Origin of the sequence: Mesorhizobium sp. M0802 (genome assembly GCF_040320115.1) — a bacterium.
Lineage (GTDB): Bacteria > Pseudomonadota > Alphaproteobacteria > Rhizobiales > Rhizobiaceae > Mesorhizobium.
In genome coordinates, this window is record NZ_JAMYOY010000031.1 from 1 (window position 1) to 49,520 (window position 49,520).

Annotated in this window: 49 protein-coding genes and 1 tRNA gene; 27 read left to right on the forward strand and 23 right to left on the reverse strand. The window is 62.7% G+C overall.

The annotated features are described in order from the left end of the window. Positions 1–165: 165 nt before the first annotated feature. Positions 166–1,182, reverse strand: coding sequence for an NAD(P)-dependent oxidoreductase (locus NKI10_RS28885; RefSeq protein WP_352862480.1), 1,017 nt, complete (start codon positions 1,180–1,182; stop codon positions 166–168). A 2-nt stretch (positions 1,183–1,184) separates the two neighbouring features. Between NKI10_RS28885 and NKI10_RS28890 the strand changes: the two genes are divergently transcribed. From NKI10_RS28890 to NKI10_RS28900, 3 genes are all read left to right on the forward strand, one after another. After that, entirely contained in the window at positions 1,185–1,925 is a 741-nt protein-coding gene (locus tag NKI10_RS28890) for a FadR/GntR family transcriptional regulator (protein WP_023710865.1), read from the forward strand. Between the two features lie 244 nt (positions 1,926–2,169). Continuing rightward, complete coding sequence (locus NKI10_RS28895) at positions 2,170–3,156, forward strand: aldo/keto reductase (RefSeq protein WP_023735076.1); 987 nt, start codon at positions 2,170–2,172, stop codon at positions 3,154–3,156. A gap of 209 nt (positions 3,157–3,365) precedes the next feature. After that, positions 3,366–4,514 (forward strand): extracellular catalytic domain type 1 short-chain-length polyhydroxyalkanoate depolymerase, encoded by a 1,149-nt coding sequence (locus NKI10_RS28900; RefSeq protein WP_352862481.1) that lies wholly within the window; start codon positions 3,366–3,368, stop codon positions 4,512–4,514. A 54-nt stretch (positions 4,515–4,568) separates the two neighbouring features. Here NKI10_RS28900 and NKI10_RS28905 read toward each other — a convergent pair whose 3' ends face one another. The 4 genes from NKI10_RS28905 to NKI10_RS28920 form a co-directional block, all read right to left on the reverse strand. Further along, the gene (locus NKI10_RS28905; protein ID WP_352862482.1) at positions 4,569–5,189 is read right to left on the reverse strand and encodes a hypothetical protein; all 621 of its coding nucleotides are present in this window, start codon (positions 5,187–5,189) and stop codon (positions 4,569–4,571) included. Between the two features lie 181 nt (positions 5,190–5,370). Next, positions 5,371–5,976 carry a general stress protein gene (locus NKI10_RS28910; protein ID WP_023704148.1) on the reverse strand — a complete coding sequence of 202 codons (606 nt, stop codon included), beginning with the start codon at positions 5,974–5,976 and terminating at the stop codon, positions 5,371–5,373. 31 nt (positions 5,977–6,007) lie between these two features. Further along, positions 6,008–6,760, reverse strand: a complete 753-nt coding sequence (locus NKI10_RS28915) for a DUF4142 domain-containing protein (RefSeq protein ID WP_023671088.1) — start codon at positions 6,758–6,760, stop codon at positions 6,008–6,010. A gap of 259 nt (positions 6,761–7,019) precedes the next feature. After that, positions 7,020–7,193 carry a hypothetical protein gene (locus NKI10_RS28920; RefSeq protein WP_155923304.1) on the reverse strand — a complete coding sequence of 58 codons (174 nt, stop codon included), beginning with the start codon at positions 7,191–7,193 and terminating at the stop codon, positions 7,020–7,022. Between the two features lie 145 nt (positions 7,194–7,338). Between NKI10_RS28920 and NKI10_RS28925 the strand changes: the two genes are divergently transcribed. The 7 genes from NKI10_RS28925 (at position 7,339) to NKI10_RS28955 (ending at position 11,637) form a co-directional block, all read left to right on the forward strand. After that, on the forward strand, positions 7,339–7,713 hold the full coding sequence (locus NKI10_RS28925) for a hypothetical protein (RefSeq protein WP_352862483.1): 375 nt from the start codon (positions 7,339–7,341) through the stop codon (positions 7,711–7,713). A gap of 147 nt (positions 7,714–7,860) precedes the next feature. After that, on the forward strand, positions 7,861–8,448 hold the full coding sequence (locus NKI10_RS28930; RefSeq protein WP_023704145.1) for a TetR/AcrR family transcriptional regulator: 588 nt from the start codon (positions 7,861–7,863) through the stop codon (positions 8,446–8,448). Between the two features lie 106 nt (positions 8,449–8,554). After that, positions 8,555–9,130, forward strand: a complete 576-nt coding sequence (locus NKI10_RS28935) for a DUF308 domain-containing protein (protein WP_352862484.1) — start codon at positions 8,555–8,557, stop codon at positions 9,128–9,130. A 117-nt stretch (positions 9,131–9,247) separates the two neighbouring features. Continuing rightward, on the forward strand, positions 9,248–9,457 hold the full coding sequence (locus NKI10_RS28940; RefSeq protein ID WP_023671091.1) for a hypothetical protein: 210 nt from the start codon (positions 9,248–9,250) through the stop codon (positions 9,455–9,457). 59 nt (positions 9,458–9,516) lie between these two features. Further along, positions 9,517–9,786 carry a PilZ domain-containing protein gene (locus NKI10_RS28945; RefSeq protein ID WP_352862485.1) on the forward strand — a complete coding sequence of 90 codons (270 nt, stop codon included), beginning with the start codon at positions 9,517–9,519 and terminating at the stop codon, positions 9,784–9,786. Positions 9,787–9,972: 186 nt separating this feature from the next. Further along, a complete protein-coding gene (locus tag NKI10_RS28950; protein WP_352862486.1) occupies positions 9,973–10,521 on the forward strand; it encodes a dihydrofolate reductase family protein in 549 nt (182 codons plus the stop codon). A 681-nt stretch (positions 10,522–11,202) separates the two neighbouring features. Further along, entirely contained in the window at positions 11,203–11,637 is a 435-nt protein-coding gene (locus tag NKI10_RS28955) for a hypothetical protein (RefSeq protein WP_023671095.1), read from the forward strand. A gap of 409 nt (positions 11,638–12,046) precedes the next feature. Here the strand turns inward: NKI10_RS28955 and NKI10_RS28960 are convergent, their stop codons facing one another. The 7 genes from NKI10_RS28960 to NKI10_RS28990 form a co-directional block, all read right to left on the reverse strand. Continuing rightward, on the reverse strand, positions 12,047–12,859 hold the full coding sequence (locus tag NKI10_RS28960) for an SDR family NAD(P)-dependent oxidoreductase (protein ID WP_352862487.1): 813 nt from the start codon (positions 12,857–12,859) through the stop codon (positions 12,047–12,049). Beyond that, positions 12,859–13,851 carry a sugar phosphate isomerase/epimerase family protein gene (locus tag NKI10_RS28965; RefSeq protein ID WP_352862488.1) on the reverse strand — a complete coding sequence of 331 codons (993 nt, stop codon included), beginning with the start codon at positions 13,849–13,851 and terminating at the stop codon, positions 12,859–12,861. Before NKI10_RS28965 ends, NKI10_RS28960 begins: the two co-directional genes overlap by 1 nt. A 26-nt stretch (positions 13,852–13,877) precedes the next feature. After that, positions 13,878–14,642 (reverse strand): SDR family NAD(P)-dependent oxidoreductase, encoded by a 765-nt coding sequence (locus tag NKI10_RS28970; protein ID WP_352862489.1) that lies wholly within the window; start codon positions 14,640–14,642, stop codon positions 13,878–13,880. A 39-nt stretch (positions 14,643–14,681) separates the two neighbouring features. Continuing rightward, complete coding sequence (locus tag NKI10_RS28975; protein WP_023686485.1) at positions 14,682–15,788, reverse strand: ABC transporter ATP-binding protein; 1,107 nt, start codon at positions 15,786–15,788, stop codon at positions 14,682–14,684. A gap of 25 nt (positions 15,789–15,813) precedes the next feature. Beyond that, positions 15,814–16,719 (reverse strand): carbohydrate ABC transporter permease, encoded by a 906-nt coding sequence (locus tag NKI10_RS28980; protein WP_023671100.1) that lies wholly within the window; start codon positions 16,717–16,719, stop codon positions 15,814–15,816. Beyond that, positions 16,712–17,647 carry a carbohydrate ABC transporter permease gene (locus NKI10_RS28985; RefSeq protein WP_352862490.1) on the reverse strand — a complete coding sequence of 312 codons (936 nt, stop codon included), beginning with the start codon at positions 17,645–17,647 and terminating at the stop codon, positions 16,712–16,714. Before NKI10_RS28985 ends, NKI10_RS28980 begins: the two co-directional genes overlap by 8 nt. A 93-nt stretch (positions 17,648–17,740) precedes the next feature. After that, a complete protein-coding gene (locus NKI10_RS28990) occupies positions 17,741–18,994 on the reverse strand; it encodes an ABC transporter substrate-binding protein (RefSeq protein WP_352862491.1) in 1,254 nt (417 codons plus the stop codon). 157 nt (positions 18,995–19,151) lie between these two features. Here NKI10_RS28990 and NKI10_RS28995 point away from each other — a divergent pair, with 157 nt between their 5' ends. After that, a complete protein-coding gene (locus NKI10_RS28995; RefSeq protein ID WP_352443530.1) occupies positions 19,152–20,357 on the forward strand; it encodes an ROK family transcriptional regulator in 1,206 nt (401 codons plus the stop codon). Between the two features lie 29 nt (positions 20,358–20,386). Here the strand turns inward: NKI10_RS28995 and NKI10_RS29000 are convergent, their stop codons facing one another. Both NKI10_RS29000 and NKI10_RS29005 read right to left on the reverse strand, forming a co-directional pair. Next, positions 20,387–21,427 (reverse strand): aminopeptidase, encoded by a 1,041-nt coding sequence (locus tag NKI10_RS29000; protein WP_031262125.1) that lies wholly within the window; start codon positions 21,425–21,427, stop codon positions 20,387–20,389. A 238-nt stretch (positions 21,428–21,665) separates the two neighbouring features. After that, positions 21,666–21,899 (reverse strand): hypothetical protein, encoded by a 234-nt coding sequence (locus tag NKI10_RS29005; protein WP_023671105.1) that lies wholly within the window; start codon positions 21,897–21,899, stop codon positions 21,666–21,668. A 184-nt stretch (positions 21,900–22,083) separates the two neighbouring features. Between NKI10_RS29005 and NKI10_RS29010 the strand changes: the two genes are divergently transcribed. Next, the gene (locus NKI10_RS29010) at positions 22,084–24,084 is read left to right on the forward strand and encodes an AI-2E family transporter (RefSeq protein ID WP_023698764.1); all 2,001 of its coding nucleotides are present in this window, start codon (positions 22,084–22,086) and stop codon (positions 24,082–24,084) included. A 129-nt stretch (positions 24,085–24,213) separates the two neighbouring features. Further along, positions 24,214–24,372: a hypothetical protein gene (locus tag NKI10_RS29015; RefSeq protein WP_023807227.1), complete on the forward strand. Its 159-nt coding sequence runs from the start codon at positions 24,214–24,216 to the stop codon at positions 24,370–24,372. A 431-nt stretch (positions 24,373–24,803) separates the two neighbouring features. Here NKI10_RS29015 and NKI10_RS29020 read toward each other — a convergent pair whose 3' ends face one another. Next, complete coding sequence (locus NKI10_RS29020; RefSeq protein WP_352862492.1) at positions 24,804–25,079, reverse strand: response regulator; 276 nt, start codon at positions 25,077–25,079, stop codon at positions 24,804–24,806. A gap of 247 nt (positions 25,080–25,326) precedes the next feature. Here NKI10_RS29020 and NKI10_RS29025 point away from each other — a divergent pair, with 247 nt between their 5' ends. From NKI10_RS29025 to NKI10_RS29040, 4 genes are all read left to right on the forward strand, one after another. After that, entirely contained in the window at positions 25,327–27,120 is a 1,794-nt protein-coding gene (locus tag NKI10_RS29025) for a PAS domain S-box protein (protein WP_352862493.1), read from the forward strand. 192 nt (positions 27,121–27,312) lie between these two features. Next, positions 27,313–27,606 (forward strand): hypothetical protein, encoded by a 294-nt coding sequence (locus tag NKI10_RS29030; RefSeq protein ID WP_023704064.1) that lies wholly within the window; start codon positions 27,313–27,315, stop codon positions 27,604–27,606. Positions 27,607–28,078: 472 nt separating this feature from the next. After that, on the forward strand, positions 28,079–28,234 hold the full coding sequence (locus NKI10_RS29035; protein ID WP_156033724.1) for a hypothetical protein: 156 nt from the start codon (positions 28,079–28,081) through the stop codon (positions 28,232–28,234). Positions 28,235–28,449: 215 nt separating this feature from the next. Continuing rightward, the gene (locus NKI10_RS29040) at positions 28,450–32,976 is read left to right on the forward strand and encodes an autotransporter outer membrane beta-barrel domain-containing protein (protein WP_352862494.1); all 4,527 of its coding nucleotides are present in this window, start codon (positions 28,450–28,452) and stop codon (positions 32,974–32,976) included. 161 nt (positions 32,977–33,137) lie between these two features. Here the strand turns inward: NKI10_RS29040 and NKI10_RS29045 are convergent, their stop codons facing one another. The 6 genes from NKI10_RS29045 to NKI10_RS29070 all read right to left on the reverse strand — a co-directional run bounded on the left by NKI10_RS29045 (position 33,138) and on the right by NKI10_RS29070 (position 39,417). Next, the gene (locus NKI10_RS29045) at positions 33,138–34,370 is read right to left on the reverse strand and encodes a MalY/PatB family protein (protein ID WP_352862495.1); all 1,233 of its coding nucleotides are present in this window, start codon (positions 34,368–34,370) and stop codon (positions 33,138–33,140) included. A 49-nt stretch (positions 34,371–34,419) separates the two neighbouring features. Next, positions 34,420–35,544: an amino acid ABC transporter permease gene (locus NKI10_RS29050; RefSeq protein ID WP_352862500.1), complete on the reverse strand. Its 1,125-nt coding sequence runs from the start codon at positions 35,542–35,544 to the stop codon at positions 34,420–34,422. 18 nt (positions 35,545–35,562) lie between these two features. Then, positions 35,563–36,624: an amino acid ABC transporter permease gene (locus NKI10_RS29055; RefSeq protein WP_352862496.1), complete on the reverse strand. Its 1,062-nt coding sequence runs from the start codon at positions 36,622–36,624 to the stop codon at positions 35,563–35,565. Positions 36,625–36,920: 296 nt separating this feature from the next. After that, positions 36,921–37,934: an amino acid ABC transporter substrate-binding protein gene (locus tag NKI10_RS29060; RefSeq protein WP_023671115.1), complete on the reverse strand. Its 1,014-nt coding sequence runs from the start codon at positions 37,932–37,934 to the stop codon at positions 36,921–36,923. Positions 37,935–38,086: 152 nt separating this feature from the next. After that, positions 38,087–39,046: a LysR family transcriptional regulator gene (locus NKI10_RS29065; protein WP_023700965.1), complete on the reverse strand. Its 960-nt coding sequence runs from the start codon at positions 39,044–39,046 to the stop codon at positions 38,087–38,089. A gap of 281 nt (positions 39,047–39,327) precedes the next feature. Beyond that, a tRNA-Ser gene (locus NKI10_RS29070) sits at positions 39,328–39,417 on the reverse strand. A 360-nt stretch (positions 39,418–39,777) separates the two neighbouring features. Here NKI10_RS29070 and NKI10_RS29075 point away from each other — a divergent pair. The 4 genes from NKI10_RS29075 (at position 39,778) to NKI10_RS29090 (ending at position 42,734) form a co-directional block, all read left to right on the forward strand. Further along, positions 39,778–40,512 (forward strand): hypothetical protein, encoded by a 735-nt coding sequence (locus NKI10_RS29075; protein ID WP_352862497.1) that lies wholly within the window; start codon positions 39,778–39,780, stop codon positions 40,510–40,512. Between the two features lie 105 nt (positions 40,513–40,617). Further along, the gene (locus NKI10_RS29080) at positions 40,618–40,941 is read left to right on the forward strand and encodes a hypothetical protein (RefSeq protein ID WP_023691865.1); all 324 of its coding nucleotides are present in this window, start codon (positions 40,618–40,620) and stop codon (positions 40,939–40,941) included. Between the two features lie 252 nt (positions 40,942–41,193). After that, complete coding sequence (locus NKI10_RS29085; RefSeq protein ID WP_023683177.1) at positions 41,194–42,183, forward strand: BMP family lipoprotein; 990 nt, start codon at positions 41,194–41,196, stop codon at positions 42,181–42,183. An 89-nt stretch (positions 42,184–42,272) separates the two neighbouring features. Then, positions 42,273–42,734 (forward strand): GNAT family N-acetyltransferase, encoded by a 462-nt coding sequence (locus tag NKI10_RS29090; RefSeq protein ID WP_023704058.1) that lies wholly within the window; start codon positions 42,273–42,275, stop codon positions 42,732–42,734. Here the strand turns inward: NKI10_RS29090 and NKI10_RS29095 are convergent. Together NKI10_RS29095 and NKI10_RS29100 are read right to left on the reverse strand one after the other, a co-directional pair. After that, positions 42,729–43,115, reverse strand: coding sequence for a hypothetical protein (locus tag NKI10_RS29095; protein ID WP_352862498.1), 387 nt, complete (start codon positions 43,113–43,115; stop codon positions 42,729–42,731). The two genes, NKI10_RS29090 and NKI10_RS29095, sit on opposite strands and share 6 nt — an antisense overlap. 14 nt (positions 43,116–43,129) lie before the next feature. After that, positions 43,130–43,336, reverse strand: coding sequence for a SlyX family protein (locus tag NKI10_RS29100; RefSeq protein WP_196813704.1), 207 nt, complete (start codon positions 43,334–43,336; stop codon positions 43,130–43,132). A gap of 218 nt (positions 43,337–43,554) precedes the next feature. Here NKI10_RS29100 and NKI10_RS29105 point away from each other — a divergent pair, with 218 nt between their 5' ends. The 6 genes from NKI10_RS29105 to NKI10_RS29130 all read left to right on the forward strand — a co-directional run. Then, positions 43,555–45,087 (forward strand): ABC transporter ATP-binding protein, encoded by a 1,533-nt coding sequence (locus tag NKI10_RS29105; RefSeq protein ID WP_023698756.1) that lies wholly within the window; start codon positions 43,555–43,557, stop codon positions 45,085–45,087. Continuing rightward, positions 45,084–46,223: an ABC transporter permease gene (locus NKI10_RS29110; protein WP_023686470.1), complete on the forward strand. Its 1,140-nt coding sequence runs from the start codon at positions 45,084–45,086 to the stop codon at positions 46,221–46,223. Before NKI10_RS29105 ends, NKI10_RS29110 begins: the two co-directional genes overlap by 4 nt. 1 nt (position 46,224) lies before the next feature. Next, the gene (locus tag NKI10_RS29115) at positions 46,225–47,196 is read left to right on the forward strand and encodes an ABC transporter permease (protein WP_023671125.1); all 972 of its coding nucleotides are present in this window, start codon (positions 46,225–46,227) and stop codon (positions 47,194–47,196) included. 109 nt (positions 47,197–47,305) lie between these two features. Further along, on the forward strand, positions 47,306–47,698 hold the full coding sequence (gene cdd / locus NKI10_RS29120; protein ID WP_023714063.1) for a cytidine deaminase: 393 nt from the start codon (positions 47,306–47,308) through the stop codon (positions 47,696–47,698). A gap of 12 nt (positions 47,699–47,710) precedes the next feature. Further along, positions 47,711–48,529, forward strand: a complete 819-nt coding sequence (locus tag NKI10_RS29125; protein ID WP_023686468.1) for a purine-nucleoside phosphorylase — start codon at positions 47,711–47,713, stop codon at positions 48,527–48,529. Beyond that, positions 48,529–49,520: thymidine phosphorylase (locus tag NKI10_RS29130; protein WP_352862499.1), on the forward strand; the 992-nt coding region annotated here is incomplete at its 3' end. The genes NKI10_RS29125 and NKI10_RS29130, both read left to right, overlap by 1 nt.

Genomic DNA, 49,520 nt, shown 5'->3' on the forward strand with positions numbered 1-49,520 from the left:
AAACCATCGCCGGTCCTCCGGCGGACAAGAAAACTGTCACCCATGCTATCGGTCCATTCTGTTACCTATCTATCCGGTTCGGACAGGGTTTCCTCTCCCCTACTTTGTGGGGGAGAGGTGGCTCGGCGAAGCCGAGACGGAGTGGGGGAGCACCCTATGCGATGTTCACGCCTCCACCAGTGAAACCCCATTCAGCCCCGCCACGATATCCGACAGCGCCGGCACGAACTTCTCGCCATGGCCGGTGGTGACGGCCGTGGCGAACCCATTCCGCACCGCGGCGCCGATCGGGTTGGCGATGCCGGCGGCCTGGGCGAAGGAGGCGAGATAGGTCATGTCCTTGAGCGCGTTGGCGATGGCGAAGCGTTGGGCGTTTTCGTTGCGGTTGAGGACGAAATCGAAGAAGGCCTGGTAGAAGCCGCAATCCATGCGGCTGCCGGAGATGACGCTGTTGAAGACCTGCGGCGTCAGCCCGGCCTTGGCGCCGAGGCTCAGCGCTTCCGAGTAGATCGCGGAATAGCCCATCGAGACGAAATTGTTGAGCAGCTTCATGGTATGGCCGCTGCCGGTCGGGCCGGTGTGGACGACACGCGCGGCGAAGGCTTCGAGCACCGGCCGCGCTCGGGCGACGATCTCGGCCGTACCGCCGACCATGACGTCGAGCTTGCCCTCGGTGGCTTCCTTGGGCGTGCGCGCCAGCGGCGCGTCGATCAGCGTCATGCCCTGCTCCGCGAGGTCGGCGGCAAGCGCTGTCGTCGATGACGGGTTAGAGGTCGAGCAGTCGATGATCAGCAACGGCTTAGCTGCCGCAGCAAGGCCATCCTGGCCTTTGACCAGCGCTTCGACCTCGTGCGAGCCGGTGACGCACAGGATGACGATGTCGCTCGCGGTGGCGAGCGCGCGCGGGCTTGGCGCTTCGGTGGCGCCGGCGGCGGTCAGCCGGTCGGCGGCCGTGCGGCTGCGGTGGACATGCACCGTCAGCGGCCAGCCCTTGCGCAGCAGATTGTCGGCCATGCCGGCGCCCATGCTGCCCAGGCCGATGAAGCCGATGCGTTCTTTCATGCAATCCTCCCATGGCTCGTGCCAGCGGGCCGAACTTTCGTCACCTTGCGGCGGGCACCCGTCGATGCAATTCTTTGAATAAGATTCGGCCTTCGAACAAGAATCGAACCGGAGTGCCACCGATGGCGGAGCCCATGACTTTCGACGCCATACCGCAGGCGCCCAACCTGCGGACGGGTCTGGTCAACACGCTGATTGCGCAGATCGAATCCGGTGACCTTGCGCCGGGGCAGCGGCTGCCGACCGAGCAGGAGATTGTTGCTGCCACAGGCGTCAGCCGCACCGTGGTGCGCGAGGCGCTGGCGGCGCTGCGTGCGCGCGGGCTGATTACCACGCGCCAGGGGCTCGGCGCCTTCGTCGCCAAGGATCCGCCGCCGAAGACGTTTTCCGTGCTGCCCGACGATCTCGAATCGATCGACGAGGTGCTGCGCGTGCTCGAACTGCGCATGGGCATCGAGGTGGAGGCGACCGGTCTCGCCGCCGAACGGCGCAGCGAGGCGGCGCTTCAACAGATGAGCGCTCGGCTCGACGCGCTGGAGGCGGCGGTGCGTGCCGGCGGCTCCGGCTCGGAAGAGGATTTCGGCTTCCACCGCGCCATTCTCGCCGCGACGCAGAACCCGAATTTCACCCGGCTGTTCGACACGTTCGGCAGCGCCATGGTCCCGCGCCATTGGACGCGGCTCGACCGGATGACGGAGGCCGAGCGGGAAAAATATCTCGACCGCATGCAGCGCGAGCACCGCGCCATTCTCGGGGCCATCGAAGCCAGGGACGTCAATGCCGCGCGGCGCGCCATGCGCAGCCATCTGACCAAAAGCTATGCCCGCTTCGAGGATCTGCGCAACAAGGCTGTTCACGATTAGGGGGCCAACCACGGTTGACGGACTGCTCATCCGGCGACCCCGCCGAGATAGAGTTCGTGCATCAGCGAAATGTTCCTCCCGGCTCCCACTGTTGCAGTCTTACCCCGTTGTCATACAACCCTGTAATCTGGTAAATCCAGGGAAGAGGGATGTCAATCGCGTTGCCATGCGGTATGAGGCTCCCGGAAAAATCGCAATCATGGAGCCGGCATTGCCGGCGAAGCCGCAAGTCAGGAACAGCGAGATGCATTCACGGAAATTTGGCCGTACCGGCAGATCAGTCAGCGAGATTGGCTTCGGCGCGTGGGCGATCGGCGCCGCCTGGGGCGAGGTCAATGATGACGATGCGGTCGCAGCCCTGCATGCCGCGCTTGATGCCGGCGTCAGCTTCCTCGACACCGCCGACGTCTATGGCGACGGCCGTTCGGAAAAGCTGATCGCGCGGGTGATGAAGGAACGCGGCGGCGCGCGCCCGTTCATCGCCACCAAGGCCGGACGGCGGCTGCCGAAGCAGACGGTCGAGGGCTACAGCGTCGAGAACCTCATCGGCTGGATCGACCGCAGCCTGAAATACCTCGAGACCGACACGCTCGACCTGGTGCAGCTGCATTGCCCGCCGACCGATCTCTATTACCACCCGGAAGTGTTCGAGCGTCTCGACAAGCTCACCGAGCAGGGCAAGATCCGCAATTACGGCGTCAGCGTCGAGCGTGTCGAAGAGGCGCTGAAGGCGATGCAATATCCCGGCGTCGTCAGCGTGCAGATCATCTTCAACGCCTTCCGCCAGCGCCCGGCGGAGCTGTTCTTCGACCAGGCGAAGAAGAACGACGTCGCCATCATCGCCCGCGTGCCGCTGGCCAGCGGCCTGCTGTCAGGCAAGTTCAAGGCGGACACCAAGTTCGAGAGCACCGATCATCGCCTGTTCAACAGGAATGGCGAAGCCTTCGATGTCGGCGAGACGTTTTCGGGCGTGCCCTATGAGGTCGGCCTGGCGGCCGTCGAGAAGGTGCGGCCGCTGGTGTCAGGCGACACCACGATGGCGAAATTCGCTCTGCGCTGGATCCTGATGTTCGACGCTGTGACGGTCGTCATCCCCGGCGCCCGCAATCCGGCGCAGGCGGTTTCCAATGCGGAAGCGGCGGAGCTTGCGCCGTTGTCCTCCGAGTTGATGGCCAAGGTGAAGGCGGTCTACGACGAGAACATCAAGCCCTACGTGCATCAGCGCTGGTAACCCGGCGCCTGCCGGCCTCGACCGGCTGACCGACCAGAGGTCAGCCGGGCGCAATTGCGCCCGTCGTTACAAGCTGCGCAGCGGATCCCCATGATCCACCGGGTCATTTAATCGGTCGCGCCGCTTGTTATTGTGCAGTGCAGCAACGATATTGCTGCGTGTGCGTTGTGTGCACGAGTCTGCCCATTCCGGCGCGCAAGGATACCGATTTGCGAGACATATCCGATACGATCGCCCGGCTGAGCGCGATACGCGGCCGGCCAGCCGGTACAGGACAGAGCAAGGACGACCACCTGTCCGAGATGACAGGGTTCGGGTCCAATCCGGGCGCCTTGCGCGCGCGGTTTTATCGTCCTGAAAACCTACCGAAGCAGGCGGCGCTGGTCGTGGTGCTGCATGGCTGTACCCAGACTGCCGCCGGCTACGACCATGGTTCCGGCTGGACCGAACTCGCCGACGAGCAGGGTTTTGCCGTGCTTTTCCCCGAGCAGCAGCGCGCCAACAACGCCAATCTTTGCTTCAACTGGTTCGTGCCGGGCGATATAAGCCGCGACAGCGGCGAGGCGCTGTCCATCCGCCAGATGATCGAGGCGGCGGTGGTCACTCACGGTCTCGACCGCAAGCGGATATTCGTCACCGGCCTTTCCGCCGGCGGCGCCATGGCGGCGGTGATGTTGGCGACCTACCCGGACGTGTTTGCCGGTGGCGCGATCATTGCCGGGCTTGCCTATGGCAGCGCCTCGACCATCCCCGAAGCCTTCGACCGCATGCGTGGCCATGGCGGCCCGTCCAGAAGCGACCTGCAGCGTCTTTTGCGGGCTGCTTCGCTGCACAAGGGGCCGTGGCCGAGGATTTCGGTCTGGCAGGGCTCGGCCGATACGACAGTGGTGCCTTCCAATGCCGACGCGGTGCTGGCGCAATGGCAGGGCGTGCACGGCCTCGCTCAAGCGCCGACACGCACGGAAAAGGTCGACGGTCAGAGCCGAAAAGTCTGGTCCGATGGCAAAGGCCGCGACGTGGTCGAGGCATACAGCATTGCCGGCATGGGCCATGGCACGCCATTGCAGGCGACCGGCGACAATGCTCTCGGCAAAGCAGGGCCGTTCATGCTGGATGTCGGGATTTCCTCGACGCGCCACATCGCCCGTTTCTGGGGGCTGACGAAGCCAGAGGTACGACGCGCGGCGAAAGCCGAGGCGGCTTCAGGCACTGCATTGCAGCCTTTCTCGCCGAAGGAAAAACCGCGAGCCGTCCGTGTCGATCCGCCCCCGGAGCCTGTCAATCCGCCAGGCGGTCCGGCGGGCGGGATTACCAAGGTCATCGAGGACGCGCTCAGGGCAGCGGGATTGATGCGCTGAGGCGGAGGCTCGCCCCCGCACACGCCCAAAAGACAAGGGCAAGCACCAGCATCATTATCGCAGCAGGCCTTCGTCCTCGAAAGCATCCCAGCCCTTCAATCCGGGCGCCGGGCCGTCCGTGTTCCGGGCCTTCCTCGCAGTGCGCGCCTGGCCGGTGCCCTTTCCCGCGCGCGTCAGCGCGGCCTTGCCCGCACCGCGCCGCCTGTTCTCGGCGACCGCCTGGACATCCTGCTCTCTCCAGACGGTTGCCAGATCGCGGTCCAGGACGTCCTCGATGTGGCGCGGGTCGAAAACGTGGAAGGTGACAGACTTTGATCGCCCACGCATCTTGACGGTGCGTGTGCCGGTGCTTTGCAGCCGACCGTCCTTGAGCCATTTGTGGCGCTCGCGCGAAGAGATCGTAAGGATATCCTCGACCTCGCGTGGAAGCACAGGCAGCGCTTCCACTCCCTCCAGTGTTTTGGAGATATTGGCAGAGGCGGCCTTGAACGCTTCCGCTTCGGATCTCGACATTCGCAATGCGATGCGGCCCGTCTCGGCCTTGACGTGCTTCCTGACTGCCCATGGCAGTCGGGCTCTGACTTCACGTTCGATCCCCTTGGAGCGCACGGCGGACCCGAGTGTCGCTGACGGCGACAACGGCCATTCGGCAATCAGTTGCGGGGACGGGCACATGCTTTCCTGGGCTGGTTTCGTTGGTTCGATGCTAACACGGCAAGAGCCGGTCAAGCCAAGGCAACAGCGAAAAGGGGCAGGTCCGAATAGAACCCGCCCCTTATGGCCGAATCTGAACGTCGCTTGCAGTGCGCCGACAGCACCTTCGGCCCCGCCGCCGTACGGCGACGGGGCTCGATGATCAGAGTGGGCTGGCGTTGCGCGTTCTGTCGCGCTCGGCCTCGATGTCGGTGTAGGGGTCGGCATTGGCATCGAAGCCGGTCCAGCCACCGGCTTCATAGGCGCGTCGGCGGTCTTGCAGATCGACCGAGTTGGACTCGCCAAGAATACGCTCGGCCTCGTCGGCGAGTTCGTCACTGACCCTGGCGGTCACCATCGTGCCACCGCGGCGAACGCCCTCCGCATAGACATGCGCATCCCTTTCGGGGACGCCTGACTCGGTCAGCGCCCCGACGATGCCGCCGGCAGCGCCCCCGACGACCGCGCCGCCAACGGCGCCGACCGCGGTGGCGGCCAGCCATCCTGCGGCCACGACCGGACCGACGCCCGGAATGGCCATGATGCCGAGCCCTGTCAGAAGCCCGCCGGCGCCGCCAATGACGGCTCCGAGACCGGCGCCGCCGGCTGCATCCTCGGCGGCGTTGGAGGTGTCGCCATCGTCGTACCAGTCGTCCGAATTGTTGGCGACGATGCTGATGTCGGCCTGCGGCACGCCGATTGCCTCCAGTTCGCCGACGGCATCGGAGGCATCATCGTAGTTGTCGAAAAGTCCGGTTACGGTTTTCATGGTCTTGATCTCCTCGATCTGGTTCAGAGGTTCAGTTGGCGCCGGCAACGACGTTGCCCTGATAATCGAGCGCCACGGTCGTGGTCTTGCCATCCTTGGTGGCCTGACCGCGCCAGATGCCCTGGTCGTCTTTGGTCAGCTTGGACACGCCGGAGAAGCCGGCATCCTGAATGCGGCTCTTCGCCTGATCCTCGGTGAAGCTGTTGGCACCCGGGACCGGGGCGGCCGGATTGGTGGTGTCGGTCGTGCTCACGGCCGGGGTGGTGGAGCTGGTGGTCGACGATGCATTGTCGGCGGAAGCGATCTTCTCGACCATTTCCTGATGCATTTTGAGCGTCGGCAAGGTCTCGGAGGCGAAGGTCTTCAGCTGCGCGTTGTCGCCGTCCTTGGCGTAGCTCTCGAACAGCGTGACCGCCTCCGAATGCGCATCGCGCTGCATCTGGACATAGGGCTTGTCGACGGCATCGTTGGCATTCTGCAGAGCCTCCAGATCGGCCTTGTGCTTGGCGTCCAGCTCCGTCGGCACTTTCAGCTTCTGTTCGCCGGCGATGGTCGCAAGCTTGGCGTTGGCGGCGCCGTGATCGTCGATCATCTTCTTGGCGAAATCCTTGACGCCTTGATCCTGGGCCTTGCCTTCTGCGATCTTGCTGGAGTCCACTTCGAACAGGCCGCCGATGGCAGCCTTGTCGACAAAGTCCTGAGCACTGTCGGCGGCGAAGGCGGGCAGGGCGAAGACCATGGCTGTGGCGGTGGCCAGCGAAGCTAGAAGAACACGTGTTTTCATGGACAGAAATCCTCGTTGGGGCACACATCGTGCTGTGAGCCTAACCAGTGCGGCCAAGCTTTGTTCCGCCGCCCAAGCGTTATAACCGGGAGGGTCGATGCCGCGATGATGGCCCCTCATCCTCGGCTTTTTGCGCCTTTGCCATGCCGACGCTGAGGACGGCGACCCGCTCGATGGGCGCCTTGCAAGTCGATCAAAAAGGGAAACGAGGCCCTTCGCCGCCGGCAAGTGAACACCGCCCGCGGTGAACTATCGAGGTTCAGCGATCGTTGCGTTCGAGGCGGCGCGCAACCTCTGTCTGGGCGACCTGCAGCAGCGTGTCTATTTCGAACATCGCCGCCGCATGGCCGCCGTCGCGAATGACACGGCGGGCGCGGTGTAGCAGATCGGAGACCGTCCGCAGCGTTTCAGCATGGCTCGATCGATTCGACAAATGCGTGCCCTCCATCAGCCACAACCGTTGGATCGGGAGAGTGTTCCCAAAGTTGGCGGCCGGCCGGGTGAATGACTGTGAGCGCAGGCAGCGGAACCATCCTTGTCCGTTGGCCGTTCCCCCTGCCTCAACGAAAGGAACAGCCATGGCCGAGAACGACACCCCGAAGGACACCGCGAAGGACACCCCCAAGGACACCCCGAAGATTTCCGCCCGAGAGGCCCAGGAGGCCCTGGAGAAGCAGGTCGCATCGCTGAAGCGCGAGATCAGCAAGATCAACCGGACGCTTGCCGAGCGCGCAGAAGATGCCGTAGGCGAAGCCGGCGGCTGGTACGGCAGCGCGACCGAGCGCGCGGCACGGGCAACGCAGCAGCTGAGATCGCAGGCGCAGACGGTGTCCGAAGCCGTCCAGCAAAATCCCGGCACCATCAGCAGCGCTTTCGTGCTTGGTGGCATTGCCGGGCTGTTGATCGGCATGCTGCTCGGGCAAAGCCAGGAACGCGACCGAGGCTGGTTCTAGCGAGGTATCTTACGACCTATTGCGCCCGCCAGCTTTGCCGGCGGGCCTTGTATTTCTGGACGCCAGATCAGTATCGCTTGAGTGAAAAGCTCCCCGCTCGGAAATTCGGCGTTGACGGCTAGTCCTACTAGTAGGTAGGTAAACGCCATGAGCAACCTTGTGGCGACCTCCGATCAGATTCTGGCGTCCGCGCGAAACTTCATCGTGGCCGGCGGCTACAACGGATTCAGCTATGCCGATATCGCCGGCGAGGTGGGGATCCGCAAGGCGAGCATCCACCATCATTTCCCCAGCAAGGTCGATCTTGTCCGCACGCTTGTGGCGCGCCATCGCGAGCGTACCGAGGCCGGCATGGCAGATCTGGAAAGTAAACTCCCAGACCCGCTTGCACTGCTTCAGACCTATGCCGACTACTGGGCAAAATGCATCGAGGATGCGAGCGTTCCGTTTTGCGTCTGCGCGCTGCTTGCCAGCGAACTCCCGGCGCTCCCGGCTGAAATTGCCGTCGAAGTGCGGGCTTACTTCAGGTTTCTGTCGTCCTGGTTGACCAGGGTCATGGAGCGCGGCGCCGAGCAGGGGGTTCTCGGATTTGCAGGCTCGGCGGAGCTGGAGGCAGAGACCTTCATGGCGACCGTTCATGGCGCCATGCTGTCCGCGCGCGCCTATGGCAACCCCGCCATCTTCGGCGCCATTCTGACGCCGACCGTTCAGCGTCTGTCTCGGAAGGTTCACTAACAGGGAATTTGCGCGACAGGGGCGGCGAGCCCCTCCGCCGAATTCTCTTCGACGCATCCATCGTACCTACCTTCTAGTAGGTAAACACAAAAAGGGAAATCCGAAAATGCTTGTCAAGACGAATGAAGCCAACCAATCCTCGTGGCTCAAGAGCTACTATTTCATACGCTTTGCCGTGGCGGCGGCCTGGGTGCTGCTGGCCTTTACCGTCGCCAGGACAATGCCGTCCCTGGCAGCCATCATGTTGGTCGCCTATCCCGCCTGGGATGCGCTGGCCAATTTCGTCGACGCCCAGCGCAGCGGCGGGCTAAGCCGCAACAAGACGCAGCTGCTGAATTTGGTCATCAGCATCATCACCACGGCGGCGGTCGCCATTGCTCTGGGCAAAAGCATGAATGCGGTGCTCGCGGTGTTCGGCGTCTGGGCGGTCCTGTCGGGCCTTTTTCAGTTGGCAACCGCAGTCCGGCGCTGGAAGTCCGGCGCGCAGTGGGCAATGGTGCTGAGTGGCGCCCAGTCGGCGCTGGCCGGCATCTTTTTTGTGAGGATGGCTGGCAGCGCTGCGACGGTCGGCATCACCGATGTCGCGCCCTATGCCGCGTTCGGCGCCTTTTACTTCCTGGTCTCGGCAGCCTGGCTGACGGTGAGCGACGCGCGGCGCAAGGCGGCTGAGGCCGCCGGCTGAGGCGCCGATCGTTCGAAACGGGATTTGTGGTCGCCGCCGCCTGCGTGGCGCCCTCGACAGGTGAGTTGAGTTTCCCTGCCGCGGTCGTATGTTGTTGACCGTAGTGGAGGATCACAAATGCCCATTCGACGCAAAGCCACCGAGGCCGGCGTTTTGCAGCCATCCGAACTCGAGCTGTTGGGCCGTGTATTCGAGCAGCTTAAGCGCGACGGTCAGTCGCCCGAAGCACGCGACGCCATCGCATCCCGGATTATCGCGAACTATATGGCCGGCGTGGTCGACGAAGCCGAGCTCGTCAGTCTTTCGAGGCAACCGCTGGGCCGGTAGTGCGCTTTCCATCCCGGGTTCAGAAGAGTTTCAGGTCGTCAAATCAGAGGGATAAGGCAATGCCGGCTGACCCACCGATAGAGCGACGGTCGCATATCCGTGATCTTGTTCTGAAGGAAGCGACAATCCGCGTTGGCGACGCCAGTATCAATTGTCTGGTTTGCAACCAGCACGCCCACGGTGCGGAGCTGCGGGTCAAGGCCGATATCACAATCCCCGACCGTTTCGTGCTTCACGTGCCAGTCGATCATACCAGCTATCGCGCCGTGGTGCGGTGGAGACGGAACGAGCGACTTGGGGTGCAGCTTGATTCGGGAAGGCAGGCGTAGAGGGCGGTAGCCGGACGGATCACCCAGCTGTTCAAGTCCAGGGTTGATGGGACAAGGCAGGGCGCGTTTGCGGCACGAACGCTTCTTTCTATGCTGCTTGCGATTTGCAATCAGTTGCTATAGCGTCTCACTGCTTGCAAATTACAAGCGGTTAATCCGTGAACCGACTATGTGAAGGCGCTGCTTATGGCCAAACTTATCTTGGGAATGAACGTTTCCATCGATGGCTATGTCGATGACCTTGCCGGAAATCTGGTCATGGGCGCACCAAGCCAGAAGCACTTCGAGTACTGGATCGAGACGATTCGCAACCATGCCGGCGCTGTGTATGGCCGCCGGATGTACGAGGTCATGCGCTATTGGGACGATGATCACGCGGAATGGGACGCTCCGCTTCGCCAGTTCGCGACACTCTGGCGCAAGCTGCCCAAATGGGTCGTTTCGCGCACACTTTCACGGGTAGGCCCAAACGCCACCCTCATCTCCGGCGATATTGAAGCGCAGATTCGCGAGATCGCGGCCCGCACGGAGGGTATCCTGAGCGTTTCCGGTCCGGAACTGGCCGGTCTTATGACCGGGCTGGGCCTGATCGAGGAATATCACCTGCACGTGAGGCCGTTCGTGCTCGGCAAGGGCAAGCCTTTCTTCCACGAGGCAAGGCCTGCGCTGCAACTGGTGTCGAGCACATTGATCGATGACGATACGGTCCATATGATCTATGTGCCGCGAGGCTGAACGATAAGGCGCTTCAGCGCCAACATGCGAACCAACACGTACGTTCGCAGTGGGCCTGGTCCCGGCCTTCGCACCGAGGTCTCACATGTCAGCTTGCGTGCTGGGTACCCAAGCAGCAGAGGGTCTGCTGTCGGCCGAAAATCTGCCGCCCCATGCCGGTCAAAGAGGCCTTGCCGCCGTTCCTCCATAAGCAGACATTGCAGATCTACAAGGACATCGCTTTTACGCCCGAAGCGCCGCTTCGGTTGGTCCTTCAGTGACCTGGCGGCCCAAGGGCGTCGTCCTCCACCGCCCGCCCTCGTCCGCAACTCACCGTTGCCAGCGGCTCTGCTCCTGGCCTTCCCCCGATGACCGAGCGGGTAGTGAAACATCATGGTCAAGCCTGAAAAGCAAGGTCCAACCTAACCGCCTTTCCAGGCCTGCGTCATCATCGTCCAGCAGTTCAGGATCCTGCGTGCGCCAGCCGGGTCCGCCGGGTCGGCCGGCCGCACAGTTTTTTTTATCCCGCTGGAACATTGGCGAAGGAATGCAGTTGGGGTCGCTGCAGATGCCGCCGCGTGGTGCCTGTGGGCGATTGGTGGCAACACCTGATCGGCCGCCGCTCCTTTACGAGGCGGCTTAGCGTGTGAGCCAATCCTGCAGCAAAGGCCTTGGGATTGGAACGACCAACAGGAGGCAGTCATGAAGCACCAGACACTCGATCAACTCCAGTCAGTCGCGGACATCAGTCCACTATCGCCGGCTCTGCTGGCTACAAGGACGCAACGGATAGAGCGGTGGGCGGAACTGCTCTATCGAAATCCGACGCGCTCCCTTGTGGCTCTCACCGGGACTGAGCATCTGCATCCCTCTGTCCGCGGAGAAGCGCGCGCGGTCGGATCGGCGATCAGTGTCGCCTTTGACGATCCACTGCTGCGTGCGTCGGGCATGCAATCGGATACCTACGGGGAAGCCAGACGCTTCTTCGAACTCTCCGATTGGCAGTTGCATGAGATCGTCTGCAGTTGCCACACCGGCGCCACCATGCAGGCTGGCTGGGCCGCCGGGCGTGTCCGCAGGGTCCTCAATGGGAGCAAGATATTGGCTTGGCTGAGAAAAGGATTCATGCCGCACTGAGACACAGCGCTTGCGCCTGAAGAAGCATGCAGGCTCCAGCAGAGATTGCGTCGGCTCCGCGAAGGCATGGCTGACCTCAATGGAGTAGGGCGGCCGAGTTGCTTGCGACTTCAGAAATGACGTTCACCATTGCTTAGTGGACCTCGTCAGGGTGATCGGCAAGTTCGTGAATAGCGAGTACCAGCGCCAGTTTCGACCAACCGGTCGGCAGCGCCCTCGTGACCAAGCGGGGTTACTTATCCTCGGTGCGTCACATGTGCGCTTCGTCAGCGGTATAGCCTGCCAATCCCTCCACAGCCGTTTTGACGCTGCGAAAAGCTCGAGGCGTGAGGGGGCAATTTAACCCAGGAATCCCGAAAACGGACCTTCCGCTTTCGGCCCCGAAATTGAAATCCGAGGCACCCCGCCATCACCCCGGAAAGATCGTAAACCCGCCATCGACGCGGAGCACCTGCCCATTGATAAATCGTGCGCGGGGGCCGGCTAGAAAGGCCACCGCCTCCGCGATCTCTTCCGGTTCCGCATAGCGGTTCAGCGATTTGCGGCTGGAATCCATGCGCTCCGGATCGACCACGCGGGTCGCCTGGAAGCGTGCCGTCTTCGTGGCGCCTGGGCTGACCGCGTTGATGCGCACGCCGTCGTCGATCAGTTCCTTGGCGAGACAGCGCGTGTAATGCACGACCGCGGCCTTCAAGGTGGAGTAAACGACCTCGGGCGAGCAGCCGAGATGTGCCGCCGCGGAGGCGATGTTGATGACGGAGCCGCCGCCGCGCTGCTTCATCGGCGGCAAGAAGGCCTGGCAGACCAGCATCGTGCCGATCAGATTGTTCTCGGTGAGCACGCGGATGTCGTCCAGTTCGATGTCGAGGGCGTTGTTCGGGTTCGGCTTGCCGCCCTTGGCGCCGATGTCGCCGCCGGCGCAATTGACCAGCACATGGACGTCGCCGAGATCGGCCTCGATCCTGCGCTTCATCTCGGCCACCGCCTTCTGGTCGCCAATGTTGCCGGTCACCGACGTGACCTTCGTGCCGTGCCGCTTCAGGCGCTCGACCACTTCGCCGAGATTGGCGAACTCGCCGTATTTGGCCGGCGCCGTTTCGTCCATGTCGTGGATCGCGACATTGGCGCCGAGTTCCGCCAGGCGCTCGGCCATCACGCGGCCGAGGCCACGGCCGGAGCCGGTTACGAAGGCGGTCAGTCCATCGAGTTCACGTGCCGTCATCAGATCTTCTCCATCAAACCAAATTTGCGCATGTTGGCCGCGCTGCGCCGGATCATGTCGAGCTCATAGGAAATCAGTGAGACGTCGTCTTCGCGCTCCCAGGGCGTGCGGGTGTCGGCATCGTCGGGCAGCCGGTTGCGCTGGGCTGCCGCCAGGCAGGCGGCAAACTCGCGCGCCGTCTTCGGGGGATAGCCTCGCCACCAGTCGTCGCTGAGATAGCGGACATGCCGGGCCTCCAAGGCGCCCGGTTCGAGAACGGCGGTCATGCGATCGTGGTGCTGGCCAAGAATGGCGAACAGCTCGGCAAACGGCACCGCACCGTCGCCGATGGCACAACGGATCAGCCGATAGCCTTCGGTCGTGAACTGCACGCGGTAGTCCTTGAGGTGGACATGGCGGACATAGGGGGCGATCACCTTCGTAAAATCGAGCGGCGCTTCGCCGACCGGGAACGTGTTGCCGGTGTCGAAGGTGACGCCCACACTGTCACCACCTAGCGCGCAGAATTCGACGAGTTCCCGGCTGGTAAAGTCCTGGTGGTTTTCGATCGCAAGGACATACCCTTCGGCATTCGCGCGGGGACCCCATTCCACCAATCGCTCTCGAATGATGCCGACGTACTCGCTCCATTTTGCGCCGGCGGCGTTGCGGTCGCCGCAGAGAACCGGCGTCAGCGCCGTCCGGATGATTTTGGCCTTGAGCAGGCGCGCGGCCCGAAACGCATCGTCGAGCGGTTCGCCCACCAGCAGGCCGCCGCTGACGACCGGCGTGATGCCAAGGCCGGCGAGCCGTTCGCGCAGCGCGATCACCGCGTCGTCGGAAAGCTCGCTCAGCCATGGCACCCAGATCTCCAGCACGCGCGCGCCGAGATCGGTCGCGAGCGCGATGAAACCTTCGAGCCCCGCAGGTCTAGGATTGGCGCGTGGCGTGCCGCGGCCCTGGAGGCCGAGATGATAGGTCAGGCCGTAGGGGTTCAGGCCGACCTCGAGCATGAAGCGATCCTTTGAGTCAGGTGTGGTCATCGCAGGCCGGCATCCACGGTGATCGACTGCTTGGTGATCATGCGGCTGTCATCGGCGGCGAGGAACAGCACCGTGCGCGCGATCTCCTCGCCGAGCAGAACCTTGCGGATCACCTGGCGCTGCACGACCTGGTCGACCGAACCTTGGGTCTTGTACCAAAGCTCCCGCTGCCGGTCGGTGATGACGGCGCCCGGCTCGATGGCGTTGACGCGGATGTTGTCGGGGCCAAACGCCCGCGCCAGCGCGAAGGTCAGCCCGATAACGGCAGCCTTGGCCGCCGCATAGGGCGCCATCTCTGACGCGCCGAAACGCCAGGCGATCGAGGAAAAATTGACGATCGAACCGAAGCCCAGTTCCTGCATGTGTGGATGCACGGCCTGGGCGGCAAAGAAGTGGTGCCTGAGGTTCACATCCTGGGCGTGGTCCCAATATTCCTGCGTCACGTCGGCGACGGAGAGGCGATTGTCATCGGCGGCGTTGTTGACCAGCACTGCGACAGGCCCGAGGCGCTCGCGCACCGTGCCGATCGCGGCCTGCAGGACAGGGATGTCGGTCACGTCGCAGCGCAGGAACAGGGGCGCGTGCGCTGCCGTGGCGAGTTCGCGCGCGAGCGCCTCGCCGGCCTCCTGCTGCAGATCGAGAAACGCGACGCGCGCGCCATTGGCGGCGAAGGCGCGGACCGTGTCGGCGCCGATGCCCGACGCACCGCCGGTGATCAGCACGACACGCTCGGACAGGCTCGGATAGGTGGCGAAGGACAAGGCGGAACCCTTTTCAGATCAGGCTTCGGTCAGATCGGGTCAGATCAGGCGTTGGGTCGTCGGGTCGAACAGGCACGCCCGCGCCATGTCGATGCCGAGCGTCACCGTCTCGCCCATAAGCGGCGTGCCGTCGGGGTCGAAACGGCCGGTGATCTCCTTGCCGCCCAGGCGCAGGACGGCCATGGTCTCCGCGCCTGTCGGCTCGACCAGTTCTACCACGGCATCGATCTGCGCGATGCCCGGCTTGCGGCGCGCAAGATCGGGATCGAAGCGGTAGATGTGCTCGGGACGGATGCCGAGCACGAGCTGTCGCGGCGTGTCGGATGGGAGCGCCTGGACGATCGGCAGGCTGGCCGTCTTGCCGTCGGCGGTCTGCAGGACAACAGTGCGGCGACCGCCTTCCTGGCTCAGTTCGGCGGCCAAAAAATTCATCGCCGGCGACCCCATGAAGCCGGCGACGAACATGTTGGCTGGACGGTTGTAGATCGTGGCGGGATCGTCGAATTGCTGGACCTCGCCCTGATGCATCACGGCGATGCGCGACGCCAGCGTCATCGCCTCGACCTGGTCGTGGGTGACGTAAACCGTGGTCTTGCCGACGCGGTGATGCAGCTTCTTGATTTCGGTGCGCATGTCGACGCGCAGCTTGGCATCGAGATTGGAGAGCGGCTCGTCGAACAGGAACAGTTTGGGATCGCGCACCAGCGCCCGGCCCATGGCGACGCGCTGGCGCTGGCCGCCCGAAAGCTGTCCGGGCTTGCGCCCTAGCAGCGGTTCGATCTGCAGGAAGGCGGCAACCCGCTTGACGGCCTCGTCCTGCTGCGGCTTCGGGACGCGGCGGCTTTCCATGCCGAAGGTGATGTTCTCGCGCACCGTCATCGTCGGGTACAGGGCATAGGACTGGAACACCATGGCGATGTCGCGGTCCTTCGGCGCCACCGAATTGACCAGCCGCCCGTCGATGCGGATCTCGCCGGAGGTAACGGATTCGAGCCCGGCGATCATCGCCAGCAGAGTGGACTTGCCGCAGCCGGACGGTCCGACCAGCGCGATGAACTCGCCGTTCCGCGCTTCGAGATCGATGCCCTTCAGCACCTCGACCGCGCCGAAGTTCTTGCGCAGCGATCGGATGATCAATGTCGACATGCAATGCCCTTCACTTGATCGCGCCTCATTTGATGGCACCTTGCGTCAGGCCTCGCACAAAATACTTGCCGCCGAAGAGATAGATCAGCAGGGGCGGCAGCGCGCCGATCAGCACGGCGGCGCTCATGACATCGTAGGCGCGCACATTGGTGCCGCTTGCCGTCAGCGCGACGAGCGCTGCCGTGATCGGCTGTTGCTGCCCGGAGGTGAAGACGACGCCGAACAGATATTCGTTCCAGATGCCGGTGAACTGCCAGATCACCGTGACGATCAGGATCGGTGAGGAGAGCGGCAGAATGATCTTGCGGAAGATGCGCCAGAAGCCGGCGCCGTCGATGCGCGCCGCCTTGATCAGGTCGTCGGGGATGCTGACGTAGTAGTTGCGGCAAAACAAAGTGGTGAACGAAATGCCCTGGATAACGTGGATGAGGACGAGCCCGTAGACCGAATTGCTAAGGCCGAGATTGCCGAGGATGAACGCCCACGGCATCAACGAAATCTGGCCCGGAATGAAGACGCCGAGCAGCATGCAGGTGAACAAAGCTTCCGAACCTCTGAAGCGCCATTTCGACAGGATGTAACCGTTCATCGCGCCGACCGCCGTCGAGATGATCGTGGCCGGGATCGTCATCTTCAGGGAGTTGTAGAAGTTGCGCTGCATGCCCTCGCAGGTGCCGCCGATGCAATAGGTGCTCCAGGCCTGGCCCCAGGCATCGAGGCGGAAGCTGCGCGGCAGCGAGATCAACCCGTTGCGCGCGATCTCCTGCTGGTCGCGGAATGAATTCAGCACCACCACCAGCAACGGGACCAGGTAGATCGCCGCGAAGACGACCAGCAGCCCATAGATGGCGAAGCGGGTGAGAAAATGCCGGCGCGACGCGACTGCGGCAGCGCGACGGTCGAGCGACTGGTCCAGGGAGACGTCAGCCATGGCCGGCTTCCTTGCGCCGGCGCCAGACCACCCAGAATGAATAGGGCACCAGCACCACGGCAACAGCGGCAAGCATCATGATGGCGGCGGCCGCACCTTCGCCGATCTGGCCGCGTTGGAACATCAGGTCATAGACGTAGATGGCGGGGAAGGTGGTCGAGATCCCCGGGCCGCCTTTGGTCAGGGCCGCCACGAGGTCGAAGGTCTTGATGGCGAACTGGATCTGGATGACGGCGACCGCCAGGAAGATCGGCGCAATGGTTGGCAGAAGCACCTTGCGATAGATGCGGAACGTCGATGCGCCGTCGATCTGCGCGGCCTTGACGAGGTCCTGATCCACCGAGCGCAGGCCGGCCAGGAACAGCGCCATGGCAAAGCCCGAGGCCTGCCAGACACCGGTGATGATCACCGCGTAGATCGCATAGTGCCGGTCGCTGGCGAGTGCGAAACTGAAGCTCGCCCAGCCGAAACCGCGCACCATGGCCTGGATGCCGTCGGTCGGATTGTAGAGCCAGCTCCAGACCGTGCCGGTGACGATGAAGGAGACGGCCAGCGGATAGAGGAAGATCGTGCGCCAGGCCGCTTCGCCGCGCACGCGCTGGTCGATCAGGATCGCCAGCAGCAGTCCCACCGCCATCGAGCCGACGATGTAGAAAGCGCTGAAGAAAAACAGGTTGTTGTAGGCGATGTTCCAGCGCCGGTTCGCCCACAGCGACGCGTAGTTGTCCAGGCCGACGAAGCCGTAGGTCGGCAGCAGCGAGGAGTTGGACAGCGAGATATAGAGCGTCCAGCCGGTGAACACGAAGACGTAGACGAAGCTCGCCACGAGAGAGGGGCCGAGCACCAGCAAGGGCATCGCGGAGCCCAGCCGCTCGCGCCAGGGGCGGGCGGGCGCCGGTACCGACAGGATCGGGTCGTGATTTGACATTCAGAGCACGGAGATTGGCAGAGCACAGGACTGGCGGAGCGCGGGACCGGGATGGCGGACGGCCGGGTGCGGATGGCGCCCGGCCATTCCCGTCTATTTCTGTGCTTCCGCCGCGTCGGCCATCGCATTGGCGCCATCCTCGGGCGACATGTCCGGCGTCGCCACGAACTCGGTAATGGAGTCCATGATCGCGCCGCGCATCTTCTGCGGGATGGTCATGTTGTGCGCCATCGAGCGGACCAGCGTGCCCTCCTTGATCGAAGCCTGCAGATCCTTCTGCGAGAGCTGCTGGCACGGATTGAAGCCCTTCGACAGATCGATATCCAGGCGTGCGGGGATCGAGCCCTTGGCCTGGTTGAAGACCGTCTGGAAGTCGGGCGACAGGATCAGGCTGGCCAGCAGCTTCTGGCCGTCGATGTAATCCTGGTCCTTCTGCTTGAAGAACACGACCGAGTCCGAGTTGAGGATGAAGCCGGGTTTGCCCCAATCGGTCGGCGCCTGGGCGCAGACATAGTCGGTGCCTTCCTTGAAGCCGGCGGCGGTCAAAAGGCCGATCGTCCAGTCGCCCATGATGTGGAACGCCGCGTCGCCCTTGCCGACGAGCGCCGACATCGAATCCCAGTCGCGGCCGACCATGCCCGGATCCATGTATTTGCTCGTCATCAGGCGCATCTGCGTGAAGGCCTTGACCATGCCCGGGCTGCGCATGGACTCGACATCGCCCTCGACGAAGGCCTTGCGATAGAGATCGATGTCCTGGCCATAGAGCACGACCTCGAACACCGTCGAATCCGTCCAGTCGGCGGTCGAATGCGAGATGCAGATCTTGCCTGTGGCGACGATCTTGTCGCAGGCCGCATTGAACTCGGCCCAGGTCTTCGGCATTTCCGCCACGCCGGCCGCCTGCATGACCTTGGGCGAGGCCCAGAGCCAGTTGATGCGGTGGATGTTCATGGGCGCGGCGACCCATTTGCCGGTCGGCTTCATCACCGGAAGCAATTCCGGCGCCACCACTTTCTCCCACCCTTCCGAGGCCGCCAACTCGTCGAGATCGGCGGTCATGCCGGTCTCGTTCCATTCGGCGATCTCAGGGCCCTTGAGCTGCACGGCAGGCGGGGCATTGCCGGCGATCACGTCGGCGCGCAGCTTGGCCAGCGTATTGGCGGTGTGGCCGGCGATCGAGGTCTGTTCCCATTTGCCGCCCTTGGCCGTGAACATCTCGCCGAGCTTGGCGATCGCCTGGGCGTCCGATCCGGTCGCCCACTGGTGCAAAAGGTTGGTCTTGGGTTCGGCGAAGGCTGCCCCGGCGAAAAATGTGCACGCAGCAGCGGCCGCAAACGCGGTCATGACGGACTTCATCGTTTCACTCCCATATCGTGTTGCACGGTTCGTCTCGACCGCTTATGGCCGCGGTTTGAAGCCGCCGCCGGCGAGATGCGTCAATCTCGAGTTCTTTCCAAGATGACATATTGGAGCTATCAGTCAACGATGTTTATGTTGAGCCATGACAAAACCTTCGCTTAGAACCTGGCTGATCGACAGACCCTCCGCGTCGCCGGAGAGCATGATCGTGCGCTGCCTGAGCGAGCGCGGCGCACTCTCGGCGTTGCAGATCGCACGCGCCACCGGTCTGGCGCGCTCGACGGTGTCAACCGCGCTTAACGGCTTGAAAAAGTCTGGAATGGTGATCGAAGCCCCGACCAGCCGCGACGGCATCAGAGGCATCGGCAGGCCAGCCGCGGCGGTGACGCTCAATCCGACAGCGGGCACCTGCGTCGGCATTCACCTGGCTCTTCAGCAGATACGGCTCATCGTCGCCGATGTCTCGCATTCCGTCATTGCCGAACAAAATATTCCAATGGCGCTGGACTACCAGCCGCAACAGGCGGCCCAGGCGGTCAAATCGGCGATTGCCCAATCCTACAGGGAAAATGGTCTGCCGATGGCGGGGCTCCTGGGGGTTGGTGTCTCCGTCTCCGGCCCTGTCAGCCGCGATGGAGTGGTGCTGCGCGCCAGCATGGTTCCAACATGGGCCGGCGTCAACATACGAGATGTGTTTGGACCCGTTCTGGAACAGCCGATCTTCGCCGACAATGAGAGCAACTGCGCGGCCATTGCCGAGCTGATGTGGGGTGCGGCCGTCGGCCAGGACGATTTCGTGCTGTTCAAGATCGATCTGGGTGTCGGCGGCGCCATTGTCCAGCATGGCCGGCTGGTGACGGGCGTCGCCGGCGGCGCCGGCGAATTCGGGCACATCAGCATCGATCCCGGCGGCGACCTTTGCCGCTGCGGCAATCGCGGATGCCTGGAGCTCTACGCGAGTTTTACCCGGCCGCTGGAACAGATTTCGCGTGTCGTTGGGCGGCAAGTCACCATGGACGATGTCATCGCCATGGCCGAGCAGGGCGACGTCAGGGCGTTGCGGATGATCGAGGATACCGCCGAGATCGCCGGCCGGGGTCTCGGCCTGATCGGCTCGGTGCTCAATCCGCCGCTTATCATCATCGGCGGCCACATGGCTTTGGCAGGGGACATTCTGTTGACGCCGCTGATCGCGTCCTATGAACGCCACACGCTGATCAAGTCCCGGGATGTCGCTCCCGCGCTGCGCACGCGCATCATCGTTGGCAGGCACACCGAGAACGATGCCTTGCTGGGCGCGGTCGGCCTCGTTTTGAGACACCAGACGAAGGAACTGTCGCTGGGGTGATCGTCAGGACCAGCCTGTGCTTGTTCAAGTCAATTGCACGTGTCCGCAGCCTTGAGCGCTTCGGCGCGTGACGATTTGGGCAAATCCGCGATCCGCCGGACAGAAGCGTAAAACCTTGGATAGTCGCCCGAACACAGGTCGAACAAGCGAAGAAAGGCCGGAACCTGTTCACCGTAGACAGAAGTTGCGGCGAGCTTTGCGTTGTTGATCGGGGCATCGAACCAGGCGTCGTATCCACGGTATCCCGCCCAGTGCCTGTCGCGCATCTGCCGGTAGCGCGCCCGCAACCGGTCGATGGTTGCTGCCTTGGCGGCCGCCATCTTTTCCGGGGTGCGGGGACTACCATAGACCTGCCTTAGCTCGTCGCGCGTCCTCGCCACCAGCCCGAGAAAATCGGCGCTGCGCTTGCGATCGGCTTCGTAGCGGCGCAATCCGGCCCGATCGCCGGCGGCGCGGAGCCATTTCCTGACGCCGCTGGTTTCGACGGCTACGGCGAACGCCTCATTGAATGCGGAATCGCCATCCACATAGAGGCGCTGATGCGCCAGCTCATGAAAAACAAGGCTTGCGAGATAGGTGTCGTCCTGACGCAGCATGGTGCTCAGCAGCGGGTCACTCGACCAGCCAAGCGTGGAATAGGCGGTGACGCCCGAGACATAGACGTCGAGGCCTTGTCTTTGAAGCTCGACAGCGCTTTCAGCCGCGGATTTCCGGGAGAAATAACCCCGGTATGGAACGCAGCCGAAAACCGGAAAGCACCATGTTCGTGGCGCCAGCAAGAATTGCGGCGCGGCAAAAACGGCCCAGGTCACGGCGTCGCGATGGATGTCGACATAGCTGCGGTAGCTGCTGTTCTCGGGCAGTGCCAGCTCATCTGTCGCAAACCGTCTTATGGCGCTAGCCGACGTCAATTTGGCGCGCAATGCCTCAGGCGTCGAAGGATCACGGATGAGTTTTCCAATATTTTTGCGGGCGGCCATGATCTGCGCGTGACCCTGCAACGACTGCGCGTAGTAGGAAATGCTCGTGCAGCCGGTCGCCCCGGACGCGATGATCGCCGCGGCAAGCATCTGAAGAACGCGCTTCACTGTTTGCCCACCTTGCCCATCTCCCCATGCAGCAACGTCCTGGTCCCCCCTCAAACAGGAGGCACCGGTTTCCGTCAAGAGCTGCAGGGGCAGGGAGTGACACCGACCTGGGCAGGGGCAATGCGGGCATTCGCCTAGGATTGACGAAAGTCCACCGCAGGGCGGAGCGGGCGAGATACGGACCGTCCGTCGAGACGCGGTTCCCCCAAGCTGCCGCGCGCTACTGGTCCGAAAACCTCACGCTCACGCCGCGCTGGCGAAAATAAGCCTGCATCAACTTACGGCCCGAGCGGTTGTTCTGCGCCAATTTTGCCGGATCGAACACCGCCTGTTTTGCGCCCTCTCGTGTCAGCGCTGCCTTGAGCGTCGCGATATGGGCGTCGATGTCGGCATTGTCCGCCCGCAGCGAGGCATAGATACTTTCGGTCGCTTCGGCCACAGTCGGTTCGCTCACAGTGTCGTCCTTTGGTTGGTTGGGCGGCGGCTTTACCACAGATTTGCGGCTCCGACGATATCGACTGAACCGTCGGAGCACAGCGCCCAGGGCGCAAAACCGCAAAACGTATGTATTCGGCCCTGCTAAACATTGCCCGGCAGGCGAATGGGTCTAACTATCGGTAGGAAACGGGGGGAATCACGTGGCTGCCAATCGTCGAAACGACATCTCATCGTCCGAGCGGGGGCTAGGACGGATTCTTGCGGCAGGCAATGCCCATCCGCGCACAGCTCTGCCTACCGTGGCAACCATCGTCACGACAGTAGCTGCGCTGTATTTCGGTCGTGAGGTGTTCCTTCCCATTGCCATCGCGCTGCTTTTGACCTTTGCGCTGGTGCCGATGGTCTCCGCACTGAAGCGTGTCGGCTTGCCTCGGCTGCCTGCAGTGCTTCTGAGCGTGATTGGCGCATTCGCGGCCCTGGGCCTGTTCAGCTTCATTGTTGCGACCCAGGTAAGCGAGCTTGCTCAGAACATTTCCGTCTACCAGACAAACATTTTGACCAAGGTGCGTTCCCTCAAGGAGACGGGCGTTGGTGGCGGCATAATTGCCAGGCTGAGCGGGGTGATCGAGCGCGTCGGTCAGGAGATCGACAAGCAGGATGTGGCGCCGCCTGCGGCCGACAAGCCCCGGCGCGAGCCTGTTCCCGTCGAGATCGTCGCCCGCGAGAGACCTCTGGAGGTATTGCAGAACATCATCGGACCGTTGATCAGCCCGCTGGCATCAGCTGGCCTGATCATCATCGTCGTCATCTTCATGTTGCTTGAGCGCGAGGATCTGCGCGACCGGTTTATCCGCCTCGTCGGCTATGGCGACCTCCATCGCACAACGCAGGCATTGCAGGATGCCGGCAAACGGGTTGGCCGTTATCTGATCATGCAATTGGTGGTGAACATCGTCTACGCGATACCAATCGCGATTGGCCTTTGGGTGCTCGGCATTCCCAACGCGCTGCTGTGGGGGTTGCTGGCACTGGCGCTGCGCTTCGTTCCCTATATCGGCCCTGTTATCGGCATGCTGCTGCCCTTGTTTCTGGCCTTGGCGGTTGCGCCCGGCTGGTCGCTGGTGCTGTGGACCGCCGCACTGTTTGTCGTGATGGAATTGGTAACCGGCAACGTCATCGAACCGTGGCTCTATGGCTCGCGCACGGGACTTTCTCCTTTGGCAATCATCGTTGCGGCAATTTTCTGGACATGGTTGTGGGGGCCACTCGGCCTGGTCCTTTCGACGCCGCTGACAGTTTGCCTCGTCGTCCTCGGGCGACATGTTCCGCAGTTCGAATTTCTCGACGTCCTGTTTGGCAACGAGCCCGTCCTTGAACCTCACGCCCGGCTCTATCAACGGCTCCTGGCCGGCGATCCCGACGAGGCAACTGACCATGCCGAGGAGATCCTCGAGGAGAAGTACCTGATCGATTTCTACGACACGGTCGCCATTCCTGCTCTCCTGTTGGGCGAGCAGGACCGCATGCGAGGCGTGATGGGCGATCAACAGCGAAGGCAGGTGGCGGCGAGCGCCCAAATTCTTGTGGCAAATCTTGCCGACGATGCACAGGAAGAGGCAAGCGAGGAAGATGCGCCGGCAACCACCGCGGAAGGGAGCGCGAGCAGGGAAACAGATGGCGTCGAAGAGGAAGAGATCGAGCTGCCCGACGGCAAGGACATGTCGGTGCTTTGTGCCGGCGGTCGCGGCGAACTCGACGATGCCGCTGCCGCCATGCTCGCTCAGGTGCTGGAGGTGCAAGGTGCTACGGTGGCGAAGGCCAGTTTTGTCGATATGGAGCCGGCAGGTATTCGTCGTCTCGAACTAGAGGCGATCGACACCGTCGTGGTCGGTTTCCTGAACCGGGATTCGCTCAAGCATGCCCGCTTTCTGGTCCGCAGACTGAAGCGCGCCAAGGCAGGTTTGAGAATTGGGATTGTGTTCTGGTCAGACGCGGAGCAGGGCGATGTCGGGCAAGAAAGGCAAGCTTTGGCCGCCGACATCAGCGCCGATTTCGTAGCCCACGGCATGGTCAACGCTGTGCTTGGCGCACTTTCTCCAGCGCCGGCCGTTCCCCTCAAAGTCGTTTCGAAACGCCGCGATCGACGGCGTCCGGCCCCTCGAAAACGGATCCCGGCCCAGGCAACGGCCGCAACAGCCTAGCCGCACCGCCATGTCTCAGATTGCCGCGCCGGCGCTGGAATGCCTGGTGAGACGGCAAGATCGTCCCCCACTCGCAAGCCATGGAACAATCTCGCGGCCTTGCGGTTCCTAACACCGAAGGAGAACCCCATGCTCAGATTCCTTATCCGCCTCGGCGCGATCTACGCGGCGTTCCAGATCGGCCGAGAGTTCGGCCGCAAGGAGACCGAAATCATGCTCCTGCCGCCGCCCGTTGACTACGAGCGGCACCCGAAGTCGAGAAACGAAGCCGAGTTCGGAGAGGCATAGGACTGCTCAATCTGTCCGGTCGATCTGGCCCGTGCTGGCGCCGTCCCTGCGCGGGGCGCATTATCGTGCGAATGGATCGGCCACTTGGCTGTGCCAGGATCGATCCTGGCAACGCAATAATTGAGCCGCTATCTCTGCCGTTCAAACGCGGCACAACGAGGTTGACCGTGCGTCGAGGAATGAGTCTCTCTCAGATCTTGGCGTTGAGCCGATGGAGAAGGCATGATCAGCACGGGCAACGCACGACCCTAAGAAAGTGGAAGGGAAGAAGCACTGGTGCTGTCAATTGCCAGGGAGACCGGCATCACCGAGGATCACGGGCGCGAACTTGTTCGCCTGATCGGCACCGGCCGCAACTCGCTGCTCCGTGAGGCGCGGCAGCTGCTCCGGCAGCGCCTGGCTAATTTAGACCGAAGGTGCTCAGAGCACGGCTATCCCGTCGCCTTCTGCTGCCCGGCGGTCATCGCTTTGAGAGCCCGGACCACCTCTGCAGGTCCGGCGGGTTTCATCACTCTTACGCCAGACGAGAACGCTTCGGGGGTTTCCTCGAGCCCCAGGCCGGAATAGACGATGAAAGGAACCGCCCGCCCTGCCAAGGTTTTTGCCGCGTCAACAGCCTCGCCGTCCGACAGCCTGACGTCCAGGATCGCTGCGGCGGGGGTATGGTCCGCAAGAAAACGTTTCGCCTGGGAACATGTCGCCGCCATGCCACGGCAAAGCCCGCCTCCGAAAGAGTGGACTCCATATCCAGTGCTATCAAGGCTTCGTCGTCAACGACAAGGACCAAGGGTTTGCCCATGCGTGGATCATCGCACGTTTGTAGATGGAAGACGAGTCGAGGCTACGCCCCTTTTAGGATCGAGTTCCCGTACGCAGCGGGTCGAGATCGCGAGCAATGGGAACCAACTGATCCAAGCCGCATTATATTTGGTTGGACTGGACAAGGTGTTTGGGATGCATGAAGCAACACAGGCGACTGTTCTCGCCTTCGAAAACCCGGGAGTGTCCAGCAATGACGGTCTGGATTTCGATTACAAGGATTTCTTCGAAAACGGCGCCGTTGCCCTGCATCTGGTGAACGCAGACGGCTTGATCGTGCATGCCAATCAGGCTGAGCTCGACCTTCTCGGCTATCCTGCGGAGGACTACCTCGGTTGCCACATCGCCGAGTTCTATCCCGACCGGGACGTCATAGAGGACATTTTGGTTCGCCTTGCCAATGGCGAGAAGATCGTAAGATATCCGGCGCGATTGAGGGCCAGCGATGGATCGATCAAGCACGTCGAAGTCACGTCAAGCGGACATTTCCGGGACGGCAAGCTGATCAACACCCGGTGCTTCACGGTCGATGTAACCGACTTGGTACACACCCGCTCGGAGCTCAGGCAGCATGACAGTACCTATCACCAGATACTCGACGGCCTACCCGTCGCCATCTACACGACCGATCAGGATGGGACGATCACCTACTACAACCGCGCCGCGGCCGATCTGGCAGGCAGGGAGCCTGAAATCGGCAAGGATAAATGGTGTGTGACGTTCAAGCTGTTCACTGCCGACGGCAAGGAATTGCCGCACGATGAATGCCCGATGGCCATCGCGCTCAAGGAGAACAGGCCGGTCCGCAATCAGCAAGCTGTTGCGCAGCGTCCCGATGGATCGTTTTTTCCGTTCCTGCCCTACCCGACACCGCTGCGGGACGAGCACGGCGCTCTGATTGGCGCCGTCAACATGCTGCTGGACCTGACGGACCGCCAGCGTGCCGAAGAAACCAGGCAGCACCTGTCAGCGATCGTGGAATCCTCATTTGACGCTATCGTCAGCAAGGATCTCAACACCATCATAAAAAGCTGGAACCACGGCGCCGAACGGCTTTTCGGCTATACCGCCGACGAAGCGATTGGCCGGTCGGTGACCATGCTGATCCCCGAAGACCATCAGGACGAGGAACCCCGCATCCTCCAACGCATTCGCCGCGGCGAGCGCGTCGAACCATTCGAAACGACCCGCCTGCGCAAGGATGGCAGCCTGGTTCCGGTTTCGCTGACGATATCGCCCGTGCGTAACGCAACTGGGCAGATCACCGGCGCATCGAAGATAGCGCGAGACATCACGTCGGCGAAGGAGAATGAATACCGCATCCGCATGCTGATGCGCGAGGTCAACCACCGGGTGAAAAACCAGTATTCGGTCATCCTGTCGATGATCCGGGAGACCAACAAGCGATCGGAGACGCCAAAACAATTTGAAACCCAGGTGCGCGAGCGCATCATGGCGTTGTCACGATCTCACGACCTGCTTGTATCGGCGGATTGGAAGGGTGCCACGATCAGCGACCTCTTGGCGGCCCAGGTCGAGCCTTTCCCGCGGGGGGATGTGATCGAAATGTCGGGCCCATCATTGGTGCTCAGTCCCAACGCAGTTCAGTATCTCGGGATTGCCTTCCACGAACTGGCGACCAACTCGGCCAAATACGGGGTTCTCTCAGGGGACAAGGGCCGGATCTCGGTCACATGGGGCATCACCGGTTCCGGTGCTTCGAGGCTCTTTCACCTCACCTGGGTCGAAACCGATGGGCCGCAGGTTCAGACTGTCGGACAAGGTGGCTTTGGAACCGTGGTGCTGAAGCGGGTCGCGCCCGCAGCGGTTAGTGGGCAGGGAATTCTCGAACACGGTCCGCATGGCATAACATGGAGCCTGGAAGCGCCTTCGGTTTCCGTGGCAGCTTCTGTCGTCCAAGAAGCTTAGAAGCAGGAAGCAGCCCTGCAACGAGCATTCGTCAATTGGAAGCCCTTGATGCGGCCTTCGTCGAGCGGAAACCCGGTTTCCGCTAAAGATCGCCAGAGCCATTGCTAAAGTCGACAGAGCAAATCACCGGCAGAGGGCGCATTTCGTTGCACGGAACGGGACAGGACCGGCGTAGCCAGAGGCGAGGTAACTATGGACATCGACGAGTTCCGTGCGACCCTTCAGGGAGTAGAGCCCCCGGCGAATCTTGGGATGGCGCTCCACGCTCTATGGTGGGATAGACAGGGCGATTGGGAGCGGGCGCATGAGTGTGTGCAGGCCAACGAATCTGATCCGGCCTCTGTATGGGTTCATGCCTATCTGCACCGCAAAGAAGGCGACCTTTCTAATGCAGCCTACTGGTACCGCCGCGCCGGGCAGCCTGTGGCAACTGGCAAGCTAGACGCAGAGTGGGAGTCGATTACAGAATCACTTCTTGCAGGATAGTGAGGGGTCGCCCAAGGGGCAGCCTAGCGCCTCATCGCCCCCGTAGAGGCGAAACTCACCTCCGCCCGATGGGATCGGCTGGAGCCCAGGAGGTCCGAACGTTTCCGCATAAATTGATGCAGCGAGATTGTTCTCGCGATTCCGTAAGGTCTCTGTTTAATAAGCTATATCTAATATTGACTACTTTCTGTCGCTCAAAAGTCGCAGACTTCATTTTACTGATCACCGTTAGCTTCTTGGTAGCTCTCATGACTATAAACTTCTTGCGGGCGAATAGCTTTCATGCTGCCTTCGCGCACTCAGGAATCAGGGAGCTTAGGCATGGCGGAGCGGATTGCGCGTGATGGGTTTTGGGTTTTGCATCTCGCGCGCTTGCCGCAAGTCGTGTCGCTTCGCTCCAGCACTTCCGCCTTGATGATCCTAACTGTTGCCCTTGCGCTGAGCGCCGCGCCGGCTCGGGCCGATGGCGGCAATGGTAGCAGCGCAGGCGCTGGACAAGGTGGCGTTGACGGCGCGCTCGCGAGTGCCACGGGTCAGAATGCCGCCAATGGCGCGACCGCTGGTGGCGGTGGTGGCGGCATTGACCTCACGACGGGTGACGGGGCGCCAGGAGGATCGGGAGCGGTAAGTGGGACAGCCAACAACCCAAATGGCGTTGCCGGTGCCACTGGTGCTACGGGTCTGGTCATCTCGACAGACGGGACCATTGCAACCAGCATCAGCGGCGGGGCCGGCGCTTTGGGCTCCCCTGGCACGAATGGCGTCGTCAGGAGCGGCGGCGGTGGCGGTGGCGGTGTGGGCGTCAGTGCCACGGCCGACGTTACAGTCACTGGCACAGGATCGGTGAGTGGTGGCACTGGCGGCCGAGGTGGGACCAATGGCAACAGCGGCAGCGGTGGTGGCGGCGTCGGCATATTCTCGTCCGCAAACGTGTTTGTAGAGGCGGGCGGCAGCGTTACCGGCGGCACGAGTCTCTCCACAATTGGGGTCCAAGCAGGTGGTGGCGGCGGCGCAGCTGCCATCGTCCTGATGGGCGGCGGGACAATCCAGAACAGCGGGAATCTGCTCGGGGGTGCCGGTGGAAGAACAGTTCTCGGCGGCGGTGGGGACGGTGGCGCCGCTGTTCTGCTGCTTTCAGGTGGAACCGTCATCAACAAGCTAGGTGCGACGATCGTTGGCGGCAGTGGCGGTCAGGGCTCCTTGGCAGGCGGCGATGGCGCCGCAGGGATCAAGGGCGCCAACATCGCGGTCATCAATGCGGGTACGATCAGCGGCGGTGCCGTCGGCACCGGTGGCGGAACGCCGGCAGCCGGCAAAGCCATCCAGTTCACCGGCGGCGTCAATTCGCTGGAGATTCAGGCCGGCTCCACCATCACAGGCAATGTGGTCGCTTTCAGCGCCGCGGATACATTCAAGCTGGGTGGCGATATCAGCGCCAGTTTCGGTGTGTCGCAGATCGGCGCTGGCGCCAAATATGACGGGTTTGGGTTCTACGAGAAAACCGGAAACAGCACCTGGACCCTAACGGGGACGACAACTGCCGTCACGCCTTGGACCTTGTCCGGCGGGATCCTGCAGATTTCGAACAATGACAATCTGGGCGCCCTCTCGGGCGGCTTGACCTTCGACGGCGGCACGTTGCGCACGACCACCAGCTTCGCCACCAATCGCAATGTCCTGATCAATTCGACCGGCGGGTTCGACACGGTGGCAGGCACGCAGTTGGACGTGTCAGGCCAGGTGACCGGCACCGGCACACTGGTCAAGAGCGGCGCCGGCACCCTCAACGTCACCAATTTGTCCAACAGCTATACGGGTGGCAACATCGTCAATGCAGGAACGCTTGCCGGCAACACCGTGGCGATCCGTGGCGACATCCTGGACAACGGCGCTGTCTCGTTTCTCGACCTCGGCCCCCACACCTTCGGCGGAAATATCTCCGGCTCGGGCAGCGTCGACATCGAAGGCTTCGGCACGCTGACGCTGACCGGTGCCAACACCCACAGCGGCGGCACGAAGGTCGGGACCGGCAAAAGCATCTCGGTCGCGTCGGACCAGAATCTGGGTGCCGCGACGGGCCTGCTGACACTCGACGGCGGCGAACTCGGCACGACAGCAAGCTTCGCCATGAGCCGCGATGTCAACCTCACTTCCGCCTATGGCTACTTCCGCGCGGCGGCGGGTACGACGCTGACCGCCAATGGCGAGCTGAGCGGCGTGGGCGGCGTCTACAAGGAGGGCGCCGGCACCCTGGTGCTCAAGGGCGACAGTACCTATTCCGGCCGCACCACCGTCGACAGCGGCAAGCTTATCGTCGAGGGCTCGCTCGGCAGCACCGAAACGACGGTCAACAGCGGCGGCACGCTGGGCGGCTCCGGCTCGATCGGCGGCGCGGTGATCGTCGCCGATGGCGGTGTGCTGGCGCCGGGGTCCAGCCCTGGCACGCTTACGGTCGGATCGCTCAGCCTGAGCTCCGGTTCTATGCTCGACTACGAGCTCGGCCAGGCGGGCATTGTCGGCGGCGGTGTCAACGACCTGATCGAGGTGACCGGCGCGCTGACGCTGGACGGCAGCCTCAACATCACCGATGTCGGCGGCTTCGGGCCTGGCGTCTACCGGCTAATCAATTATGGCGGCGCACTCACCGACAATGGTCTCGAGCTCGGCAATCTGCCGGCCGGTGTCACGGCCGCCGACCTGACGGTGCAGACCTCCGTCGCCAACCAGGTCAATCTCGTCAGCAGCGTCGGCACCGACTTGCTCTTCTGGGATGGTGACGCGGCCGGCAATGCCAACAATGATCTGGTCGACGGCGGCAACGGCACGTGGACGGCGACAAGCCTGAACTGGACGACGAGCACCGGCCTGGTAACTGGCGCGATGAAGCCGCAGCCCGGCTTCGCCATCTTCCAGACGCTCGGCGGCACCGTCATCGCCGACGGCAGCGCCGGCGCGCTTGCGATTACGGGCATGCAATTCGCCGCCGATGGCTACCGCATCGAAGGCGACGCCATCACGCTTGATGGCGCTGGCGGCGAGAGCATCATTCGGGTCGGCGACGGCACGGTGGCCGGAGCAGGTTACACCGCCACCATCGCCTCCGTGCTAACCGGGACCAGCAGCCTGACCAAGACCGATGCGGGCACGCTGGTGCTGTCCGGCGCCAACACCTACACGGGCGGCACCACCGTCCTGGGCGGCGTGCTATCTGTTTCAGCCGACAACAATCTCGGCGTTGCCGCTGGCGGCCTAACGCTCTCCGGCGGGACGCTGCGCAACACAGCGGCGTTCAGCTCGGCGCGCGACGTCACGCTTTCGTCGGCCGGCGGCACCTTCGACACTGTGGCCGACCTGACCTTGTCCGGTGCGATCTCTGGCGCTGGCAGCCTTGCCAAGACCGGCGCCGGCACGCTGACGCTTACGGGAACGAACAGCTATGGCGGCAACACGTTGGTCAGCGCTGGCACGCTGGTCGGCGATGCAACCTCGATTCGTGGCGACATCGGCAATTCCGGCACTGTCGTGTTCGACCAGGCGGCGGACGCCAGCTTCGCCGGCGATATCTCCGGCACCGGCGCAATGATGAAGGATGGCGCCGGCGTGCTGACGCTGTCAGGCACGTCGCTGCTGGACTGGACCGTCAATCAAGGCGGCCTCGTCTCGGCAGCCGAGCGCTTCGGTGGCGATGTCGCGATCGGCGCCGGCGCCTCCTTCACATTCGACCAAGTCGCCTCCGCCAGCTATGCCGGCGTGTTCTCGGGCGCCGGTACGTTCATCAAGGACGGCCAAGGCACGCTGCTGCTTGCGTTGGACAACTCAGGCTTTACCGGCGCCACTATGGTCAGCGGCGGCACGCTTGCCGCGGGCGCTGCGAACGCGTTCAGTTCCTCCTCGCAGTTTTCCGTCGCCTCGGGCGCCACGCTCGATCTTGCCGGCACGTCCCAGACGATTGCGGGGCTGAGCAACGCCGGAACGGTGCGCATCGCGGGTGGCGTCCCAGGCGACACACTTACCGTAAGCGGCGACTATGTCGGCAATAGCGGCGCCGTCGTTCTCAACGCTGCGCTCGGTGGTGACGGTTCGCCGACAGACATGCTGGTGATCGCCGGCAACACGTCAGGGACGGGTACCCTTCAGGTCGTCAATTTCGGCGGGTCGGGCGCCCAAACGGTCGGAGGCATCAAGATCGTCGACGTCGGCGGCGTCTCGAACGGCAGCTTCTCGCTCGACGGCAATTATACCTTCGAAGGCGATGCAGCGGTCGTCGCGGGCGCCTACGCATACAGGCTCTACAAGAACGGCGTCAGCACACCGGCCGATGGCGATTGGTATCTGCGCTCGGCCCTGGTCAACGGCGATCCCGATCCGCAGCCACTCTATTCGCCCGGCGTGCCGCTGTACGAGGCCTATGAAGGGGTGCTGCAGGCCTTCAATGAACTGGGCACCATGCAGCAACGCATTGGCAATCGGTCGTGGGGCGAGGGTGCTACGCCGCAAGGTGCGGACCTGCCAGGCCAGGGCTCGGTCGACGGCAAGGCGATATGGGCGCGCATCGAAGCTGCCCATGCCGAGATCAAGCCGGAGACGTCGACCTCCGGCACGAACTATGACGTGACCACCTGGAAGCTGCAGGCCGGCGTCGATGGCCTGCTGCACGAAAGCGACGCCGGTACCCTGATCGGAGGGATTACGGCCCACTACGGAACCGCGTCGTCGGACGTCTCCTCGATCTTCGGGGCAGGGTCGATCGCTGCCACCGGCTACGGCGTCGGCAGCACGCTCACCTGGTTCGGCAGCGGTGGCTTCTACGTCGACGCGCAGGCCGAGGCGACATGGTATGACAGTGACATCCGGTCGGCCACGCTGGGCACCACGCTTGCGGACGGCAACAACGGTTTCGGCTACGGGCTGAGCATCGAGACCGGACAGAAGATCGCCCTCAACGGCAACTGGTCGCTGACGCCGCAGGCCCAGCTTGCCTATTCCTCGGTCGACTTCGACGCGTTCACCGACCCGTTTGGCGCCGTCGTGTCGCCCGGCAGCAGCAACAGTCTCGTCGGCCGCCTCGGCCTCTCCGCGGACTATGAAGACCAGTGGGTGGACGATGCGGGGCAAGTCAGCCGCACGCACATTTACGGGCTCGGCAACCTTTACTACGACTTCCTCGACGGAAATGATGTCGATGTGTCTGGCACGAAACTGGTCAGCGAAAATCAGGCGCTGTGGGGCGGTGTCGGCCTTGGTGGCTCGCTGAGCTGGGCGGACGGTCGCTACGCCGTCTTCGGAGAAGGGACAGCGCGGACAAGCCTCAAGGATTTTGGCGATAGCCACGCCCTGGGCGCCAAGCTCGGGTTCGCTGTGAAATGGTAGCGGCGATCAAGCTGGACATGTCGACTTTGGCTTGAGGGTCGTGTCCGGCACGGCTATGGAATCCGGACTTGCGGGCCACCCGGCTCGTCGCCCTCGGACGTTTCCTTACCGGCTGCCGGCATCAAGTACCAGGCTCGCATCCGAAGCACCCTGGCGGTCGATCACAGGGATGCCAGCGCGCTGGACATGCGCTCCAGTCCTTGGCGCAACAGAGGACGCGGGCAGCCGACATTCAGGCGAATGAAGCCTTCGCCGCCAGGCCCATAGACGCGGCCGTCATAGAGATTAACCCCGGCCCGATCGACAAAGAATTTCTGAATTCCACCCACTCGGCGATCGAGCGCGCACGCATCCAACCACACCAGAAACGATGCGTCGGGCCGCATGGGCGTGATGCCTGGAAGGTGTTCACCGGCGAACTCGCAAACCAGATCGATGTTGCCGGCGATGTAGCGCGTGAGTTGGTCGAGCCACGGCGCGCCGCTGCTGTAAGCAACCTCCAGGGCCAGGCGGCCGAAAAAGTTCGCATTCACCATGAATGACGCCTGCATTGCGGCAAGAAGCGCCTCGCGGCGCTTTTTGCTGGCTACCGAAATGGTTGCCGAAGGAACCCCGGCAAGATTGAAAGTCTTCGTTGGAGCGGTGCAGATGAACGATTTCTCGGCAGCATCTTCCGAGATGGAGGAGAAGACGATGTGGGGGCGATCCGACAACCTTATGTCGCAGTGAATGTCGTCGGATATGACCAGGATCCCATGGCGCTCGCAGATGTCGTTGAGCGCCGCCAATTCTTCGCGTGTCCAGGCCATTCCGGCAGGGTTGTGAGGATTGCACAGCAGGAATGCCTTGGCACCGCCGGCCGCCAGTTTCTCGAAATCCTCGAGATCGAGCTCATATCTGTTGTTCTGCAGCCTCAGCCGGTTCGTAAGCAGAACCCGCCCGTTTCCCTGAACCACTTCGAAATAGGGCGAGTACACGGGCGACTGCACAATGACGCCGTCACCGGGCTTGGTGAAGGTTCGCAGTATCGCAGCCACCGACGGCATGATCGCCGGCGCGGGAAGCAAGGTCTCCAGTTTCGGCGACCAGTTGTGCCGGTGCGCGAACCACGATTGCACGATCTCGTAGTGGCGCGGATCGCGGCGTGTGTAGCCGTAAATGCCATGCTCCGCGGCCTCGCGCAGTCGCGCGATGACGGTTTCCGGACCGCGGAAATCCATATCCGCCGTCCACAGCGACAGCAGGTCCTGGCCCTCGACCTGAGGAGAGAACTCGTCCCACTGGTTGGCCCATTTGACGGATCCGAACTGCTGACGGTCGTGGATCTGGTCGAAATCTATTCCCGCGATATGTCGTTGCCCAAGCGCCGATGCGGGCGTGTCTGCACAAGCCATTTGATAGTCACCTTGCCGCGGGCATTGCTTGTGGCATCATCAGCGCCTCCTAGGATTTGTGGCCACGCGCCATTTGGCGCTCCACATATTGCGAGTAACGCGACATGCCGAAGCAAAAGCTCCAGTAGACCAGCCCCGCAAAGAGGTAGCCGGTTGATGAGATCGTCGGGCCTGCCCAGTTCGGATCGACGCGCGCCGTTTCGATGGCCTTCAGGAAATCCGCGATGCCGACGATGGCGACCAGAGTCGTGTCTTTGAACAGACCGATGAAGGTCGAGACGATGCTCGGTATGACGATCGTCAACGCCTGAGGGAGGACGATCAGGCGCATCATGTCGAAGTAGCCGATCCCGAGCGCCTTGGCCGCTTCGTACTGGCCCTTCGGGATCGCCTGAAGGCCGGCTCTCACGACCTCGGCCATATAGGCGGACGAGAACAACGCTATCGCGATGAGCGGGCGCAACAGACGATCAGGCGTCAGATAATCCGGGACGAAGAGCGGCATCATGAAGTTCGCCATGAACAACACTGTGATAAACGGCACGCCGCGGACGACTTCGATGAACGTGACGCAAACCGTCTTGACGAAAGGGAGTTCCGACCTGCGTCCAAGCGCCAGGATAACCCCGATCGGAAGCGAGAAGACGATACCCACGATCGACATCAGCAACGTGATCAAGAGACCGCCCCAGAGCGTCGTATCGATGACAGGCAAATGAAGCCAGGCAACGCCGCGCACGAGAACGAACGCGGCCACGCGGAAGACGAGGAAGAACAGCAACGCCGCCATTTTGCGCCGCGGAGCCTTCGTCCACAGGAGCCAAACGATGAGGATGGCGCCGATCGCCTGCGCAAGGTCCACGCGCCACCGCTCGGAAACCGGATACGCGCCGTATCGCAGGTAGTCGAACTTCTCGGCGATGAAAGGCCAGCAAGCCCCCTGGCTGTTCGCACGGCAAGCTTCGTGGCCGCCGCTCCAGACCGCTTTGAAGATCGCAAAGCTCAGGAAGTGATGCAGCAGCCACGCGGCGAGGAGGACAAAGCATATTGTCAGCGCGCCTGAAGACGGCGTCGAAAACAGGTTCTTTTTCATCCAGCTCACTGGACCCGGTCGAACGTCCGCGGGAGGCGCCATGGCTGGTATGAGCGCGCTGATCACAATTGGCGAACGCATGGACTGATCGCTCACCCGTCACCTCTCAACGATTGCAAAATGTTGGTTGCACGCGTTCATGGCCAATGACGTGGCAAGGGAGATAACGAGATAGACCGACAGGGTAATCGCCATGACCTGGACGGCGGCTCCGGTCTGGTTGAGCACCGTGCCTGCAAAGATCTGAACGAGGTCGGGATAGCCGATGAACACGGCAAGCGACGAGTTCTTGATGAGATTGAGATACTGGCTTGTCAAAGGGGGAATGATGATGCGCAGCGCCTGGGGAACGACGACCAGACGAAGCGTCTTGCCCGGCGCCAGCCCCAGCGCATGCGCAGCCTCGGTCTGGCCCTTTGGCACTGCCTGGATTCCACCTCGCACGATCTCGGCGATGTATGAACCGGTGTAGACCGACAGACCGATCAGGAGAGCGGCAAACTCCGGATAGAGCTGATGCCCGCCTTGAAAATTGAAACCCCGTAGCTGCGGGGCGACGAACGAGACCGGCTCGCCAGCCGCCAGGAATACGACCAGCGGAAATCCTATCAAGGTCGCCAGACTGACCAGAAGCACCGGCAGCTGCCTGCCCGTCCGTCTCTGGACGCTCCTGGCGCGAAACCAGAATGCAACGCAGCAGGAAATGGCCGCAACGAATGCCAGGCCCACCAGACCCGCTCCCGGATGCAAATGAATCTCCGGAACGATGAGGCCGCGATTGTTGAGGTAGATGCCGCCGGGCATGGCGATGGACGCCTTCGGCGAGGGCAACGGCTTGAGGACGGCGTTGTACCAGAACAGCAGCTGCAGCAATAACGGAACATTTCGCACAAGCTCGACATAGGCGGTCGCCACCTTCGAAACGATCCAGTTCGGCGACAGGCGGGCAACGCCGATGACGAAGCCAAGCAAGGTCGCGAACAGGATTGCGAGGAGACTGACGTAGAGGGTGTTGACCACTCCCACCCAGAACGCCTGACCGTAGCTGGACAATGCATCGTACGGTATCAGGGTTTGATTGATGTCGAAGCCGGCAGACTCATTCCAAAAGTCGAATGAGAGCGGAATCCCCCGGACCCGCATATTCGATGCAGTCTGCATGCGATGCCCAGGGCCAAGGCCAGCAGGCAGCCGGCGAGCAAGAGCTGGTAGAAGATGCCCCGCACCTTCGTATCATGCAGCGACAACCTCCTGCGCGACGGCGCGGGAAGCGACAAATGGGACATGGGCTGTTCCTATCGGGTCCGTGCAAGGCGCTGACGGTAACACGCCAGCGCCTTGCAACCATGCCTTTGCCTAAAGCGCGTCGGGTTTGAACGGACTCAGGCGACGCGCTTTAGGGTCTTCGGTATGCATGTCGTTGTCTCAAAACCGGGGCCATTTTTGAGCGACATGCATTAGCGGATCGGCGGAGCGTACTGAACGCCGCCTTTGTTCCAGAGCGCGTTCATGCCGCGCTCCATTTTCAGCGGCGAATCCTTGCCGACATTGCGATCGAACACTTCGCCGTAATTGCCGACCTGTTTGATCACCTCGACCGGCCAGTTATCGCCGAGCCCGATGTCCTTGCCTATGCTGCCTTCCACGCCAAGCAGGCGGCGGATGCTGGGATTGTCCGACGATTTCATGGCATCGACGTTCTTGGAGGTGACCCCGTATTCCTCCGCGGCCACCATGACGTAGAGCGTCCACTTCGCCACATTGAACCACTGGTCGTCACCCTGCCGCACCGCCGGGCCAAGCGGCTCCTTGGAGATCAGCTCGGGAAGAACAATGCTGTCGTCCGGCTTGGCCATGCGAAGCCTCGACGCGTTCAAGGTGGAGGTGTCTGCGGACAAGACGTCGCAACGCCCCTCCTCATAAGCCTTCACCACAGCTTCCTCGTCCGCGAAACCAACCGTCGTGTACTTGATCGACTGCGAGCGAAAATAGTCGGCAAGGTTCAACTCGGTCGTGGTGCCCTGGGTGACGCATATCGATGCGCCGTCGAGCCCCTTGGCCGACGTGATGTTGTCGGCCTTGCGCACCATGAACCCCTGGCCGTCATAGAAATACGTGCCGGCAAACAGTATGCCTAGCGACGTATCGCGGGACGATGTCCAGGTTGCGTTGTGCGCGAGAATGTCGATCTCTCCCGACTGCAAGGCGGTGAAGCGATCCTTTGGCGTCAATGGGATGAACTTGACCTTTTGCGCATCCCCGAGCACGGCAGCGGCCACGGCGCGACAATAATCGACGACAAATCCGGTCCATTTGCCTTCATTGTCGGGGAGGCTGAAGCCAGCCGTGGCCGAATTTGTGCCACAGGTCAGCACGCCATTTTTCTTGACATTGTCGAGGGTTGCGGACCACGCCGAGGAGGCGGTGCACGCGATGGCGAGGGCAAGTAGGCCCTTGAACGTTGATCTCATTTCGGCATTCCCCTGTTATTGTTGAAGGGAATGTGCTCTCCAGCCCAAGTATTCGTCAAATCGATTGTTCTCATTGTGAAAATGAGCGCTGCTCATAGTTGCGAAGCACTCCCAGCTGAAAAGCGGTTGAGTGGTGAAGCAGCGCCCGCGACCTATTTTACGGCCGACCCCGGTGCTCCGAGGGTGCCTTGGTGTCTCTTGCTCCGCGATTCGTTGTAGATTCCCACGATGATTTCCCGGAGCCACCTGGTTCCCGGGTCATTCGCCATCTGGCGGTGAACAATAAGCCAGGCATTCACATTCGCTATCGGAAGGGGTGGCGGGACCAACGTCACCTCACTCCTCTCATCCAGCATTTGCAGGATGGCATCACCGCAATGGGTAATCAGTTCAGTGCCGCGAAGCGCCCAGGGCAGCACCGGATAGTTCGAGATGGTCGCAACGACATTGCGGCGAAGACCCATCTGTTTGAGGGCGGCATCCGCGAGGCCTTCCGCCAGGCCATCTGCGGAAATCTGGAGGTGGGAACTGGCCAGATAGGTTTCCAGCGTCATTGCGCTTCTGGCGATCTTGCTTCCGCTCCACACTGCGCAAAACAATCGGTCCTGGCCAAGCTCCACCTTCAAGAGACCTGGGTCGTCGCGTATCGCTGCTCCCGTCAGCGCGCAGTCAACTTGTCTCAGATAGACCGATGAACCGATTTCGGGTCCGTTTGCGGGAATGACGTTCAGCGTCGCGCCAGGAGCTTGCCTGGAAAATTCTCGAATGAGGCCCGGGATGAAAACCATGGCATGATAATCTGTAAGTCCAACGCGAAAGTTGCGCCGCGTCGTTGCTGGATTGAAGATCTGATGCCGGTCGATCGATGCGCGGATCGTTGCGAGTGCGGCGGAAATATTCGACAGCAGCTCAACTGCCCGGGGAGTCGGCCGCATCTCGCCGCCATCTCTGGTGAACAATTCATCCCGCAATAGATACCGAAGCTTCGACAGGGAGTGGCTTACAGCTGATTGTGTTCTGCCCAATTCGGTAGCCGCCCGCGTCACGCTCCTTTCCCGCATCATCACGTCAAAGACCCGCAATAGATTGAGGTCGATATCGTTATAATTCATGGAATTACCTCATCTGCGACCTGAGACCGCACCAGGCGGCACTACCGCGTTGGTTGCGACGGTGACAGATGGGGCACGAAGAGTGAAGACAGAGGTTCGGCGCTACGCCTTTGAAACTCTGGCGGACCAGGTGACGACGACCGCCGCATGGCTCCGCGGCATTTCTGCGCCTGGCGTCGCGAGCAAGCCGCAATCCGCCATGAACCCAGGGCGAGCATGTGAAATAAAGTCAGCCGCACCCGCTGGGTGGGAAATCGCAGGCGGTTTCATTGGCTTGATAATGGCGGAGAGAGCGGGATTCGAACCCGCGTTACGGTCTCCCGTAAACACACTTTCCAGGCGTGCGCCTTCAACCACTCGGCCACCTCTCCGTCCTTGCATTCGCGCCCGGCCGGTTTTGCCACGCGGGTTGGGGAGATGCATCCCTTTGGGATTTGCGGGAAGACCCGCTTGATGGACACCGCCAACCAGCGGATGCCCTTCCCGGCGCCCGTCAATCAAACAGGCGCGGGGCTCATCTAGTCGATCCGGCGCCGAATGCCAAGCCATAACGGCAGTCTATTCGCTTTGCCGGCCACGCATCGTTTCGCGGGGCGTTGAACGCCTCCGCTTCTAAGGCGCTTCGGTCCTGAATGGTGTGCACGGGCAAGGAGGCAGGGCCGGCCGCGCTTGACTTCGCCCCTCGCCACCTGTCGAGTGCGGCGGAGGCTTTGCGGGGGCAACGTCCAGACATGACATCGAGCAATGAACAGCCGGCCAGCGGAACGCCGGCCGGAGGCATGCCAGGCGGGCTGACGCCCGCAGGGCCTCCGGACAGCGGGCTGTCCTTCGTGCCCGTGGTCTGGCTCCTCTTCGTCATGGCATGGTCGGTCTACTGGCTGGTCTCGGCGCGGTGGCTGTTGGAGAGTTCCGGCGTGCCGGACAGGATCTTCTATTTCGTGCTTGGCGGACTGGCCTTCGACATCGTCACCATCGTGTGGGGGCTTTATCTGCTCGGCCTCGCCTTCAGCCATTCCGCGCGCTTTCCGCGTCATTTCACCATCTGGCAGATCACCACCATCGCCTGGCGGCTGGCCGAGCAGGTCTATGCGCTGACCGTGCCCGATTTCACCGTCTCCGCCAGGGAGCTTGCGATCGCCGCCACCGAAATCGTCATCGGCCTTTTTTGCATTTACTTGCTGCGCCGCCGCGACGAGGCCAAGGCCTTTTATGCAAGGCCGGAAGCGCAGGCACCGTCAGCCTTTAGTTCGATCGTCGCCGCCCTGGCCGGCATCATCCTCGGCGCCGTCGTCGGCACAGTCGCCGGCTTCGCGCTCGGCGCGGGGATCGCCGAAGCCACCGACATCAGCTGTTTCGAAGGCGGCTGCGGCTACTTCGCGGTGTTCATCGGCCTTGCCGGGCTGGTGGTCGGGGCCATTGGCGGCGGCATCCTCGGCGTCTGGCTCGTTCATCGGCGCAAGCGATAGACTTCAAATTCGCGTAAGCCGATTGCGCGCCGGGCGTGCGCATTCTATTCCTCGCCTTTGACCGGAAGGTCCTCGGGAGGAACTTGAGGACCGGGGAAGATTTCGATGCTGCGTTTTTTGTTTCGCCTCGCGGCCATGGTCGCACTCTCGGTCGCCGTCATCATGGCCGTGCTCGACGCGACGCGCTCGGTGGCGGCTTCCGCATTGGTCATGACGCCGCTGAATTCGAGCTGGCTGGCGGTTTCGCCCGACACCCGCGCGGCCTTCGAGACCTTCGTGCGCGCCAAGGTCAATCCGATGATATGGGATGGCGGCATCGCCTGGGTGCTTGCCCAGCCGGGGTTTGCCGTGTTCGCGGTGCTTGCCTTCATCCTCTATGCGATCGGCTACCGGCGCCGGCGGCGAGGCGGAGAATTCGCCCCCGGCTGACGCGTTGTCGCGGCGAGCTTGCGACGACAATGTGGCAATCCCCCGCAGCTGTCACCGTCTTGGGCATGTTTTTCCAACGGGGGGCATGCTTTTCCAAAAGGTCAAAATTCCGCGTGAATTTTGTTTCGGGCCGTGCCAGATTGCCTTGAGCGGGAGGGGAGTACACTCCTGGCTGATGCCGCATGCCTGCCGGAGAACCGGGCAGGCGGACGGCGCGTAACGGAAAAAAATAACCGACAGGGTGTGGATCACATGAAACGTATCGTTCTCGGCCTCCTGGCCGCAACCGCAATGGTTCTTCCGGCTTTCGCCGCGGATGTCCAGCCGGCCATCCTCTACGATCTCGGCGGCAAATTCGACAAATCCTTCAACGAGGCTGCCTATCACGGCGCCGAAAAGTTCAAGACCGAGACCGGCACCGCCTATGTCGAGTTCGAAGTGTCGAACGCCTCGCAACGCGAGCAGGCGCTGCGCCGCTTCGCCGAGGACGGCCGCAACCCGATCGTCATGGCCGGCTTTGCCTGGGAGGATGCGCTGAAGGTGGTCGCGAAGGAATATCCCGATCTCAACTTCGCCATCATCGACGATGCCGTCGATATGCCCAATGTCCGCTCGCTTGTGTTCAAGGAAAACGAAGGCTCCTATCTCGTCGGCATCCTGGCGGCGATGGCCTCGAAGTCCAAGAAGGTCTCCTTCATCGGCGGCATGGACATTCCGCTGATCCGCAAGTTCGAATGCGGCTATGTCGGCGGCGCCAAGGCAGCCGGTGCGACCGACGTCATCCAGAACATGACCGGCGACACGCCGGCGGCGTGGAACGATCCGGCCAAGGGCGGCGAGATCGCCAAGACGCAGATCGACCAGGGCTCCGACGTGGTCTATGCCGCGGCCGGCGGCACCGGTGTCGGCGTGCTGCAGGCGGCGGCGGATGCCGGCAAGCTCGGCATCGGCGTCGATTCCAACCAGAACGGCCTGCAGCCCGGCAAGGTGCTGACCTCGATGCTGAAGCGCGTCGACGTGGCCGTCTACACCGCCTTCATGGACGGCAAGAACGGCACCTTCAAAGGCGGCCTGCAAAATCTCGGCCTCAAGGAAGGCGGTGTCGACTACGCCATGGACGACAACAACAAGGCGCTGGTCACCGACGAGATGAAGGCTGCCGTCGAAAAGGCCAAGGCCGACATCATCGCCGGCACGATCCAGGTGCACGACTATACCGCCGACAACGCCTGCCCGTATTGATCTGTATCCATTAGAGTTGAAACCGCCGGGCGAGAGTCCGGCGGTTTTGTTTTTGGGTTTTGACGGGGGCCGCAACTTGAGAGGCGAGAGTGAAGCCGACCATCGGACCGATGACCGAACGCGATGTTGATGCAGTGGCGCGACTGCGCATCGCCGCCTTTTTCGAGGGCAGCGCAAGAACGCTGAATGAGGACGTCGCCGGGCTTCGCGAGTTGCTCAATGGAGATGGCTTCGAGGCGGCGCTTGTGGCGCGGATAAGGGACGTCCCGGTCGGGACCTGCCTGCTGGTTCGCCACGAACTTGAACCCGCGCATGAACTGACGCCTTGGCTGGCGGGATTGGTCGTCGATAGCGACCACCGCGGCAAAGGGATCGGCCGCGCGCTGGTTGCAGCCATCGAAGCGCATGCAACCGCGATCGGTGTGGAGAGGACCTACCTCTATACGTGGGTGGCGCGAGACTTCTATGCCGGGCTCGGTTGGGCAGTGGTCGAGTCGTTTGAGCAGGACGGCTACCCGATGCTGCTGATGTCGCGCGAACTCGGCCTATAGCTGTCCGACGAGATAACCCAGCGCAAACACCACGATCAGCGCGATGGCGATGACGGCGCCGCGTCGGCCACCGAGCGAATGCACGCCGACGCCATAGGGCTTCCGCTCCAGCCTGCCGATCACCGGCTTCGCTTCGCCCTGGCCGACCACACGCATCTGCGGCAGTTCGGCGATGCGTTGCGAAATCAGCCGCCAGCGATCGCTGCCGCCCGATGGCGGACCACGGTCGAGGACATGCATGCGCTCGGCCAGCCGCATCACCGTGTCGCGGAAGGCGGGATCGATCGCCAGGTCGCGCTCGGCACGCTCGCGGTCGCGATCGTTCATCAGGCCAAGCACATAGTCGCCCGCCCGCGTAACGCGATCGCTTTCACCGGCCATCGGCTCTCTCCTTGCTACCAGTGCGGCGGTTTGGTTATCGGCACGTCGGGTGCCGATTGTTCCTCCAGCGCCATGAAGCGCCCGGTCAGCGCATCCAGCTTGCGCTGCATGCGCTCGATGACCGTCCACTGTTCGGCGATCTGGCCCGACAGTTCCTCGATCGTCTTTTCCTGCTCGGCGGCGCGGATTTCCAGCGTCGTCAGCCGGTCGACAGGCATGATCATTCGAAACTCCCCAGGTCCTGGTGCACGCAGTTGCAGCATGATGCGACTGTCGAGCCTTGCATATTAGTGAATGTGAAGGTCTGCGGCCACGTTCGAAATTGACAAGCGCACCGGGATTTGTCGAGAGTGGCCACTGCGCCGCCAATTGGCACGGGTGGGGCATCATGCTAGGCGTTTTGACCAAGCGATAAAAAAATAAGAGTGGGACAGGCTGCATGGCGCAAGCCGCAATCGAACTGATCGGCATCAACAAGAGTTTTGGCGCCGTTCGCGCCAATCGCGACATCAATCTGGAGATCGCACGCGGCACCATCCACGGCATCGTCGGCGAGAACGGCGCCGGCAAGTCGACGCTGATGTCGATCCTCTACGGCTTCTACCAGGCCGACAGCGGCGAGATCCGCGTCGGCGGCAAGCCGGCGTCGATCAAGACTTCCAACGACGCCATCGCGCTCGGCATCGGCATGGTGCACCAGCACTTCATGCTGGTCGACAATTTCACCGTGCTGGAAAACATCATCCTCGGCGCCGAAAGCGATGCGCTGTTGAAAAAGAGCATCGCCAAGGCGCGCTCCGAACTGGAGCGGCTCGAGCGCGAATACGGGCTGGAAGTCGATCCCGACGCCATCATCGAGGAATTGCCGGTCGGCCTGCAGCAGCGTGTCGAAATCCTGAAGGCGCTTTATCGCGGCGCCGAAATCCTGATTCTCGACGAGCCGACGGGCGTGTTGACGCCGGCCGAGGCCGACCATCTGTTCCGCATCCTCAGGCAATTGAAGGACCAGGGGAAAACGGTGGTGCTGATCACCCACAAGCTGCGCGAGATCATGGCCATCACCGACAATGTCTCGGTCATGCGCCAGGGCACGATGGTGGCGACGCGCGAGACCAGCAAGACGACAGTCGGCGAACTGGCCGAACTGATGGTTGGGCGGCGCGTGCTGCTGCGGGTCGAAAAGGGCGAGACGGAGGCCGGCGCGGTCAAGCTGGCCGTCAAGAACCTGACGGTGAAAGACCAGCGCGGCGTCACCATGGTCGACGACATCTCCTTCGATATCCACGCCGGCGAGATCGTCGGCATTGCCGGTGTCGCAGGCAACGGCCAGTCCGAACTGCTCGAGGCGATTTCCGGCATCAGGCGCGCGGTTTCCGGCTCGGTGATGCTCGATGGCAAGCCGATCGACCTGACCGGGGCCGCCGATCCCGGCGAGTTGCGCGACCGTGGGCTCGCCCATGTGCCGGAGGACCGCCATCATGTCGGCCTGGTGCTGGCCTTCGAGGAGAACGAGAATTCGATCCTCGGCTACCATGACGACCCGCGCTACCTCAAAGGGCCGTTCCTCAACATCGACGCCATCATGACCGATGCCAAGGACAAGATCGAGAAGTACGATATCCGTCCCGGCAATCCGCGTCTGAAGACGGCGAATTTCTCCGGCGGCAACCAGCAGAAGATCGTGCTGGCGCGAGAAATGGAGCAGGATCCCGGTGTTCTGATCGTCGGCCAGCCGACGCGCGGCGTCGATGTCGGCGCCATCGAATTCATCCACAAGCGGCTGATCGCAATGCGCGACCAGGGCAAGGCGGTGCTGGTGGTGTCGGTCGAGCTCGACGAGATCCGTTCGCTGTCGGACCGCATCCTGGTGATGTTTGCCGGGCGCATCGTCGGCGAACGTGGCCCCGAGGCGACCGAAGGCGAGCTTGGCCTGCTGATGGCAGGCGTCGATCGCCAGGAGGCGGCAGAGTGAGCACGCCTTACGCCAAGCTGCCGGCCTGGGCCGATTATGGGCTGATCCCGCTGATCAATCTGTCGGTGGCCTTCATCGTTGCCGGTTTCGTCGTCATGCTGGTCGGCGAAAACCCGTTTCGTGCCGCCGTCATCCTGGTCGAGGGCGCTTTCGGCAAGGGAACCGGCATTGCCTTCACGCTGTTCTATGCCACCACCTTCATCTTCACCGGCCTGTCAGTGGCGGTGGCCGCACATTGCGGCCTGTTCAACATCGGGACCGAGGGCCAGGCCTATATTGCCGGCCTTGGCGTGGGCGTGGTCTGCCTCGCCTTCGACACTGTGCTGCCGTGGTGGCTGACCTTTCCGCTGGCGATCGTCGCCGGAGCCGCCGTCGGTGCGCTGTGGGCGCTGATCCCGGCCTATCTGCAGGCCAAGCGCGGGTCGCACATCGTCATCACCACCATCATGTTCAACTTCATCGCGGCCTCGATCATGGTCTATCTCCTGGTCGGGCCATTGAAGCCGGCGGCGTCGCAGGCACCGCAGACGCGCAACTTCCTCGCCGGGGCCGAGCTGCCGAAGCTCAACTGGATCATCGAACTGTTCGGCGCCAAGATCCGCTCGGCGCCGTTCAACATCTGCTTCCTGCTGGCGCTGCTCATGGCATTCCTGGTCTGGCTGCTGATCTGGCGCACCAAGCTCGGCTACGAGATGCGCACCTATGGCCACAGCCCGAAAGCGGCGCGCTATGCCGGCATTTCGGAGACCCGCATCATCATCATCGCGATGATGATTTCGGGCGCGCTGGCCGGCATGATGACGCTCAACCCGGTGATGGGCGACCAGCACAATGTGGCGATCGATTTCGTCTCCGGCGCCGGCTTCGTCGGCATCGCCGTGGCGCTGATGGGCCGACTGCATCCGGTCGGCATCGTGCTGGCGGCGATCCTGTTCGGCATGCTCTACCAGGGCGGCGCCGAACTCGCCTTCGAAATGCCGGCGATTTCCCGCGACATGATCGTCATCATCCAAGGCCTGGTCATCCTGTTTGCCGGTGCGCTGGAGCACATGTTCCGGCCCTACGTTCAGGCGCTGTTCGCCTCGTTCAGTCCAAGGTCGGTCGGCATCGAAGCGGTCAAAGGGAAGGGCGCCTGAGATGGACGTCTTCATCGCCATCGTGCAGATCCTGGACTCGACCATACGCCTGTCGGTGCCGTTGCTGCTCGCTTGCCTTGCCGGCCTCTATTCGGAACGCGCAGGCGTTTTCGACATCGGGCTGGAAGGCAAGATGCTGGTCGGCGCCTTTGCAGGTGCGGCCGCCGCTTCGGTCTTCCATTCGGCCTTCCTCGGTCTCGGCATGGCGATCGTGATGTCGGTCGCCTTTGCCCTGGTGCACGGCTTCGCCTCGATCACCCACCGCGGCAACCAGATCGTTTCCGGCGTGGCGATCAACTTCGTCGCCGCCGGGTCGACAATCATTCTGGGCCAGGCCTGGTTCCAGCAAGGCGGGCGAACGCCGGCGCTGCAGCCGGGCGAGCGCTTCGAGGCCATCACTCTGCCAGGTGCTGCCGCCATCCACGACGTGCCGATTATAGGGCCGATCTATTCCGAGCTTTTGTCCGGCCATTCGATCCTGGTCTATCTCGCTTTCGCCATGGTGCCGTTCACCTGGTGGGTGCTGTTTCGCACCCGCTTTGGCCTCAGGCTGCGCGCCGTCGGCGAGAACCCGGCCGCCGTCGACACCGCCGGCATCTCGGTCGCCTGGCTGCGCTACCGGGCGCTGATCTGCACCGGTATCCTCACCGGCATCGCCGGCGCCTACCTGTCGATGGTGCAGAATGGCGGCTTCGTGAAGGATATGACCGCCGGCAAGGGCTACATTGCGCTGGCGGCGCTGATCTTTGCCAAATGGCGACCGGTGAACGCCATGTTCGCCTGTCTTCTGTTCGGCTTCCTCGACGCGGCGGCGATCCGCCTGCAGGGTTCGCCATTGCCGTTGATCGGCAAGGTGCCGGTGCAGTTCATGCAGGCGCTGCCCTATGTGCTGACCGTGATCCTGCTTGCCGGCTTCATCGGCAAGGCGATCCCGCCGCGCGCCGGCGGCGTGCCTTATGTCAAGGAACGTTGATCCGGGCGCGCCCAGGAGCACTGTGTCGAACATGCGGCTGGTGCTCGAAAGGCGCCAGGAAAACGCAAAGCGCCGGGTTTTGACCACGATCGTCGGAGAGAACGTCTAGATGTCGCATGATCTGTTCGAAGCCGCGCAGGAGGCCATGGCCAAGGCCTACGCGCCCTATTCGAAGTTTCCGGTGGGTGCGGCGTTGCGCACCGAAGACGGCCGTGTCTTCACCGGCGCCAACATCGAGGTCGCGTCCTATCCGGAAGGCTGGTGCGCCGAGACCACGGCGCTCGGCCATTACATCATGGGCGGCGGCGGCAAGATCGTCGAGGTCGCCGTCATTGCCTCGCGCATGGCCAAATGCTCGCCCTGTGGCGGCTGCCGGCAAAGGCTGGCGGAATTCTGCCGGCCGGACACAAAGCTCTATCTTTGCGACAACACCGGCGTGGTCGAGACCGTGACCATGGGCGACATGCTGCCCTACGGGTTTCGTGGCGACATTTTGAAGTGAGAGTTGGCTGATATGAAGGAAGCTCTGGACCACCTCGTTGAAAGGCTGGACGGGTTGGCGCCGACAACGGCGATGGTGCTGGGGTCGGGCCTTGGCGGGCTTGTCGACCAGGTCGAAAATGCCGTGCGCATCTCTTATGCCGACCTGCCGGGTTTCCCCCGCAGCGGGGTGACTGGCCATGCCGGCGAGGTGGTCGCGGGGCTTTTCGCCGGCACGCCGGTGCTGATGCTGTCCGGCCGCGCCCATTATTACGAGCACGGCGTTGCTGCGGCGATGCGGCCGGCGCTGGAGGTGCTTGCCGGCATCGGCATCACCAAGCTGATCCTTACCAATGCCGCCGGCTCGGTCGATCCCGACATGCTGCCTGGATCGGTGATGCTGATCACCGATCACATCAATTTCTCCGGCTCCAACCCGCTGATCGGCGAGCCGAGCGACCGCCGCTTCGTCGGCCTGACCGAAGCCTATGATGCCGGCTTGCGCGCGGCGATCGAACGGGCGGCGAAGGCGACAGGGACGGCGCTGCACAAGGGCGTCTATATGTGGTTTTCCGGTCCGTGTTTCGAAACCCCTGCTGAAATCCGCATGGCCCGCGTCATGGGCGCCAATGCGGTAGGGATGTCGACCGTGCCGGAGGTCATTCTCGCCCGCTTCCTTGGGCTTCGCGTAGCCGCCTGTTCGGTGATCACCAATCTCGCCGCCGGGATGACCGGGGCGGAACTGTCGCACCAGGAGACCAAGGACATGGCGCCGATCGGCGGCGCACGGCTGGCGACGATCCTTGCGCATGTGTTCCAGGATGGGTTGCCGGAGCCGAAGGGCGCTGCCTGATGCTTCCGCAGGAAATCATCCGCCGCAAGCGCGACGGCCAGAAACTGTCCCCGCAGGAGATTTCGGCCTTTGTCGCCGGCGTAACTTCGGGCAGCGTCTCGGACGGCCAGGTCGGCGCCTTCGCCATGGCCGTGTTCTTCAACGGCATGAACCGCGACGAGGCGGTGGCGCTGACGCTCGCCATGCGCGATTCCGGCGATGTGCTCGACTGGTCGGACCTGCCGGGTCCGGTCACCGACAAACATTCGACCGGCGGCGTCGGCGACAATGTCTCGCTGATGCTGGCGCCGATCGTCGCCGCTTGCGGCGCCTATGTGCCGATGATCTCCGGCAGGGGCCTTGGGCATACCGGCGGCACGCTGGACAAGATGGATGCCATCCCAGGCTATATCAGCCAGCCGGATATCGCGCGCTTCCGCAAGACCGTGCTCGAGACCGGCTGTGCCATCATCGGCCAGACCGCCGATCTCGCGCCCGCCGACCGTCGCCTCTATGCGATCCGCGATGTGACCGGAACGGTGGAATCGGTGCCGCTGATCACTGCCTCTATCCTGTCGAAGAAACTGGCGGCCGGCCTGCAGTCGCTGGTGCTCGACGTCAAGGTCGGCAATGGCGCCTTCATGGAGAAGTCGCGCGACGCGACAGCACTTGCCAACAGCCTGGTCGAGATCGCCAACGGCGCCGGCCTGAAGGCCTCGGCGCTGGTCACCGGCATGAACGAGCCGCTGGCGTCGGCGGCCGGCAACGCGGTCGAGGTGCGCAACGCCGTCGATTTCCTCACCGGGAGGCTCCGCGACAAGCGACTGGAGGATGTGACGCTGGCGCTGGCCGCCGAGATGCTGCAATCGGCAGGGCTGGCGTCGTCCAATCAGGACGGTCTCAGGCGCGCGGCCGAGACGCTGGCCGGGGGGGGCCCGCCCGCCGCCCGCGCCCGCCGTGGGGGGCCGCCAGAGGGGGGGCGCCCCCAATGTAGCGCTACCGGCAAAAAAAA

Excerpts from the sequence above, each read along its gene's own strand:
- NKI10_RS29050 (WP_352862500.1), bottom strand. The coding sequence starts at position 35,544 with ATGCGTTCGCCAATTGTGATCAGCGCGCTCATACCAGCCATGGCGCCT.
- NKI10_RS29085 (WP_023683177.1), top strand. The coding sequence starts at position 41,194 with ATGAAACGTATCGTTCTCGGCCTCCTGGCCGCAACCGCAATGGTTCTT.
- NKI10_RS29115 (WP_023671125.1), top strand. The coding sequence starts at position 46,225 with ATGGACGTCTTCATCGCCATCGTGCAGATCCTGGACTCGACCATACGC.
- NKI10_RS28960 (WP_352862487.1), bottom strand. The coding sequence starts at position 12,859 with ATGACGGCACGTGAACTCGATGGACTGACCGCCTTCGTAACCGGCTCC.
- NKI10_RS29025 (WP_352862493.1), top strand. The coding sequence starts at position 25,327 with ATGCATGAAGCAACACAGGCGACTGTTCTCGCCTTCGAAAACCCGGGA.
- NKI10_RS29030 (WP_023704064.1), top strand. The coding sequence starts at position 27,313 with ATGGACATCGACGAGTTCCGTGCGACCCTTCAGGGAGTAGAGCCCCCG.
- NKI10_RS28975 (WP_023686485.1), bottom strand. The coding sequence starts at position 15,788 with ATGTCGACATTGATCATCCGATCGCTGCGCAAGAACTTCGGCGCGGTC.
- NKI10_RS29080 (WP_023691865.1), top strand. The coding sequence starts at position 40,618 with ATGCTGCGTTTTTTGTTTCGCCTCGCGGCCATGGTCGCACTCTCGGTC.
- NKI10_RS28985 (WP_352862490.1), bottom strand. The coding sequence starts at position 17,647 with ATGTCAAATCACGACCCGATCCTGTCGGTACCGGCGCCCGCCCGCCCC.
- NKI10_RS28965 (WP_352862488.1), bottom strand. The coding sequence starts at position 13,851 with ATGCTCGAGGTCGGCCTGAACCCCTACGGCCTGACCTATCATCTCGGC.
- NKI10_RS29020 (WP_352862492.1), bottom strand. The coding sequence starts at position 25,079 with ATGGCGGCGACATGTTCCCAGGCGAAACGTTTTCTTGCGGACCATACC.
- NKI10_RS29095 (WP_352862498.1), bottom strand. The coding sequence starts at position 43,115 with ATGGCCGGTGAAAGCGATCGCGTTACGCGGGCGGGCGACTATGTGCTT.
- NKI10_RS28890 (WP_023710865.1), top strand. The coding sequence starts at position 1,185 with ATGGCGGAGCCCATGACTTTCGACGCCATACCGCAGGCGCCCAACCTG.
- NKI10_RS29055 (WP_352862496.1), bottom strand. The coding sequence starts at position 36,624 with ATGCAGACTGCATCGAATATGCGGGTCCGGGGGATTCCGCTCTCATTC.
- NKI10_RS28930 (WP_023704145.1), top strand. The coding sequence starts at position 7,861 with ATGAGCAACCTTGTGGCGACCTCCGATCAGATTCTGGCGTCCGCGCGA.
- NKI10_RS28945 (WP_352862485.1), top strand. The coding sequence starts at position 9,517 with ATGCCGGCTGACCCACCGATAGAGCGACGGTCGCATATCCGTGATCTT.
- NKI10_RS28940 (WP_023671091.1), top strand. The coding sequence starts at position 9,248 with ATGCCCATTCGACGCAAAGCCACCGAGGCCGGCGTTTTGCAGCCATCC.
- cdd (WP_023714063.1), top strand. The coding sequence starts at position 47,306 with ATGTCGCATGATCTGTTCGAAGCCGCGCAGGAGGCCATGGCCAAGGCC.
- NKI10_RS28925 (WP_352862483.1), top strand. The coding sequence starts at position 7,339 with ATGGCCGAGAACGACACCCCGAAGGACACCGCGAAGGACACCCCCAAG.
- NKI10_RS28950 (WP_352862486.1), top strand. The coding sequence starts at position 9,973 with ATGGCCAAACTTATCTTGGGAATGAACGTTTCCATCGATGGCTATGTC.
- NKI10_RS28990 (WP_352862491.1), bottom strand. The coding sequence starts at position 18,994 with ATGACCGCGTTTGCGGCCGCTGCTGCGTGCACATTTTTCGCCGGGGCA.
- NKI10_RS28910 (WP_023704148.1), bottom strand. The coding sequence starts at position 5,976 with ATGAAAACCGTAACCGGACTTTTCGACAACTACGATGATGCCTCCGAT.
- NKI10_RS28995 (WP_352443530.1), top strand. The coding sequence starts at position 19,152 with ATGACAAAACCTTCGCTTAGAACCTGGCTGATCGACAGACCCTCCGCG.
- NKI10_RS28935 (WP_352862484.1), top strand. The coding sequence starts at position 8,555 with ATGCTTGTCAAGACGAATGAAGCCAACCAATCCTCGTGGCTCAAGAGC.
- NKI10_RS28955 (WP_023671095.1), top strand. The coding sequence starts at position 11,203 with ATGAAGCACCAGACACTCGATCAACTCCAGTCAGTCGCGGACATCAGT.
- NKI10_RS28895 (WP_023735076.1), top strand. The coding sequence starts at position 2,170 with ATGCATTCACGGAAATTTGGCCGTACCGGCAGATCAGTCAGCGAGATT.
- NKI10_RS28915 (WP_023671088.1), bottom strand. The coding sequence starts at position 6,760 with ATGAAAACACGTGTTCTTCTAGCTTCGCTGGCCACCGCCACAGCCATG.
- NKI10_RS28980 (WP_023671100.1), bottom strand. The coding sequence starts at position 16,719 with ATGGCTGACGTCTCCCTGGACCAGTCGCTCGACCGTCGCGCTGCCGCA.
- NKI10_RS29065 (WP_023700965.1), bottom strand. The coding sequence starts at position 39,046 with ATGAATTATAACGATATCGACCTCAATCTATTGCGGGTCTTTGACGTG.
- NKI10_RS29125 (WP_023686468.1), top strand. The coding sequence starts at position 47,711 with ATGAAGGAAGCTCTGGACCACCTCGTTGAAAGGCTGGACGGGTTGGCG.
- NKI10_RS29015 (WP_023807227.1), top strand. The coding sequence starts at position 24,214 with ATGCTCAGATTCCTTATCCGCCTCGGCGCGATCTACGCGGCGTTCCAG.
- NKI10_RS29045 (WP_352862495.1), bottom strand. The coding sequence starts at position 34,370 with ATGGCTTGTGCAGACACGCCCGCATCGGCGCTTGGGCAACGACATATC.
- NKI10_RS29000 (WP_031262125.1), bottom strand. The coding sequence starts at position 21,427 with ATGCTTGCCGCGGCGATCATCGCGTCCGGGGCGACCGGCTGCACGAGC.
- NKI10_RS29035 (WP_156033724.1), top strand. The coding sequence starts at position 28,079 with ATGGTAGCAGCGCAGGCGCTGGACAAGGTGGCGTTGACGGCGCGCTCG.
- NKI10_RS28905 (WP_352862482.1), bottom strand. The coding sequence starts at position 5,189 with ATGTGCCCGTCCCCGCAACTGATTGCCGAATGGCCGTTGTCGCCGTCA.
- NKI10_RS29060 (WP_023671115.1), bottom strand. The coding sequence starts at position 37,934 with ATGAGATCAACGTTCAAGGGCCTACTTGCCCTCGCCATCGCGTGCACC.
- NKI10_RS29105 (WP_023698756.1), top strand. The coding sequence starts at position 43,555 with ATGGCGCAAGCCGCAATCGAACTGATCGGCATCAACAAGAGTTTTGGC.
- NKI10_RS29075 (WP_352862497.1), top strand. The coding sequence starts at position 39,778 with ATGACATCGAGCAATGAACAGCCGGCCAGCGGAACGCCGGCCGGAGGC.